This is a genomic window from Nostoc sp. PCC 9305 (assembly GCF_963920915.1).
In the GTDB taxonomy this organism is placed as follows: Bacteria; Cyanobacteriota; Cyanobacteriia; order Cyanobacteriales; family Nostocaceae; genus Nostoc.
In genome coordinates, this window is sequence record NZ_CAWUDN010000053.1 from 1 (window position 1) to 53,235 (window position 53,235).

52 protein-coding genes and 1 tRNA gene are annotated in these 53,235 nt (G+C 41.8%); 27 read left to right on the forward strand and 26 right to left on the reverse strand.

Translation table 11 applies throughout. The features are described 5' to 3' along the window. Nucleotides 1-233: 233 nt before the first annotated feature. From ACM0OX_RS19815 to ACM0OX_RS19835, 5 genes are all read left to right on the forward strand, one after another. The gene (locus ACM0OX_RS19815; RefSeq protein ID WP_094349166.1) at nucleotides 234-986 is read left to right on the forward strand and encodes a winged helix-turn-helix domain-containing protein; all 753 of its coding nucleotides are present in this window, start codon (nucleotides 234-236) and stop codon (nucleotides 984-986) included. A 53-nt stretch (nucleotides 987-1,039) separates the two neighbouring features. Continuing rightward, complete coding sequence (locus tag ACM0OX_RS19820) at nucleotides 1,040-2,359, forward strand: sensor histidine kinase (RefSeq protein WP_414516747.1); 1,320 nt, start codon at nucleotides 1,040-1,042, stop codon at nucleotides 2,357-2,359. 28 nt (nucleotides 2,360-2,387) lie between these two features. Then, nucleotides 2,388-3,056, forward strand: a complete 669-nt coding sequence (phoU, locus tag ACM0OX_RS19825; protein ID WP_104906467.1) for a phosphate signaling complex protein PhoU — start codon at nucleotides 2,388-2,390, stop codon at nucleotides 3,054-3,056. Between the two features lie 433 nt (nucleotides 3,057-3,489). After that, the gene (locus tag ACM0OX_RS19830) at nucleotides 3,490-4,119 is read left to right on the forward strand and encodes a Crp/Fnr family transcriptional regulator (RefSeq protein ID WP_414516748.1); all 630 of its coding nucleotides are present in this window, start codon (nucleotides 3,490-3,492) and stop codon (nucleotides 4,117-4,119) included. Between the two features lie 132 nt (nucleotides 4,120-4,251). Further along, a complete protein-coding gene (locus ACM0OX_RS19835) occupies nucleotides 4,252-5,901 on the forward strand; it encodes an iron uptake porin (RefSeq protein ID WP_414516749.1) in 1,650 nt (549 codons plus the stop codon). Nucleotides 5,902-5,983: 82 nt separating this feature from the next. Here the strand turns inward: ACM0OX_RS19835 and ACM0OX_RS19840 are convergent, their stop codons facing one another. Continuing rightward, nucleotides 5,984-6,244: a hypothetical protein gene (locus ACM0OX_RS19840; RefSeq protein WP_414516750.1), complete on the reverse strand. Its 261-nt coding sequence runs from the start codon at nucleotides 6,242-6,244 to the stop codon at nucleotides 5,984-5,986. Between the two features lie 232 nt (nucleotides 6,245-6,476). Between ACM0OX_RS19840 and ACM0OX_RS19845 the strand changes: the two genes are divergently transcribed. The 3 genes from ACM0OX_RS19845 (at nucleotide 6,477) to ACM0OX_RS19855 (ending at nucleotide 9,262) form a co-directional block, all read left to right on the forward strand. Further along, the gene (locus ACM0OX_RS19845; RefSeq protein ID WP_414516751.1) at nucleotides 6,477-7,079 is read left to right on the forward strand and encodes a DUF3318 domain-containing protein; all 603 of its coding nucleotides are present in this window, start codon (nucleotides 6,477-6,479) and stop codon (nucleotides 7,077-7,079) included. 108 nt (nucleotides 7,080-7,187) lie between these two features. Next, nucleotides 7,188-8,750 carry a hypothetical protein gene (locus ACM0OX_RS19850; RefSeq protein WP_414516752.1) on the forward strand — a complete coding sequence of 521 codons (1,563 nt, stop codon included), beginning with the start codon at nucleotides 7,188-7,190 and terminating at the stop codon, nucleotides 8,748-8,750. 320 nt (nucleotides 8,751-9,070) lie between these two features. Then, nucleotides 9,071-9,262 (forward strand): hypothetical protein, encoded by a 192-nt coding sequence (locus ACM0OX_RS19855; RefSeq protein ID WP_099099661.1) that lies wholly within the window; start codon nucleotides 9,071-9,073, stop codon nucleotides 9,260-9,262. 187 nt (nucleotides 9,263-9,449) lie between these two features. Here ACM0OX_RS19855 and ACM0OX_RS19860 read toward each other — a convergent pair whose 3' ends face one another. The 6 genes from ACM0OX_RS19860 to ACM0OX_RS19885 form a co-directional block, all read right to left on the reverse strand. Then, nucleotides 9,450-9,854 carry a hypothetical protein gene (locus tag ACM0OX_RS19860; protein WP_414516753.1) on the reverse strand — a complete coding sequence of 135 codons (405 nt, stop codon included), beginning with the start codon at nucleotides 9,852-9,854 and terminating at the stop codon, nucleotides 9,450-9,452. A gap of 442 nt (nucleotides 9,855-10,296) precedes the next feature. Then, the gene (gene hisA / locus ACM0OX_RS19865) at nucleotides 10,297-11,070 is read right to left on the reverse strand and encodes a 1-(5-phosphoribosyl)-5-[(5-phosphoribosylamino)methylideneamino]imidazole-4-carboxamide isomerase (protein WP_414516754.1); all 774 of its coding nucleotides are present in this window, start codon (nucleotides 11,068-11,070) and stop codon (nucleotides 10,297-10,299) included. Between the two features lie 47 nt (nucleotides 11,071-11,117). Further along, nucleotides 11,118-11,417 carry a DUF3593 domain-containing protein gene (locus ACM0OX_RS19870; protein ID WP_334900929.1) on the reverse strand — a complete coding sequence of 100 codons (300 nt, stop codon included), beginning with the start codon at nucleotides 11,415-11,417 and terminating at the stop codon, nucleotides 11,118-11,120. After that, the gene (locus ACM0OX_RS19875; RefSeq protein ID WP_414516755.1) at nucleotides 11,414-11,749 is read right to left on the reverse strand and encodes a DUF2499 domain-containing protein; all 336 of its coding nucleotides are present in this window, start codon (nucleotides 11,747-11,749) and stop codon (nucleotides 11,414-11,416) included. Before ACM0OX_RS19875 ends, ACM0OX_RS19870 begins: the two co-directional genes overlap by 4 nt. A gap of 123 nt (nucleotides 11,750-11,872) precedes the next feature. Beyond that, on the reverse strand, nucleotides 11,873-12,871 hold the full coding sequence (locus tag ACM0OX_RS19880) for a glycosyltransferase family 2 protein (protein ID WP_414516756.1): 999 nt from the start codon (nucleotides 12,869-12,871) through the stop codon (nucleotides 11,873-11,875). A 210-nt stretch (nucleotides 12,872-13,081) separates the two neighbouring features. After that, nucleotides 13,082-13,792: a TVP38/TMEM64 family protein gene (locus ACM0OX_RS19885; protein WP_414516757.1), complete on the reverse strand. Its 711-nt coding sequence runs from the start codon at nucleotides 13,790-13,792 to the stop codon at nucleotides 13,082-13,084. Between the two features lie 326 nt (nucleotides 13,793-14,118). Between ACM0OX_RS19885 and csaB the strand changes: the two genes are divergently transcribed. The 3 genes from csaB to ACM0OX_RS19900 are packed head-to-tail and all read left to right on the forward strand — an operon-like array spanning nucleotide 14,119 to nucleotide 15,893. Next, entirely contained in the window at nucleotides 14,119-15,165 is a 1,047-nt protein-coding gene (csaB, locus tag ACM0OX_RS19890) for a polysaccharide pyruvyl transferase CsaB (RefSeq protein WP_414516758.1), read from the forward strand. A 30-nt stretch (nucleotides 15,166-15,195) separates the two neighbouring features. Then, nucleotides 15,196-15,513, forward strand: coding sequence for a hypothetical protein (locus ACM0OX_RS19895; protein WP_414516759.1), 318 nt, complete (start codon nucleotides 15,196-15,198; stop codon nucleotides 15,511-15,513). After that, the gene (locus ACM0OX_RS19900; RefSeq protein WP_414516760.1) at nucleotides 15,510-15,893 is read left to right on the forward strand and encodes an aspartyl protease; all 384 of its coding nucleotides are present in this window, start codon (nucleotides 15,510-15,512) and stop codon (nucleotides 15,891-15,893) included. The genes ACM0OX_RS19895 and ACM0OX_RS19900 overlap by 4 nt, the downstream gene beginning before the upstream one ends. Before the next feature lie 150 nt (nucleotides 15,894-16,043). Here ACM0OX_RS19900 and pgeF read toward each other — a convergent pair whose 3' ends face one another. Further along, nucleotides 16,044-16,829, reverse strand: coding sequence for a peptidoglycan editing factor PgeF (gene pgeF, locus ACM0OX_RS19905; RefSeq protein WP_414516761.1), 786 nt, complete (start codon nucleotides 16,827-16,829; stop codon nucleotides 16,044-16,046). 77 nt (nucleotides 16,830-16,906) lie between these two features. Between pgeF and ACM0OX_RS19910 the strand changes: the two genes are divergently transcribed. Both ACM0OX_RS19910 and ACM0OX_RS19915 read left to right on the forward strand, forming a co-directional pair. Beyond that, complete coding sequence (locus ACM0OX_RS19910; RefSeq protein WP_414516762.1) at nucleotides 16,907-17,725, forward strand: biotin--[acetyl-CoA-carboxylase] ligase; 819 nt, start codon at nucleotides 16,907-16,909, stop codon at nucleotides 17,723-17,725. A gap of 90 nt (nucleotides 17,726-17,815) precedes the next feature. Then, the gene (locus ACM0OX_RS19915; protein ID WP_414516763.1) at nucleotides 17,816-19,390 is read left to right on the forward strand and encodes a M23 family metallopeptidase; all 1,575 of its coding nucleotides are present in this window, start codon (nucleotides 17,816-17,818) and stop codon (nucleotides 19,388-19,390) included. A 79-nt stretch (nucleotides 19,391-19,469) separates the two neighbouring features. On the opposite strand, the gene ACM0OX_RS19920 is transcribed toward ACM0OX_RS19915, so the two are convergent. Further along, the gene (locus ACM0OX_RS19920; RefSeq protein WP_414516764.1) at nucleotides 19,470-20,150 is read right to left on the reverse strand and encodes a riboflavin synthase; all 681 of its coding nucleotides are present in this window, start codon (nucleotides 20,148-20,150) and stop codon (nucleotides 19,470-19,472) included. A gap of 340 nt (nucleotides 20,151-20,490) precedes the next feature. Here ACM0OX_RS19920 and ACM0OX_RS19925 point away from each other — a divergent pair, with 340 nt between their 5' ends. From ACM0OX_RS19925 to ACM0OX_RS19945, 5 genes are all read left to right on the forward strand, one after another. Then, on the forward strand, nucleotides 20,491-20,988 hold the full coding sequence (locus ACM0OX_RS19925) for a bifunctional nuclease family protein (RefSeq protein WP_094349146.1): 498 nt from the start codon (nucleotides 20,491-20,493) through the stop codon (nucleotides 20,986-20,988). Between the two features lie 169 nt (nucleotides 20,989-21,157). Next, a complete protein-coding gene (locus ACM0OX_RS19930) occupies nucleotides 21,158-22,288 on the forward strand; it encodes an aldo/keto reductase (RefSeq protein ID WP_414516765.1) in 1,131 nt (376 codons plus the stop codon). 177 nt (nucleotides 22,289-22,465) lie between these two features. Beyond that, nucleotides 22,466-24,274 (forward strand): ABC transporter ATP-binding protein, encoded by a 1,809-nt coding sequence (locus tag ACM0OX_RS19935; protein ID WP_414516784.1) that lies wholly within the window; start codon nucleotides 22,466-22,468, stop codon nucleotides 24,272-24,274. A 315-nt stretch (nucleotides 24,275-24,589) separates the two neighbouring features. Then, nucleotides 24,590-25,207 (forward strand): Uma2 family endonuclease, encoded by a 618-nt coding sequence (locus ACM0OX_RS19940; protein WP_414516766.1) that lies wholly within the window; start codon nucleotides 24,590-24,592, stop codon nucleotides 25,205-25,207. 293 nt (nucleotides 25,208-25,500) lie between these two features. Beyond that, nucleotides 25,501-26,835 carry a deoxyguanosinetriphosphate triphosphohydrolase gene (locus ACM0OX_RS19945; RefSeq protein WP_414516767.1) on the forward strand — a complete coding sequence of 445 codons (1,335 nt, stop codon included), beginning with the start codon at nucleotides 25,501-25,503 and terminating at the stop codon, nucleotides 26,833-26,835. A gap of 118 nt (nucleotides 26,836-26,953) precedes the next feature. Here ACM0OX_RS19945 and ACM0OX_RS19950 read toward each other — a convergent pair whose 3' ends face one another. Continuing rightward, nucleotides 26,954-27,835 (reverse strand): LysR family transcriptional regulator, encoded by an 882-nt coding sequence (locus ACM0OX_RS19950; RefSeq protein ID WP_414516768.1) that lies wholly within the window; start codon nucleotides 27,833-27,835, stop codon nucleotides 26,954-26,956. Between the two features lie 691 nt (nucleotides 27,836-28,526). Between ACM0OX_RS19950 and ACM0OX_RS19955 the strand changes: the two genes are divergently transcribed. Next, a complete protein-coding gene (locus ACM0OX_RS19955) occupies nucleotides 28,527-29,084 on the forward strand; it encodes a hypothetical protein (protein ID WP_335003901.1) in 558 nt (185 codons plus the stop codon). Nucleotides 29,085-29,161: 77 nt separating this feature from the next. After that, nucleotides 29,162-29,806, forward strand: a complete 645-nt coding sequence (locus tag ACM0OX_RS19960; protein ID WP_292729213.1) for a DUF3318 domain-containing protein — start codon at nucleotides 29,162-29,164, stop codon at nucleotides 29,804-29,806. Nucleotides 29,807-30,083: 277 nt separating this feature from the next. Here the strand turns inward: ACM0OX_RS19960 and ACM0OX_RS19965 are convergent, their stop codons facing one another. Next, the gene (locus tag ACM0OX_RS19965) at nucleotides 30,084-30,881 is read right to left on the reverse strand and encodes a 7-carboxy-7-deazaguanine synthase QueE (protein WP_414516769.1); all 798 of its coding nucleotides are present in this window, start codon (nucleotides 30,879-30,881) and stop codon (nucleotides 30,084-30,086) included. 199 nt (nucleotides 30,882-31,080) lie between these two features. On the opposite strand from ACM0OX_RS19965, the gene ACM0OX_RS19970 reads away from it, so the two are divergent. Continuing rightward, the gene (locus ACM0OX_RS19970) at nucleotides 31,081-32,130 is read left to right on the forward strand and encodes a sugar transferase (protein ID WP_414516770.1); all 1,050 of its coding nucleotides are present in this window, start codon (nucleotides 31,081-31,083) and stop codon (nucleotides 32,128-32,130) included. 290 nt (nucleotides 32,131-32,420) lie between these two features. Here the strand turns inward: ACM0OX_RS19970 and ACM0OX_RS19975 are convergent, their stop codons facing one another. The 6 genes from ACM0OX_RS19975 to ACM0OX_RS20000 form a co-directional block, all read right to left on the reverse strand. Continuing rightward, nucleotides 32,421-33,878: a YcjF family protein gene (locus tag ACM0OX_RS19975; protein ID WP_414516771.1), complete on the reverse strand. Its 1,458-nt coding sequence runs from the start codon at nucleotides 33,876-33,878 to the stop codon at nucleotides 32,421-32,423. A gap of 103 nt (nucleotides 33,879-33,981) precedes the next feature. Further along, nucleotides 33,982-34,058 (reverse strand) — tRNA-Met (locus ACM0OX_RS19980). A 46-nt stretch (nucleotides 34,059-34,104) separates the two neighbouring features. Then, entirely contained in the window at nucleotides 34,105-35,058 is a 954-nt protein-coding gene (locus tag ACM0OX_RS19985; RefSeq protein ID WP_289799287.1) for an asparaginase, read from the reverse strand. Between the two features lie 87 nt (nucleotides 35,059-35,145). Continuing rightward, on the reverse strand, nucleotides 35,146-35,646 hold the full coding sequence (locus ACM0OX_RS19990) for a CGLD27 family protein (RefSeq protein WP_335183545.1): 501 nt from the start codon (nucleotides 35,644-35,646) through the stop codon (nucleotides 35,146-35,148). Continuing rightward, a complete protein-coding gene (gene rsfS, locus ACM0OX_RS19995) occupies nucleotides 35,643-36,101 on the reverse strand; it encodes a ribosome silencing factor (RefSeq protein ID WP_292818512.1) in 459 nt (152 codons plus the stop codon). The genes ACM0OX_RS19990 and rsfS overlap by 4 nt, the downstream gene beginning before the upstream one ends. Before the next feature lie 612 nt (nucleotides 36,102-36,713). Next, the gene (locus tag ACM0OX_RS20000) at nucleotides 36,714-37,988 is read right to left on the reverse strand and encodes a glycosyltransferase family 4 protein (RefSeq protein ID WP_414516772.1); all 1,275 of its coding nucleotides are present in this window, start codon (nucleotides 37,986-37,988) and stop codon (nucleotides 36,714-36,716) included. A gap of 376 nt (nucleotides 37,989-38,364) precedes the next feature. Between ACM0OX_RS20000 and ACM0OX_RS20005 the strand changes: the two genes are divergently transcribed. The 6 genes from ACM0OX_RS20005 (at nucleotide 38,365) to ACM0OX_RS20030 (ending at nucleotide 45,186) form a co-directional block, all read left to right on the forward strand. Next, a complete protein-coding gene (locus ACM0OX_RS20005) occupies nucleotides 38,365-39,543 on the forward strand; it encodes a DNA cytosine methyltransferase (protein WP_414516773.1) in 1,179 nt (392 codons plus the stop codon). Between the two features lie 170 nt (nucleotides 39,544-39,713). Further along, nucleotides 39,714-40,394, forward strand: a complete 681-nt coding sequence (gene deoC, locus ACM0OX_RS20010) for a deoxyribose-phosphate aldolase (protein WP_292729187.1) — start codon at nucleotides 39,714-39,716, stop codon at nucleotides 40,392-40,394. Nucleotides 40,395-40,499: 105 nt separating this feature from the next. After that, nucleotides 40,500-41,522, forward strand: coding sequence for a DNA repair protein RecO (recO, locus tag ACM0OX_RS20015; RefSeq protein WP_414516774.1), 1,023 nt, complete (start codon nucleotides 40,500-40,502; stop codon nucleotides 41,520-41,522). Then, the gene (locus tag ACM0OX_RS20020; protein WP_414516785.1) at nucleotides 41,509-43,161 is read left to right on the forward strand and encodes an MFS transporter; all 1,653 of its coding nucleotides are present in this window, start codon (nucleotides 41,509-41,511) and stop codon (nucleotides 43,159-43,161) included. Before recO ends, ACM0OX_RS20020 begins: the two co-directional genes overlap by 14 nt. Before the next feature lie 356 nt (nucleotides 43,162-43,517). Continuing rightward, the gene (locus tag ACM0OX_RS20025; RefSeq protein ID WP_414516775.1) at nucleotides 43,518-44,666 is read left to right on the forward strand and encodes a glycosyltransferase family 4 protein; all 1,149 of its coding nucleotides are present in this window, start codon (nucleotides 43,518-43,520) and stop codon (nucleotides 44,664-44,666) included. Between the two features lie 124 nt (nucleotides 44,667-44,790). Then, complete coding sequence (locus ACM0OX_RS20030; protein ID WP_414516776.1) at nucleotides 44,791-45,186, forward strand: hypothetical protein; 396 nt, start codon at nucleotides 44,791-44,793, stop codon at nucleotides 45,184-45,186. Between the two features lie 15 nt (nucleotides 45,187-45,201). Here ACM0OX_RS20030 and ACM0OX_RS20035 read toward each other — a convergent pair whose 3' ends face one another. The 9 genes from ACM0OX_RS20035 to ACM0OX_RS20075 all read right to left on the reverse strand — a co-directional run bounded on the left by ACM0OX_RS20035 (nucleotide 45,202) and on the right by ACM0OX_RS20075 (nucleotide 53,035). Next, complete coding sequence (locus ACM0OX_RS20035) at nucleotides 45,202-46,011, reverse strand: peptidase (protein ID WP_414516777.1); 810 nt, start codon at nucleotides 46,009-46,011, stop codon at nucleotides 45,202-45,204. A 10-nt stretch (nucleotides 46,012-46,021) separates the two neighbouring features. After that, on the reverse strand, nucleotides 46,022-46,255 hold the full coding sequence (gene secG, locus ACM0OX_RS20040) for a preprotein translocase subunit SecG (RefSeq protein WP_109011945.1): 234 nt from the start codon (nucleotides 46,253-46,255) through the stop codon (nucleotides 46,022-46,024). Between the two features lie 83 nt (nucleotides 46,256-46,338). Further along, nucleotides 46,339-47,937, reverse strand: a complete 1,599-nt coding sequence (gene gpmI, locus ACM0OX_RS20045) for a 2,3-bisphosphoglycerate-independent phosphoglycerate mutase (protein ID WP_414516778.1) — start codon at nucleotides 47,935-47,937, stop codon at nucleotides 46,339-46,341. Between the two features lie 221 nt (nucleotides 47,938-48,158). After that, complete coding sequence (locus ACM0OX_RS20050) at nucleotides 48,159-49,844, reverse strand: ABC-F family ATP-binding cassette domain-containing protein (RefSeq protein WP_094349116.1); 1,686 nt, start codon at nucleotides 49,842-49,844, stop codon at nucleotides 48,159-48,161. Between the two features lie 155 nt (nucleotides 49,845-49,999). After that, nucleotides 50,000-50,311, reverse strand: coding sequence for a hypothetical protein (locus tag ACM0OX_RS20055; RefSeq protein ID WP_414516779.1), 312 nt, complete (start codon nucleotides 50,309-50,311; stop codon nucleotides 50,000-50,002). Between the two features lie 51 nt (nucleotides 50,312-50,362). Beyond that, nucleotides 50,363-51,208: an Rpn family recombination-promoting nuclease/putative transposase gene (locus tag ACM0OX_RS20060; protein WP_414516780.1), complete on the reverse strand. Its 846-nt coding sequence runs from the start codon at nucleotides 51,206-51,208 to the stop codon at nucleotides 50,363-50,365. A gap of 34 nt (nucleotides 51,209-51,242) precedes the next feature. Then, complete coding sequence (locus ACM0OX_RS20065; protein ID WP_414516781.1) at nucleotides 51,243-51,740, reverse strand: hypothetical protein; 498 nt, start codon at nucleotides 51,738-51,740, stop codon at nucleotides 51,243-51,245. 255 nt (nucleotides 51,741-51,995) lie between these two features. Then, nucleotides 51,996-52,460, reverse strand: coding sequence for a hypothetical protein (locus tag ACM0OX_RS20070; protein ID WP_414516782.1), 465 nt, complete (start codon nucleotides 52,458-52,460; stop codon nucleotides 51,996-51,998). A 116-nt stretch (nucleotides 52,461-52,576) separates the two neighbouring features. Next, nucleotides 52,577-53,035 carry a DUF29 domain-containing protein gene (locus tag ACM0OX_RS20075; RefSeq protein WP_414516783.1) on the reverse strand — a complete coding sequence of 153 codons (459 nt, stop codon included), beginning with the start codon at nucleotides 53,033-53,035 and terminating at the stop codon, nucleotides 52,577-52,579. Between the last annotated feature and the right edge of the window lie 200 nt (nucleotides 53,036-53,235).

The window sequence follows — 53,235 nt, forward strand, 5'->3', positions numbered from 1 at the left end:
TAGTACAAAAGCACTATATTTTAGCGATCGCCTGTGCCAGTTGCGTAAGTCCTGTATTAGAAGCTTGCAGCCACACTGATTTATGATTTAGGAGACTGCTGTGGTATATGTTACTTTTTGTAAAGAAAATCTAAAAGAATTAACCCTAGTAGAAGCGCGGTTGCAGTAAGGCGAGATAATAGACTAAATCATCCTAATTGATACAAGCACAGTCCTAGACTTTTGTGATATCAATGTATACCAGTGAATCGACCAAATATTCTGCCAGAACGGACATTGGACAAACTAGCCGTATTCTAGTAGTAGAAGATGAAGAATTAATCCAGGAAATGCTAGCTGTAGCTCTGGAAGAAGAAGGTTACGGGGTGATAACTGCTCCCGATGGGCGGTCTGCTATAGAGTATCTCAAAAGTTTTGAAACCAATTCAGGGGAACTTCCCTTCGATCTGGTCATTCTTGATTTGATGCTACCGCAAATCAATGGGTTAGATATTTGCCGTTTGTTGCGTCATCAAGGCAACCCAGTACCTATTTTAATGCTCAGTGCTAAGGGTAGTGAAACTGACCGTGTTTTGGGGTTGGAAGTGGGTGCAGATGACTACCTGACCAAACCCTTTAGTATGCGCGAGTTAGTGGCTCGTTGTCGCGCTTTACTCCGCCGCCAACGCCTAAGTAATTTACCACCAATACCAGTATTAAAATTTAAGGACGTCTCCTTAAATCCTCAAGAATGTCGCGTATTGGTTCGCGGTCAAGAAGTGAGTCTTTCTCCCAAAGAGTTCCGCTTGCTGGAACTCTTTATGAGTTACGCCCGCCGGGTATGGTCACGGGAACAATTGCTCGATCAGGTTTGGGGGCCGGATTTTGTCGGCGATAGTAAAACTGTAGACGTTCACATTCGGTGGTTGCGCGAAAAATTAGAGCAAGACCCCAGTCATCCCGAATATATTGTGACTGTAAGAGGTTTTGGCTATAGGTTTGGATAATTAGTTGGGATAGTTGTTAGTTTTTAGTAGTCACCAAAAAACTAACAACTCAAATGCTTTTATTGGGATTTTTTCTGGGTTTAGCGGTAGGCATTGGGTTTTGGATTTGGCAACAGGTTCAACTTAACCGCTACCTGGGGCGCTTACTTCGACCGTTAACCTTGCGTTCTGACAAGATGGGACTGCTGCTGATTCCTGGGTTGCGGCAAGAAATAGCGATGGTGAAACAGCAGCGGCAAGATTTGCAGCAATCGTTGCAAACTTACCAAGACCTGCTAGATTTTGCCCCAGTGGGATATTTGCAGGTGGATGAGGAAAATCAACTGCTGTGGTGTAATCGACAGGCGCAGGAAATTTTGTATCTGCAAAAGTGGCAACCAGACCAAGTGCGCTTGTTATTGGAGTTGGTCAGGTCTTATGAACTTGACCATTTAATTGAGCAAACTCGCGATCGCCAAAAACCACAGACGGGAGAATGGATATTTCATCCATCTTGTGATGATGCAGCAGAGATGGCAACAATCAAATCTCTAGCTTTGCTGGCTTCTAGCTTGCCCTTACCCAATGGACAAGTGGGAGTATTTTTAGAAAATCGTCAACCCCTATTAGATATAAATCAAATACGCGATCGCTCTTTTTCTGATCTAGCACACGAACTGAGAACGCCGCTAACTTCGATTCGCTTGGTTGTAGAAACTTTACAAATCCGCTTAGAACCACCTTTAAATCGTTGGGTTAACCGCCTCATGCAAGAAGTTGATCGACTGATTAACTTAGTGCAAAGCTGGTTAGAACTTACCCAAATGGAAGCAAACCCAAATATGCAATTGCAAGCTAAATCTGTAGAATTGCGATCGCTGATTGCATCTGTTTGGGAAACACTAGAACCCTTGGCACAGCGTCAAAATCTGTCTTTTTCTTATTCTGGCCCCGAAAATATTTGGATTAAGGCAGATAAAGCCCGGATTTACCAGGTTTTTCTCAACTTGCTAGACAACAGCATTAAGTACAGTCCTCCTGGTACAAGCATTTACGTTGAAGCGAAAATCTTATCAACAAAGGATAACGATCCTGTTTCCTCAATCCTGGAAATAAATCTTATTGATTCTGGAGTCGGCTTTTCTGAGGCAGATTTACCCCACGTTTTTGAGCGATTTTATCGAGGAGATAAAGCGCGAACTCATTCCCCCCAAGATAGTAATTCTATAGGAGCGATCGTTGGCAATGGATTAGGATTAGCGATCGTTGAACAGATTCTAATTGCCCACGGTGGTTCAATCAAAGCGATGAACCATCCAGAAACTGGTGGTGCGTGGATGCAACTCCAATTTCCTGAAGTTATGGCAAACTCCTTAAGCCAAGACTATAGTTAGTAATATCTTCACCTTTGAGACAACAAGTGTGAAAGCCGTCGATTATACTCCCAATCCTCAAAGACCACAACTCGCACGCGCCATTAGGCGCTTAGAACGGGATGTATTACGCATGGGTGCTTTGGTAGAACAATCATTTCGCCTCAGCCATCAAGCGTTATTTGCTCGTAACTTAACAGCAGCTGAGGAACTTCCCCGATTAGATAAAAAGATCGATCGCTTTTATAGACAAATCGAATCAGACTGTACGGCGATTATGACGCTACAAGCGCCTACGGCTCCCGATTTGCGCTGCTTGAGTGCCTTTATGCAGCTGGTGCGAGATTTAGAGCGCATTGGCGATTATGCTGAGGATTTAGCTGAAATTGCGATTAAAATTTTTCCTTACGCGCCTCATACGTCAATGCCCGACATTGAAGCTATGTCCCTTCACGCGCAGGCGATGCTAGCAACTAGCTTAAAGGCTTTGGGAGATTTTGATGAAGCCGGTGGACGCCGTTTAAAGCATCTGGATGATACTGTAGACGATGCCTACGATCGCGTTTATCAGACTTTAGCCCAACAACGGGATGTGCCTGGTGTAGTCGAGCCAATTATACTGCTGGCACTGGCAATTCGTTGTCTGGAACGTATGGCAGATCACGCTACGAATATCGGTCAAAGGGTAGCATATATTGTCACCGGTCAACGCTCCTAATTGATATGCTGCCCAAATCTCCGACTTCTACTCTCCAGGTATCTGCAAGAAGTCGGGGATCTAAATCCAGCGAGTTAGTAAGCTGCCATTCCACCCTACCATCTTCATAATTATTTGCGCCGACATACTTACTTCGTCTTCAGAAAATACCAAATAATTAAAAATAAGTTAATTCAATATTTTACTAAAAGCTTACCTATTCTTAAACTTACACAATTAAAGTAGCGGATAAACAACTAAAAATTTTGAGCCTATCTCACTGATAGATACCTTAACCAAAAGTTGTTACCATCAGAAGATTTTTAGTTAGTCTCTAGCTTTGATTGAGAAGAATAGACCTTCAGTTAATACAGGTAAATTTTGATACAAATTATTAGAGTTTCTTAACCATTGTCAATAGCAAGATTCCCTGATAATTGTGTAATTACGGTTAATGATGTATTCCCCAAGTCCTACTTCAAACTCTTCTGCCGGGTCAAATGGTTCTGCTTTGGGCGAACAATTACCCCAACAGATATTTACCCGTCGAGAAGTAATTCCACCTTACAATGACGTAATTTGGCGAATTGAATATGGTGCAGTTCGTACCTTAACATGGAGTGAAGATGGAACATTCATCACTCTTGGTTATTGGGGATTAGGGGATCTGATTGGCTATCCTTTGTCTAAGGTGAAACCCTACCAGATTGAATGTCTCACGGGCGTAGAAGTAACCATTGTACCACCTCATTTGTGGCATCAAGATATTAATGCTTTGTTGTCTCATATTCAACAAGCAGAGGATCTACTAAGCATTGTGCATCGAAAACCAATTTCGCTACGCTTATGGCAGTTTTTAGTCTGGTTAAGTGAAAAATTTGGACGTGACATAGATAAGGGCAAGCTAATTGATTTAAATGTTACCCATCAGGATATTGCTGAGGTTTTAAATACTACGCGAGTAACTGTTACCCGACTCTTACAGCAGTTAGAAGAAGAAGGAACAGTTTTACGTCACAAACGCCGCATTATCTTGCGATTACCAAATAAATTAATTAAAAACTATAGTTCAGCAGCATGTTAAATGAATTGCTTGTAATAATCACAGAGTAAAGGTATAATAGTTGCTGTGATTGTGTGTGAAATCCACAAAAGAGAAGTGTTTAAAGCATTTTCTCATTACTGGATTGTTTTAGGTGTGAGTGAAATTAAAAACATGACAAAACGATTCTGGAATCTTTTTAAGGTTAGTCCGGTTGTATTAGCTGCTACATTTTTCGTTGCTAATAGTGCCTTAGCAGGTGAAGTCAACGAACAGGTAACAAATGTTGGCCAGTTATCTGAAACTCAAGAGTCTAACGACATGAGTCAGGTAACATCAGTTTCTCAGTTTTCGGATGTGCAGCCTACAGATTGGGCGTTCCAAGCTTTACAATCTCTAGTTGAGCGCTACGGCTGTATTGCAGGTTATCCTAACAGTACCTATCGTGGGAACCGTGCTTTAACTCGTTATGAATTTGCAGCAGGTTTGAATGCCTGTTTAGATCGGGTTAACGAACTGATTGCTACAGCTACTGCCGATTTGGTCAGCAAACAAGATTTAGCTACTTTACAGCGCCTACAAGAAGAATATTCTGCTGAACTAGCAACTCTGCGCGGTCGTGTTGATGGATTAGAAGCCCGCACTTCTGAGTTGGAAGCTAATCAGTTCTCCACTACCACCAAGTTGGTTGGAGAAGCAATTTTCGCCGTGTCTGATGTTTTTGGTGACACTAGAGCAGCTCGTGGTGGCGCTCCTACTCAAGATTTAAATTACAACACCACTTTTAGCGATCGCGTTCGTTTAAAATTGTTGAGCAGTTTCACTGGTACAGACCAGTTGGAAACACGTCTAAATGCTGGCAATATCGTCTCCAATCGTGGTAACGATGCATTGGGTACTGGTACTGGTACCAACATGAGCCGCTTAGGTTTTGATGGAGATACTGGCAACAGCGTTAGCATTGATAAACTCAACTATGCTTTCAACTTGACTGATGCAGTACGTGTCAAAGTTGATGCTACTGGTGCTGAATTATACGAAAACGTTAATAACTTCAACTCTGACTTTGCAAGCTCTGGTAGAGGTGCGCTCTCACGGTATGGACGTTTCAGCCCCATATATCGCCAAGGTCAAGGTGGCGCTGGTATAACTGCTACCTTCAATCCTAAAGGCGCCATCAGCCTCAGCGGTGCTTATTTAGCTAGGACTGCTAACGACCCTACCCTTAATAATGGGTTGTTTGATGGTGATAGCGCTATCTTTGGTCAGTTATCTTTCCAACCCACCAAAGCGTTTAATATTGGTCTAACTTACGCTCGCACTTATCAAACTGATACTGCTGCCAATAACCTTTTCCAAGGTACGGGTAGTATTTTTGCAAACACTCCTTTTGGGGCTAACACTCGTACCGAATCTAATAACTACGGTGTAGAAGCTAGCTTCCAATTTAGTCCTAAGTTGGCTATTAGTGGTTGGGGAGGTTATACAACTGCTGATGCTAAGACTGGTGCTAATGCAGGTACAGACGCAGATATTTGGTATTGGGCTGGAGCGCTTGCTTTGAAAGACTTTGGTGGCGAAGGCAACGTTTTAGGTATTATCTTTGGTCAACCACCCAAAGTTTCTGGTGGTAGCATCAAAAATGTCGCTGGCAATACTACCTTTGACGACAGTACTTCTTATCACTTAGAGGGTCTTTACAAGTACAAGGTTTCCGATAATATTCAGGTAACACCTGGCTTGTTGGTAATCTTCAATCCAGAGCACAACGACGCTAACGACACTGAATATGTAGGTACTCTACGTACTACTTTCACCTTCTAAAATTGGCGATCAAATATAAAGCTCAGAATTAGATAAACAAAACCCCACCTAAAAGTGGGGTTTTGTTTAGAAAGGAAATTAGCTATGTAGGATTGTAATCTGGCTGATTGGATACATCTTTTGGGGGGCGATCGCTACTCCAAGCCCACCACACAGAACCACAGTGACAGTAATAGAACTCTTGCCATTTGCGACGACGGTCTTCTGTAAGTACAGGCGATCGCCGATTGAGCCAAACTTTTTCAGCTTCTAGGCTACTTGAGTGGCATTTAGGACAGCAAAAATCATAAGCATGTATTGCCTTATTCGTCCATTCAGGTGGGAGGGGAGCAAAAGCGTCCATGTAGTTACAAATATAGTCTTAATGGCAAGCCAAAACTTTCAGGTTTGGAATTTGGCGGCAAAGGAATACTATAAAATCCCGCCATACTATCAAACTGCTGAATAAATATTTTTATGACTCGATCTGAATTTATTCAAGACTGCGAGAGCATCTCATAAATCAAAGGTTAACATGAAAACTTTATTTTTTACACACCTAGTTACTATGCACATTATGGCTAATAATTAAATTTATGGAGCCAAATGTTGAAATTCGCCGTTTGTTAGATGTGATGCCTGCTTCTGGTCGGATGACGACAAAAATCGTCAGTAAGCCAGAGCAAGCAAAAGTAATTGACGCTTCCTTTCCCCAACCCTGGAACCAAGCGCGACCGATATATATTAATTTTGATTTGTGGCGTCGCCTGACAAAGCCGCAACGAGACTTGCTGCTGTTGCAGATGGTTAGCTGGTTGACGGGGGTGAAGTGGTTTAAAACCGACATTTATCAAGGCGTGGTGTTGGCTGGGCTGTTAGGCGGAATATTGGAAGCAGCACAGTCAGATGTAGTGGGCGTTGCTGTCGCTGGGGGATTAAGTGCGATCGCTGCTTTTCGGATCTGGCGCACTAATAAATCTCAAGAGTCAGAGTTAAATGCCGATGCAGCCGCAATTAAAATAGCACAACGGCGTGGTTATTCAGAAGTTGAAGCAGCCCAGCATCTGTTATCAGCAATTGAAGCGGTAGCCAAAATTGAAGGGCGTTCCAGTTTGAATTTTACTGAGTTGATTCGTTTCCAAAACTTACGAGCGATCGCAGGTTTATCACCAGTGGGTATACCAGAAAGTTATAAGTAAAAATGAGTAATAATTCAGAAGTCAGAATCCATCTGTCTGAATAGTTAAAGAATCAGAAGAATATCTGATGATGATAGTATTTACAGCAATCTTAACGATCCAAACAAATTGGATTCTGAACTAATAATGTTAAGCAATAAAATTAGCAAGCTTACTTCAAAATTACCTTTGAATTCTCCTTGGTTTATTATTCTTCTTTTTTCTTTTCTTGGTTTAATAGGTATTCTTAACCATTCTATGTGGCGAGATGAACTAAATCCCTGGCTGATTGTCAGAGATAGTGGATCGTTGGGAGATTTAATTGCAAATATTCGTTATGAGGGTCATCCTATTCTATGGTATTTTTCTCTGGCAATTCTGAGAAAAGTAGTCGATTATCCTATTATAATGCAAATTTTCCATTTGGCAATTACTGTTGTTTCAGTTACACTTTTTTGCCTATATAGCCCTTTTAATTATCAACAAAAATTTCTATTTTCGTTTGGCTTTTTTCCTTTTTCCGAATATCTTTTAATTTCTCGAAACTATGCCTTTAGTATGTTATTTGTTTTTGCATTCTGTACAGTTTTTGCATCTAGAAAAATAACTTATGCTTATTTGGCAATTTTATTGGGTTTACTAGCAAATAGTAGTGCTTATGGTTTATTGGTATCATTTTCTTTATTATTGACTTTGCTGGCTGAATTTTGTTTTGAGCGCGAACATCGGCAGCAGTATTTCAGTCAAACCCAAAGGTACGACTTAGCTTTAAGTATTGCAATTATCACATTATCTTTTATTTTATCCATTTATATTATTACTCCTCCGACAGATAGTTATCTTCATGGTGGGTTAAATAATGGTTGGCTAATAGAATTAGATATCCGTCATCTGTTGAGAAGCGTCGGCAGAGTATTTGGTAGTTATTTATTAATTATTCCTACACATAAAAGATGGCTGGATTTAATTGTTTGTGCGACAATTGCTTTATTTATTGTCGTTCTAACTTTAATAAAATTATCTGAAAAGCCAGTTATTTTCTTTTTCTACATGATAGGCAATTGTATATTATTTGCCTTTACATACTTCAGATTTTTAGGCATGCCACGGCATTTTGGACATTTCTATTTAGTTTTAATAGCGGCTTTATGGCTGGGAAGTTATTATCAAAAGTCTATAGTTTTACTTAATAAAATTTCTATTCTTCCACATTCAATTACATTTATTCACAAATGGCATTATGTCGCTTTTATGCTCATTCTTTATGTCCAGTTTGGGGGAGGAATTTATAGTTTTTCAAAAGATTTAGTTGTCCCATTCTCTGCTGGTAGGGAAACATCCCAATATATTCACAAATCTGGGTTAGATAATGAGTTTATTGTTGCCAGTCGAGATGCGAATATGGCTCCTTTATCGGGTTATCTCAATCGAAAGTTTTACTATCCAGAAGTGGGAAAAATGGGAAGCTTTACTTTATTTAAAAAAGGTCGTCAAGAAGTGGAACAAGCAGAGATATTAAGCCAGATTAATTCTCTACTTCAAAATCAAGATGAGCGAAAGAAAGTTTTGCTGATTTTGAATAAAAAACTGAATGTCAATCGCAATGATTTGAAAATTGTTCCGCTCAAAGATTTTCAGAGAGGCTGGGTGGATAGTGAAAGATATTATCTTTATTGGGTAGATGAAGTATAAGGATAATGCGCCACAGAACTTTGTAGTTTAATATGGGATAGACTTTTTTGTAATAGAGGATCAGCATTTACATTTGAATGTGTCGCCAAAACACCTCAAAAATAACGCTTTTGCATCCTTTGACTAGCTTGCCACCCCTGATAACTAGCTGGGATGCGTGAGGCTAATCTACACTGGAATAAGAGAATGTGTGTTTAACTGACTTAGATATCAAAAACTGGGGAGTTTTGTCATACCTTCTCGGTGTTGCTTATGAGGTGATTACCTCGTGTGGTAAAACTTAACTTAAATTCTGTCAGTTACTAACGGAGTTGATGGGAATGAGTACCTTAATTTTTATTGGCTTGATAGGAGTTTACGGAGGCGGCGCTTGGAAGTTTTGGAATGGGTTTGAACGGACTAATTTTAATCCAAGTTTGACTAATCGCATTGGTTTATCTTTGCTATGGCCAGCTTTGTTTATTACAAATCAGTCTTATCGTCGAAACTTTAGAAAGGCGTTGAAGGGCTAGAGATTACTATTAAACCTAACGTCATCCGATGCTGACGGTGGTATATATCTCAAAGAAATCTAACCTATAACCTCGCTCCCCTACTAGGGAAGCGAGGTTAGGTTTGCTCCTTTTACGAAGGAGAGGAATTAGGGAGGGGTAAGTTCGTTAACCGTTGGAAAATATTTTAGGTCGATGAATTTACGAATTATTTACCATTGGTTAATAGATGGATTGCTCCACCAACAGCTGCACCATCAATAGCATTGCCAAGGGTATCTCTTTTATCGCCAGTAATTACGCCTGTTACTGCGCTAGCCCCTGCACCGACTCCGACATCTTGAGCAGCGTTCCGGTGACGGCGATTGCGAGTATTTCTCAGACCATTTGCACCATTAACGGCTGCACCAGTTACACCACCCTTAACAGCATTCCCTAATACACTGCCATTTCCCCTAACAGCTCCGGTTACAACATTGGTAACAGCCCCAATACCTGCATCTCTTAGTACTTGGTCATCAGCAGCAGCGGGTTTGGCGGGAACTAAGCTTACACCAGCTAAACTTGCAGCCATGAGGCTGGGTAAAAGTGCGCGTTTTAGGATTTTATTCATTGTGTTACCTTCTCAAAACATCAAACAATTTTCTAAAAACCAAAGTTACTAGAGTCTGATAAAATCTGAATTTTTTATCTGAATCACAGCAACTATTTATTGTTTGAGAACATATTCATTATTGCATTTGCAAAGTCACAACTGCATCTACTGAAAGCATGAATATAAATTCAGTCCACAGAAGGCCTTGCTGATTTATTATGCAATGCTAGGGATTACATATTGACACAATTAACTAAATATGCATTGTGTATTTTTTCGTGAATCGCAAGCTTTTTCTAATCAGAAATCGCGTAGTGTTTACCCTATCTATCCAAAGGTAGTTGTCAAAATAATTAAACTAATATCAATTCAATTAATGATTGCAATACATTCTTGGGTAAAGACGCGATTCATCGCGTCTCTACAAGATAGTCTATTTGTCGAACTTGCCAAGAAAATGTCAAGCAAAGGTAGAAAAACCGAGATTGGGTGGAATATCTTGAATTCGCCCCGGCCCGATCGCTCGTAATGCTTCTTTGAGTAAAATATCCCCAGTATACAAGGCACGTCCGACAATTACGCCAGTCACGCCTTGAGGTTCTAACGCCAACAAACTCAACAAGTCGGTGACAGAACTTACTCCGCCAGAAGCAATTATCGGGATGGAAATTGCTGCTGCAAGTTCTCGCAAAGCTTCTAAATTTGGGCCTGTAAGTGTACCATCCCGGTGGATATCTGTGTAAATTATGGCGGCTGCGCCCAATTCTTGCATTTGTACAGCCAGTTGAGTTGCTAAAACTTCCGAGGTTTCTAACCAGCCGCGAGTTGCTACTTTGCCGTTACGGGCATCAATACCGATAATAATCTGTTCGGGAAATTCTTGGCAAAGTTCTTGCACTAACTGGGGTTGTTCTACGGCAATGGTTCCGAGAATTGCCCACTGTATGCCTAGATTAAATACTTGTTGTAAGCTGTTGCGATCGCGCAATCCTCCACCAATTTCAATGGGTACTGATACTGCTTGAGCGATCGCTTCAATTGCCTCTAAGTTTACTATTTTACCTGCTTTGGCACCATCTAAATCAACTATATGCAATCTGGTAGCACCTTGATCTACCCACTGTTTGGCAACATCAGCAGGATTTTCGCTAAAAACTTGCGAGCGATCGTAGTCTCCCTGATACAGTCGCACACAGTGACCTTCTAGTAAATCAATCGCTGGAATTACGTCCATTTAACTCTTCCTTATTGCAATCCAAACACTATTTATCGCTGAATTTACTATTTTTCATTTTTCATTTGTAATTGCCTTACAGCTTGCCCAAAACCCAGCACAAGCAAGATGTTAGAAAGCGTCAAAAATAGTTCTGCACCACCGTGCAACCAATCCACATTGGCTAAAGACTCACCATAATGCAATACAGCATAAATCCCCGCCGGGATGGTAATGGCAACAAAGACGAGAGTGCCGTAAAATCCATACAGCGCCAAACGCGGCATTTGCGGACTGCGGCTGATAAACCACAAGAAACCCAAATAGGGAAACAGTGAAAGTGCAAACAGGGTTTCTTTAGAAATCATTGCTCTGATTTGATAGGTTTTGGTTCAGCAGTGTTAACAGATTTGGTAGAACGCCAAATCAAAAACGCCGCCGCCCAAAGCGTAAAATTACCAACTAAAGTCATGGTAGCTTGAAGCGTTACCATCCATTCCAAAGATTCGGCGTTGTCGAAATAATGCCAGGTACAAGCACACATAGCGCTGACTAAAGCTGGTAACATCGCCAGGGATAATCCCCACCAGCTGCGGTTATTAGTCAGTTCGCCGTAAGTCCAGATTAACCAAATGGCGGCAATCCACTCAATAACGCTAGAAACATGAATAATCCAGGTGGGAATCGAAAGGGTGTGCATAAGAAAGTTAGGAGTTGGAAGTTAGAGATTTGGAGTGGAGAGTAGCACTGGCAAGGTGATATGTAGCTTGAATTTTATATTTGTTTAAACAAACCTTTATTATGCAACGCCAAATAAAGATTTTTATTTGTAAGCGTCTTCTAAATTATCTAGTTTGTCAGAATTGCTCGTTGAGTTGAAGGATTTGCGCTCAAAACCACCTACCTCTGCCAAAGTATAGAGGGGTCTGGCTTTAACTTCTTCGTAGATGCGCCCTATATATTCACCTAAGATGCCAACACTGACTAACTGCACAGATCCGAGAAAGAAAATTGCCATCAAAATAATCGTAAACCCAGTTAAAGGCGAATGGGGGACAAAAAGACGCCAATACAAGACTAATAAAGCCATGAAGATGGCCGCCGCCGCTGCTAATAAGCCTAAGTAGGTTGATAACCGCAGTGGCACTATAGAAAAAGACACTAGACCATTGATAGCAAGGGCTAAGGATTTGCTAAAAGTGTATTTAACTTCCCCAGCAAAGCGGGGGTTGCGCTCGAACTGAATTGCTGTTTGCTGAAAGCCAACCCAAGAACGTAAACCACGAATATAGCGGGTACGTTCTGGCATAGAATTGAGAATATCTACAATCTGCCGATCCATTAGACAAAAATCACCAGTATCAGTAGGAATCTCTACATCTGCAAGCTTCTTAAGGATACGATAAAAGAAATAGGCAGTAAAACGCTTAAACCATCCTTCTTTTTGCCGTTGAGTGCGTTGAGCGTAGACGACTTGATAGCCCTGTCGCCATTTTTCAACCATGTCGGGGATTAGTTCTGGTGGGTCTTGTAAGTCTGCATCAAGGATGACAATAACTTGACCCCGGACAAAATTAAGACCAGCAGTTACTGCAATTTGATGACCAAAGTTACGAGCAAAGCTCAGATAGCAAATGCGCGGGTCTTTTTGATGGAGGTCTCGTAGTAATTGTAGGGAGCGATCGCGGCTACCATCATTGATTAAAATTAATTCGACAAGCCCATCCATCCGATTCATTACTGCACTCAGTCTGCGGTATAGTTCTGGAATAGTTTCTTCTTCGTTATAAATTGGAACAATGAATGAATACTTTGGTAACATCTAAAAATATTGTTTAATTTTTTTTTACAGCTAAGATAAGAGGCTGCCTGCGATCGAAAAGGTGTGGTTCACAGTATATCTACTACCACAAGGCGGAATTCAAAATTCAAAATTCAAACAGGTATACAGTGTAAGGGTTTCGTTGATTTGTAATGGGTGGTTTATTTACGCCGTCCTGTACTAGCAAGACTCAAGTTTCATTCACATACTTTATTTATTCTTCGGATTTATGTTATCTGAAGAGTCTGATTTTTTCAGCCTTTCTACAGCTTTTCTGGGCAAAGTTCGACGATGGCGATACCAAGTAGACCCGGCTACGAGCGTTCCAGTTAAGCCTAATGCAAGTATTAACGGCAAAAAATCGCCCGTATTCACTGCCTTCAGACCAGAACTACCTAGTAATACAAAAGGTAAGACACTAGGAACAGTACCAAGTGTTGTACCTAGAACATAATCTTTAAAGCTAATCGAAGTCAGTCCCGCGACAAAGTTGACCAAGCCATAGGGCATGATTGGAACTAATCGGATGGCAAACATATAAAAAAGCCCTCCACGACGCACCTCAGCATCCATCGCTTGCCAACGTCCTGCTAGCCGTTTTGCAACTGCTTTGCGTCCAATAGTCCGAGTAAAAATAAAGGCAATTATTGCTGCAATGACTGCTCCAACACTAGTCCAGACAATACCCAGCCAAGGGCCAAAAATGGCACCTCCAGTCAAATTTAGTACCGTTGAGGGCAAAACTAACATGGTTGCCACAACGTACAAAGCAATATAAATAATAGGTGCCCAGATACCAGAAGATTTCAGCAAAGCTTGAATTTGTACTGGTTCAATGCCGCCAAGAAGATATACGGTTATACCAGTTGCAATTATGCAACTCAGCGTGAGTAGCAAAATACCAGTTTTCAAGTTCCACATTAGAACTCTACTCCTATTTTTTGTGTAATAAAACCAATCTTTTGAAAATTTAAATCCTTGTAGAGACACGAAATTTCGCGTTTCTACAAGGATTTTTCACTAGATGTCTATTGTATTAGCTAGTTTTAAAGATAAGCGATCGCAACCTTTATCCAAGTATTGAAGTATCTAAGCACAGACCAGAAAACCGCAAGTTAGCAAGACTTTTGCCGATAAAACCGGAAGTGAACACTTCGGAGTCGAAAAAATGTAAGTAATTATAGCGCCTGCTATCCTGATGGGAGACAGAGATTCATTTAACAATAGCTATTAATCCAAAATCCAAAATGGTCAACATACGGGCATTATTGTCTGGGTATTACGGTAAAGGTAATGGTGGTGACGAAGCTCTATTGGCAACGCTTTTGCAAATGTTACCATCTCACGTAACGCCTGTGGTGCTTTCTGGTAATCCAGAGGAAACCCGCGATCGCTACAATGTAGAAACCTGCGATCGCATGGCTCCTTTCGCTGTACTGCAAGCTTTGCGTTCTTGTGATGCCTTAATTTGGGGCGGCGGGAGTCTCATTCAAGATGTCACCAGCACTATCAGCCCATTTTATTACGGCGGGCTGATGGCATTAGCGCAGAAAATGGGTTTGAAAACTGTTGCTTGGGCGCAGGGTATTGGCCCGTTAGTACGTCCGCAAACTCGTTGGTTGGCACGGCAAACCTTTAGTAATTGTACCAAAGTTAGTGTCCGCGATCGTGCCAGTGCAGCTTTATTATCTGACTGGCAAATTCCTTGTATGATAGCTCCTGACCCAGTTTGGGCGTTGGAATCTCAACCAGTACCAGGACTTTGGGATTTACCTGCGCCGAGAGTTGCGGTAACGTTGCGATCGCATCCCCAACTTACAGAAAAACGTTTAGCAAACTTAACTCGCGCTTTAGTTGACTTTCAAAAAGCCACGCAAGCATTTATTTTATTACTGCCGTTTCAAAAAAGTGAAGATTTAAGTATTGCCGAAGCCATTCAACCACACCTTAAAGATGTTAGTAAGATTTTGTGTCTGGAAGATCCGCAACTTTTAAAAGGTGTATTTCGCGGCGTTGAAATGGCGATTGGAATGCGCCTGCACAGTTTAATTATGGCTGCTGCTGAAGGTTGTCGCTGCTTTGCTCTCAGTTATGACCCCAAGGTAAATCGCCTGATGGAAGATTTAGAAATGCCTGGGTGGGATTTAGCAAGTTTACCCGATGACCCCAATTTGATTGGTCTGACTTGGATGGAGCATTACGCTAATGGCGATCCTTTATCATCAGAGAAAATCCAATCTTTGGTAGATGGCGCTTTACTGCACAGCGAGTTGTTGAGTGAAGCCTTAAGTTAAGTATTTGTCTAGATATGAACAGGGAAAGATATGACACAGATATCCCAGCCAAGACGCACCCGAATTTTACCAGCATCAACCTTAGTCTCTGAAGAAGTACACCAGCGTCAGAAACAGCGTGATGCTCTTGCTACGCGGTGTCGTGCTGTTTTCGAGCGCTTATGTCCAACTTTGATCGAAACGCATTATAACTGGCATATTGCTATCGACCCTGAAACAGAAAAGTATCTCATTGACCCAACACTCTTGGGGATAATGCAAAAAATTCATGATGTTTATGGCAATACTAATGAAGTAAAACTCACCATATTCCGACTCAACGATACAGGAACCTGCGGCAGGTTATGATTTCAGGTTCGTTTGGGGATAATGGCGAACTATTATTTGAAATTCAGCTTGTTGCTGCTAATAATGACAAATTTTCTGTTGAAGCTTTACTCGATACTGGGTTTACAGATGGGTGGTTAGCTATCAATACTCAAGACTTGGAAGTATTGGAGTGGTCATTGATGACCGCACAGATTGAAATGCGGACAGCACGAGGGGAAGCACGATTCGATATCTATGAAGTCAAACTTATTATTGATGGAACTGAAGTTATAATTCCCGTCCATGTTGGAGATGATATTCCTGATACCATAATAGGTTCGTTGTGGCTGGACATTATGCAGTTGGTCGTTAATAAACCAAAAGGAATATTAACCCTTGAAATGGTAGGTAGTAATTAACTTACTTATACAAACTCAGTCAAATCTGTAATCAGAATATAGGCTAGTACAGCACGGCGTAAATAAGCCACCCATTTTAAATGTCTCAAACCCTTGCCAACAGGTAATTACGAATTACGAATTACGAATTACGAATTCCGCCTTGCGGTACTAGTGACTTGTTTTGCCACTAACAATCCCTGACCACTGTACTTTTTTTTCTTTCTCCCGACGGTAAGAAAAGAAATGCTCTGGAGTTTGGAAAGTACAATAAGGTGCGATCGCAATTTGTTCCGCACTAATCCCCATATTTTCCAGTTGTAAGGTATTCACTCGCCGCACATCTAGCCTTACCTTTCCTGGAGCGGGATCTTCTAGCAAAGGTGAATTTGGTAACTCATGTAATGCAGTTATAATTTTTTCTTCGTCTTCATGTGGTATAATGCTAGCCCCGATTTCGGCAGCCACTTCAATCGAGACTTGGTAAACCTCACCAGCGATCGCTGGGCCCATTGCAATTCTCAAATCATCGAGTTTGCTGCCTTGAGATTGTAGCCGAGCGATCGCCAAGGGCACAATCTTCTTGGCAGTCCCCCGCCAACCTGCGTGTAATGCCGCCACCCGTCCAGTTTGCACATCCCCAATCAACACGGGTGTGCAATCTGCGCTAGCGACCCAAACAGCTTGTAGAGGCTGTTCGCTCATTAAACCATCTGCCGATGCGAAATCTTCCTCAGCAGAGCTTAAGAAGCTTTCAACTTCTTGGGGGGTGAGAACAGTATTGCCATGAACCTGCTTTAAGCGATAGACTGATGCCTCTGGTTGCAATACTTCTGCGATAACTTGTGGCGATCGCGGCCAAAACTGCTGGGTAAAGAAGCCGTGATGCCAACGTTCCAGAATACTACAAGTTAGATAGGGGAGTCCTTCCCAATTGCGCCAGTGCCAAGTGTGCATCTTCAACCAAACCTAAACAGAAATCACTCATCAGCCAATCAATGCTAACTTGAACAACGGAATTTGGGTTAACTGCTGTGGGATTTAATCTGCAAAACTTGGAAGCAGCCTTGCAAGCAGGGCGCAAGCATACATATTTACCATTTTCTCTTCACTTTTTTGAAAGCGTCTCCTCAACCAACCAAACCCTCTGGAACTTACTCAACCAAGGGGCTATTTCAGGGACAGTAGTAATCGCAACTCAGCAATCTGCTGGGCGGGGACAATGGGGCCGCCAGTGGATTTCTCCGGCTGGGGGATTATATATTTCCGTGGCGATTTCTTTCGACCATAAAATAGAGGCTAATAACAGCTACCAGCTAACTTTCGCTACTGCTTGGGGAATTGCGTCGCAATTGCGCCAATGCGGTATAGATGTTGGGATAAAATGGCCTAACGATTTAGTTTTAAATGGTCGCAAACTAGGCGGCATTTTGACAGAAACCAAAGTAAACAAAGGACAAATTACCCAAGCAGTAATTGGTGTTGGTATTAACTGGACGAACCCAGTCCCAGAAACTGGAATCAATCTAGAATCGTGGCAAGCTTCCCAAGATCGCAGACCGATTTCTTGTCTGGAAATGCTAACCTCTAGAGTCTTACTGGGAATAGAATCCGGTATGGAGTGCCTTTTTCAAGAAGGAGTAAATATACTCTTGTCTGGCTATCTAGACTTGCTTACAAACATGGGCGATCGGGTGTACGTCAATAATCTTTCAGGTACAGTAGTTGGAGTGACTCCTCAAGGAAATTTACGAGTTGATTTAGAAACACATGATACAAAGGAACTAATTACACCGGAAATTTATATTGAACCCGGTACAATCAGTTTGGGGTACCATAAATCTTCCGTTTAAATTTGAGGTTTGTTCAAAATTTCGCTCTTTGGGCAAGACAAACCACTAGCATCATCTCTTTAGGCTAATTACACACAACTGAGAGAACAAATGACGCAGCGCAATAATTCTGCCCATCATCGTTTGCATTTATGGCAGCAAGGTCTAACAAAAAAACGTTTTGCCTCAACACTACCAGCTCAGAGCCTCTGTTGGCTGAGTAGCGTAAGCCTCCTTAGCGGTGGCTTCGTGTTTGCCCAAACGGAAACACCAATAGACAACATCGTTCCTACTGTTGAAAGTTCTCAACCAACAGCAGTTACAAATCCAGTAAAAGCCTCGACTTTTAAAAAACAGGCTGTTGCGTCGCCGGAACCCGCTCAAGCGCAACCGGAATTTTCCCAACGTCGTGCCAGACTCAGACAGAGACTAGGCAAGCCAGAGGTTGCTCAATCAAAAGAGCCACTTAGGCAGTCGACACCCAAAATCGAAGCTGCTGAACCTGCTGTTGTGATTATCAGACAGTCAAAGCCCAAGGTGGAAGCCTCCCAGGTTACTCCTGCAAGGGTGAGACAGGAACAACCCAATAGCCCTGTCCGCTATGCACCTGAAAAACTCCCAGAAGTTGCTCAACCATCAAATAACTCAAACAGCCCTGTCAGTGCAACTGCGGGGAAAACTAAGGATTATAATAACGCCTATATCGATCCTAATAGTTATGACAGTGGTGCTACAGGTACTTATCAAGCACCAAATTCCGTAATTCTCACAGAACGCTCCAGTGGTTGCCGATCGATTTTGCCTTCAGGGCAAAGCGTATTAGGCGGCGTTTGCGCCAAAACACCCCAAAGGAGTGTAGCTGATTCTAATGCTAAACCAGCACCTAATTGGCTCAGAAGAAGTCAAAACGCACAATTACCAGTAGTTCCACCCGTGCGGCAGATTGCAACTACTGGTAATACCAGCAGATGGCGTGCTGCTCAAAGTGGTTCTAGCGGTGTCACCAAGACCGCATATCGCCCGAATCGGTTTATCCCGACTCCCGCTGAATTCAGTCCCACAAGAGTTAGTGCAACTCCCATTGCACCGAGTGGTGGGACTTTACCGCCACCAATGGCAGATGGCAACATTGCACCCCGCCCTAGCAACGTAGCTTACGACTTCTCACTGGCATCAGTATTGCCACAAATCCCCTACATGGGGAGAGTCGCCTATAGTGGTACGGGAATGATGTATCCCTTGTCTATTCCTGCTCCCATTACTTCTTTGTTTGGTTGGCGAGTTCATCCAATCACAGGTAATCAACGCTTCCATGCAGGTACAGATTTGGGTGCGCCTACGGGAACACCAGTTTTGGCAGCTGCTGCGGGTCAAGTGGAAACTGCTAACTGGGTGGGTGGTTATGGTTTAACCGTTATCCTGAATCACAAATCTGCTGAACAAACTCTCTATGGTCACATGTCAGAAATCCTCGTTCAACCCGGTCAGTGGGTACAACCTGGAACTGTCATTGGGCGAGTTGGCAGCACTGGCAACTCCACAGGCCCTCACTTGCACTTTGAAGTCCGCCACCTGACACAAGATGGGTGGGTTGCTTCTGACCCAGGCGTGGAATTACAAAGTGCCCTCAGTCAGTTAGTGCGAGGTTTGCAAACCGCTCAGGTAAGCCGAGAACCAGGCAGTTAGAAGAAAGTTAGGAGTGAAGAGTGAAGAGTTATTAATTTAAAACTCCTAACTCCTAACTCCTAACTCCTGACTCCTTTACTTACAAATACCCGTGTTCTGCTAGGAATGCGGGTGTAATGCCATCTATAGTATTGTCATCAGTGCCTCTGGTGTGGGGGTTGCCAGAATAAAGGAATTTTTCGACGTATTTGCCGAGAATATCCCCTTCTAGATTCACTAAACTCCCAGAAACCAAATAGCGAAGATTTGTCTCGCTGTATGTCAGGGGAATTACCGCTACTTTGAATTGGGAGAGTTCTGGCTCATAATCGGCGACTGTGAGGCTGATGCCATTGACGGCAATGCTACCTTTGGGGACAATGTACCGTGCGATCGCAACGGAAGCAATAAAGGTCATTTCCCAAGAAGTAGCCGTTTGTTCTGCCACTAGCAATCGACCGATGCCGTCTACATGACCCATCACAAAATGACCGCCAACTTTGCTGCCTACCTTGAGCGACGCTTCTAAATTGACATATCTCTGTTGGGTTTGCTCACCTCCCAACGTCGTGCGGCGTAGAGTTTCTGGTGAAGCCGTGGCAATAAACCCGTCTTTTAAAACTTGTTCTACTGTCAGGCAAACACCATCGACAGCAACACTGTCACCATAAGCCAAATCTTGCATAATTACTTCACCCGACTGACTTACACAAGTAATTTGCCAAGAATCGCCCCCTAAGGGTTCCATCTTTCCTAATGCTTGGATTAATCCTGTAAACACGGCTTTTTTGTCAAACTAACTCTATTTATTGCCTAATTTTGCCTGAAGTCAATTGGTAATTGTCACAGAAATCTCGAACATCCAAGTATATTTTCTGACTTTTTTTAGGATAGGAATATTAACACATTAGCATCCTTCACAAGGCATACTTGGTTAAGAAGGTTATTCTTTAAGAAGACCAATTTGACTTACTCTGGTTTTCACCACAAGTTCGGAGTTTAATAGAAGCAATTATAGAGAACGAATGCTTATGTTTATTACTGTCACCAAACTGCCTAAAAAAGGGTGTTATTTGTTACACGCCATCAAAGGCTCTCAAAGCATTGTAGAGGCTTAGGCAATGATTGAAATGAAAGTCGCTGGCATAGCATTAGATGCCATAACCCGCAGCCCGATCGTCCTTTTGAAAGATTCTTCAGATCGGCGGGCTTTGCCAATTTACATTGGTCAGGAACAGGCTAGGGCAATTATGGGCGCACTGGAGAATCAGAAGCCTCCTAGACCCTTAACTCACGACCTGATTGTGAATATTTTAGAGACTTGGAACATGACTCTAGAAAAGGTGATTATTCATTCCCTGCAAAAGGATACATTTTATGCAGCTTTAATTGTCCAGCAAGGCGAAGTCAAAAAAGAAATTGACGCGCGTCCTAGCGATGCGATCGCCATTGCCCTCCGTACAAATACTCCCATTTGGGTAATGGAAGAAGTCATTGCCGATGCTTCTATTCCTGTCGATCGCGATGCAGATGAAGCCGAACAGCAAGCCTTCCGTGAATTTATTTCTAATCTCCGTCCTGAAGATTTGATCAAGCGCTTTGGTAATGGCGACAGCTAAATTAAAGTTATGAGTTATGAGTTATGAGTTATGAGTTATGAGTTATGAGTTAGGAGTTATTTTGCTTCAACTCCTAACTTGTAAGCAAAAAAAGTTAGGAGTTAAGAGCTATGATTTACTTCCTTCAACTCCTAACTTATAACTTCTAACTCCTAACTCTTTGTTAAAAATGCAATACCGACGCTTTGGAAAAACGAATCTGCGCCTCTCGGTTTTTTCCTTGGGAACGATGCGCTACCTGGCTGATTTTGAAAATGCTCACCAGACGATCGAACAAGCCTTAGCGCTAGGAATTAATCATCTAGAAACCGCCAGAGGTTACGGCAAAAGCGAGGAATATCTTGGTAGGGCGCTAAAAGCTGGGTTGTCAGTACCCCGAACTAGGCTTTATGTCACTACTAAAATCTCAGCCACAGCAGATGCTGACACCATGCGTCGGTATATTGACGAATCCCTAGAACGATTACAACTAGATTATTTAGATTGCTTAGGGGTTCATGGTTTAAACACTTGGCAACATTTGGAGTGGGTGCAAGCCAAAAATGGCTGTATGCAAGCCGTAGAAGAAGCTGTTGCTGATGGCCGAGTACGACACGTTGGTTTTTCCACCCACGGTCCATTAGAGGTAATTCAGGCTGCAATAAATACAGATTTATTTGAATTTGTCAATCTACATTATTACTATTTTTTTCAACGGCACGCACCAGCAATTCAACTAGCTGCCGAAAAGGATATGGGCATTTTCATTATTTCCCCTGCTGATAAGGGAGGACGCCTCTACACACCACCACAAACTCTAAAAGACCTGTGTTATCCGTATTCACCCTTAGAATTTAATTATCGATTTTTACTTGCCGATCGCCGTATTACTACTTTGAGTATAGGGCCAGCGAACCCAGGTGAATTAAGAGAACCTTTGCAAATCGCTGACCATGATGGAGAGTTAACATCAGCAGAAATTTCCACTTTCCAACGTTTAGAAAATCACCAAAAACTTGCTTTGGAAACTGATAATTGTAGCCAGTGTTATGCTTGTTTACCCTGTCCAGAAAATATCAATATTCCAGAGGTATTGCGGTTACGTAATCTCGCCGTAGCATACGATATGAAAGACTATGGTCAATATCGTTACGGAATGTTTGAAAATGCCGGTCACTGGTTCCCTGGAATGAAAGGCAACCGTTGTACAGAATGTGGTGATTGTTTGCCTCGCTGCCCAGAAAAGTTAGATATCCCAGCTTTGTTAGAAGATACTCACCAAAAATTAAGTGGGAAAGCAGGTCGGAGATTGTGGGGATAAAAATGTAAACAGGAGTCAGAATTCAGAATCCAGAATATCCGTCTCGTAATTCTGACTTCTGGCTCCTGAGTTCTGAGTTCTTTGTTGTTAAAATTATATAAAGATTAAAAGAGTTAGGAAGATCCGCGGAAGCTGGGGTATCTCGCCAAAAAAGATGAAAATTAAAAAAAAAGAAATATCCTACGCCAATCACTGACGGTTTTCCGCTACAGTGGACGGGCTGTAAGCTTAGTATGGACTACTAGCCGATCGCTTACTATTCTTCTGGCGAGTTTAACAATAGTTGCTGGTCTTTTACCGGCGGCGATATCCTACATCAGTAAGTTAATTGTGGATGCAGTGGTACTTGCCTCTCAAGTTAACTCACAGAGCAATGGTTTTGTCAATATTTATCCTTCCCTATCTTATGTAGGATTAGAAGCGATCGCTGTAATTTTACTAGCAGGCAGTCAGCGGGGAATCACTATTTGTCAGTCGTTATTGCGGGCGCTAATGGGTCAGCGAGTAAATGTACTCATCTTAGAAAAGGCGCTGACACTCGATCTTAGGCAGTTTGAAGACTCAGAATTTTATGACAAATTAACTAATGCCCGACGAGAAGCATCAGTTCGTCCCCTTTCGTTAGTAAACCGCACCTTTGGATTGGTGCAAAATGCCCTTTCCTTAATCACCTACGGTATTTTGTTAGTAAATTTCTCAGGTTGGGCAGTGGTGGTGCTGGTTTTGGCAGCTATGCCTGTATTTATTTCTGAAACAAAGTTTGCCGGAGAAGGCTTTCGCTTGTTTAGTTGGCGTGCAGCAGAAACTCGTCAACAGCACTACTTAGAAAATCTGCTAGCAAGAGAAGATTTTGTCACAGAAGTCAAACTCTACCAACTGGGAGAGATGTTGCTAGGACGTTACCGCAACCTGTTTGAGCAACTTTATGGCGAAGACCGCGATTTAACTCTCCGGCGAGGATTGTGGGGGTATCTCCTGGGTTTAGTCAGTACTGGTGCTTTTTACCTAGCTTATGCTTGGATTGTACTGGAAACCGTGCTAGGTAAGATTTCTTTGGGAGATATGACAATGTATCTCACCGTTTTTCGCCAAGGACAATCCACTTTTTCCAATGCCCTCACTTCTATTGGAGGGATGTATGAGGATAACCTATATCTATCAAATCTCTATGATTTTCTGGAAGAAGAAGTACCAAAATCTTGGGGTAAGGCAACCATTGGTTTAAATCCCCAAGATGGTATCCGTTTTGAGAACGTCTCATTTACTTATCCAGGAAGTTCCAAGCCAGCATTGAGAAACATTTCGCTGCATCTCAAACCCAGAGAGAAACTGGCAATTGTCGGTGAAAACGGTTCCGGTAAAACTACTTTAATCAAATTACTTACCCGACTTTACACGCCAGACTCAGGGCGAATTTTCTTAGATGGCTTGGACTTGCAGGAATGGGATGTGGATGTGTTGCGGCGTCGCGTTGGTGTGATTTTTCAGAACTTTGTCCGCTACCAGTTCACTGTGGGAGAGAATATTGGCGTGGGCGATGTAGAACATCTTGACAACAAAACTCAGTGGAAAACTGCTGCTGAAAAAGGCATGGCGCAATCCTTTATTGACCAATTACCCCAAAGCTTTCAGACTCAACTGGGTCGTTGGTTTAAGGGAGGACAAGAACTTTCTGGGGGACAGTGGCAGAAGATTGCACTGTCTCGTGCTTTTATGCGATCGCAAGCAGATATCTTGGTGTTAGATGAACCAACATCAGCAATAGATGCCCAAGCTGAGTTTGAGATTTTCAATCATTTTCGCACTATTACTCAAAATCAGATGGTACTTTTGATTTCCCATCGCTTCTCAACAGTACGAATGGCTGACAAAATTCTAGTTATAGAAAATGGGGAAGTTATAGAACAGGGAACTCACGAAGAACTGTTACAGCTAGGAGGACGTTATGCCAAGTTGTTTCTCTTACAAGCCGCTGGTTATCAATAGGAAAAGAAGTTAAAAGACTTTGTAAATTGAGATAGCGAAGCCTAGGGTGGTCACTGAGCTTTGTCGTTCGCGGAGCGTCTCGTAGAGAAGTGCGGGCTGCGCCTATGCTCACTTTGTAGAAAGCACATAACATCTCTCAGGACTTACGCAAAATCATGAAAAAACGAACCACAGAGGGCGCAGAGGACACGGAGAAATAAGAGTTTCAGAAAGCTCTTGCGTAAGTCCTAATCTCTATCTAACCACGTTAAACTGTTCAGTAAACATGGGTCACTAGACGCTCCGTATCGTTAAACATTGCTACCCGATCAAATTATGCAAATAATAAAACAGCGATACTATACCCCAGAGGAATATTTAGAGCTAGAAGAAGCTGCTGACTACAAAAGTGAATACATTGACGGGCAAATAATTCCGATGGCGGGTGGAACAATAAATCACAATCAAATAGCACTCAACTTAAGTACTGAGTTGAATTTTGCTTTTAAAAAGCAGAACTACCTGGTTTTTATGAGTGATGTTCGTCTATGGATACCCCAAAAGCATACCTACACCTATCCAGATGTGATGATTCTGGCGGGTGAACCAGAGTTTTTTAACAACCGAAGAGATATAATTTTGAACCCACAGATTATTGTTGAGGTTTTATCAAAATCTACCAAAGGGTACGATCGCGAAGATAAATTTCAGGCTTACCGAACTATTTCCACTTTCCAAGAATATTTATTAATTGACCAAACACGAATTCATCTAGAGCAATTTTCCAAAACTGGGAAAAAGCAATGGGCGCTTCGTGAATATGATGAAGAAGATGAAGCGATCGCACTTGTAACCGTACCATTTGAGATTTCTCTACAAGATTTATACAACAAGGTAAAGTTTGAACCTGTTGAGTCGGAAGGGGAAAGTGCTGATGTTGAGGGATTGGGGTAAGTGTACGATCACTTAATTTATCTCAATGGACAAAGGCGATCGCTTAATTGAATTGAGCCATGCGTAGCCTGTGTAAAGTACGTATTTCCTCTGTGCATTAACTTGCTGTACTATCTTTACTCCTGACTTGCCCTTCACAGTTTAAGTTGAATTATGGATAGTGTGGTTATTACTTAAATCGTTTTCTAAGTTAGAATAAAAGGTTACTTTTTAATAAGTAGAGTTACAATGTGGCATTGCCCATTGCTTCTAGCTAGAGGGCGTTGTTTAACCTACTTTCAGATAGCACAGCAATGATGGATTGGAAGAAACTTCTGACACCAAAAAGACTTGGCAAGACTGAACCAGAAAACCCCCAGTTTGATCGTACTCCTTTTCTGAGAGACTATGATCGCCTAGTATTTTCCTCACCTTTTCGTCGTCTCAAAGACAAAACCCAGGTTTTTTCGTTGTCAACAAATGATTACATTCGTACTCGTCTGATTCACAGCCTCGAAGTTTCCTGTGTTGGTCGATCCCTTGGTAGAATTGTGGGTGAGAAAATGGTAGACACACACAAACTTAATGATTATGGGTTCAGTGCTTCAGACTTTGGTGATATTGTCTCTGCTGCTTGTCTAGCTCATGATATCGGTAATCCTCCCTTCGGTCATTCTGGAGAAGATGCTATCCGTACAGGGTTTGAATCCTGGTACAACACTGTTAACCATGTAGGAGAAGAACTTCTCAGCAAGTCTCAAAAAGCTGACTTTGATTCATTTGAGGGTAATGCACAAGGCTTTCGTATTCTAACCAAGCTTGAAATGCATCCTCAAAAAGGAGGAATGCAACTCACCTGCCCAACTTTAGCTGCTTTCACAAAGTACCCTAGAGAATCATTGCTATCAGAATCTACCTTAAACGACGGTTGCTCAGATAAAAGTATTAAAAAACATGGTTTCTTTCAGGCAGAAAAATATTTATTTGCTGAAGTAGCAGAAACGGTTGGGCTAATTCGCCGTCATGATAATGCAGCATGGTGGTCTCGACATCCGCTTGCTTTTCTTGTTGAAGCAGCAGATGATATTTGTTACTCAATTGTTGATGTAGAAGATGCTCATCGCATGAAATATATCTGCTTTGACAAAACCGAGTATTTGCTTAATGAAATTGCAAATATTGATATTAACAAGCATGATGAAAGTAAGGAAGAAAAAGTTAAGCGACTTCGTGCCAAAGCTATACATAATCTAATAGAGCAGGCAACTGAAATTTTCTTTGCACACGAACAAGAAATACTTTCTGGAAAGTTTGACAAAGACCTGCTATCTCTAAGTAGGTATGCAAATCATCTAGACGTAATTAAGAAAGCAACCGAATCTGATGTTTTCCAGCATCGCGATGTTGTTAGTATCCAAATAGCTGGTTATGAGGTTTTAGGAAAACTATTTTCTGAGTTTGTTAACGCTATCCTGCATGACAGCAAAAAAGCAAAGTTAATCTGTAATATGCTACCTCAAGAATATCGTCCGAATCCAGACGAAGATACCTATAATAAAATCCTTAAAATTACAGACTATATCTCTGGTATGACCGATTCTTATGCTACCAGTTTATTCCAACAAGTTAGTGGGATTTCATTGGGATAGAGTGACAGCATTTGCACCTGACAATGTATACACAGTATTTATTTTTAATCATGATTGATTAACCAACCTTTTCTCTCAAGTGTATGTAGTATCTCCGTCAGAAGAGGGTTGTCATTTATCAATAGAGGCTCCTGACAACTTGTAGAAATTCCCTTAGTACAGGTGTCATATCTTCTTCCCGCCACACTATAGCCGTTTCTACTAATGGTGTTTTCTCCTCTAGAGTACGATAAACTACACCAGTTCTCTGAAGATTTTGCAATGAAGATGGTGCGATCGCAATCCCCATTCCTGCTGAAACCAATCCGATAATCGTCTGCATCTGAATCGCTTCTTGAGTCACTTTTGGGCTGAAGTCTCCTTGCTGACAAAGACTTACGATTTGGTCGTAAAGTCCGGGCCCCAAATGGCGAGGGAACATGATAAAGTTTTCGTTTACTAGCGATCGCACTGAAATCTTTTCTTGTTCGGCTAAAGAATGAGTTTCCAACATAGCCACAATTAACGCTTCTTGCTGAATGCACTCTTGATTGAGTGTGTTGTCTTCTAAGGGCGGATGGGCAAAACCTACATGGATGTGCCGATTCTGTAGCGCTTGCTCTTGCTGATTTGTGGTTAATTCTTGCAATACCAACTCTACTTCTGAAAACTGTTCTCTAAACCGCCGCAAAATCACAGGAAGCAAATCGTAAGTTACCAAACTGGTAAACCCAATTCGTAATTGTCCCTTTTCACCTCTTCCCGTTTTTTGAGTTAGCTCAATTGCTTTTTGGAGTTGAGCTAAAAGTTGATAAGCCTCTTGCAAAAAAACTTGTCCTGCTTCTGTTAGTTGTACCTGTCGTTTGGTTTTGCGATGAAACAGTTCTACTCCCAATTGCGCCTCTAATTGCTGAATTTGCTGGCTTAAGGGTGGTTGAGCGATGTGCAGTCGCTCCGCGGCTCTACTGAAGTGCAGTTCTTCAGCGACAGCAATAAAGTAGCGCAGATGTCGCAGTTCCATCTTTTTGATATTTTATAAGTTTCAATTATCTATAAATATATAAACGCAGAGAGGCGCAAAGTAGCGCAGAGGTTTTAGAAAATTTATAACAAACTAGAGGTGCGATCGCTAGAATTAATACTGATTTACGCATACATTTCATTGACCCTCGACAATCAAAAATATATTGATCGCTATAATCATCCCGTAAAAACAATTTGTTGCTTGTAATATAAAAATGTATCAGTCTCTATGCTATATTTATTCGTTTTTAAAAGCAGCTATTGAAGTTTTTACGTATATTTATAAAAGCCTCAGATGCTATGTATAAATTATTTAAACTTCGCTTCAGTTTTCAAGTTTGATTAAAAATTCTGCTACTATAGTTGTCCTAGCAAGAGATTCATTTATATTATAAAATAATATTAAAATTCAAGCGAGTTAGTGCTATATATTTCACTGGCTAAGATTTGAAAAATAGTAATTATCGCTTCTTTAATAATGAGCAATAGTGATTCAGAAAGTATCATTCATAGCGCCGAACATCAGCTATTTTTCTTATCTTCAATGCCCTATGCCCCATAACTCATGCCCAATACCCTAATTGCATACTTCTATGGGATTAGAAGTATCCACACCAACCCAAACAACTACCCCTAGCAGGTTAAACTAGGTCTGGTAACAACTGCTCCACGTTCCTTATGAGGCTTTTATGGGAGCTAACCTCAAACAGATTGCCAACTATTTAGACAACCTTGGTTGGGACTACCGTTTTGATGATGAAGAAGACCGAATTATAACAGGTGTGGAGGCTGATAATCTAGAAGATTTCCTAATAGTTGTCCAACTGGATGAAGAAGGAAAATTTTTTCGGGTATTTGCCCCTCAAGTTCTGGGAGGAATCCAAGAGCATCCTCACAAGGCAGCTATCCTCCAAACAATGCTTGCCATTTCCTGGGAAACCAAAATGTTGCAATGGGAGTATGACCCATCCGATGGTGAAATTCGTGCCATTATTGAGTTTCCTTTAGAAGACTCGATTCTCACAGAAAAACAATTTCACCGTTGTCTGAGTGGATTAATTCAGATTGTCGATGGCATAGCAATACCTCGCCTGAAAGAAGTGATGGCAACAGGTCTCGATCCGGGGAATATAGAACTTGGGGAAAGACTATTACTCAGTATCCAAGAAGAAGCCCCAGGATTGTTAGATTTACTAGAAAAAGCAATGGAAGCGCGAAAAAAGCGAGGAAGTTTTCCTAGTGAGTGAGACGGATCGTTACTTAAATAGCTATACTCCAAAGTGATACCCTCACTATATACTGAAATTTTCTGGGGCTGGATATTATGACATCCTATGCAACCTCCTCTGCCAAAGCGGAAATGAGCGAACTCCGGCGGTTGAAAGCTTTACTACCACCAGAACTGCAAAGCTGGGTCACGGTTGAAGGCACAACTGAGGTCAATCCACCCCTGGTTCGCTGCGAAGAAATTGGTAAAGACCAGGTAGAAATTCAAATTGATTTGGTGAAATGGGATGCCCTCGCAATGGATCAGCGTAATCTGCTGTTCTGGCATGAGGTTGCTCGCGTTCAAAATGACACAATTCCTAAAGATGGTTGGGAAATGGCAGCTCTAGCCATTGGTTTAGGTGGTGCTGTAGGGGAATTGTGGGTACAAGATGGATTGCTGCTGGTGTTAGCTTTGTCGCTTTGTGGCGTGTCAGGCTGGCGACTGTACCAAAAGAATAATGGGGAAAAGCAACTAAGAGAATTGCTCAATGCTGATGAGAAAGCGATCGCTTTAGCAACTCGTTTTGGTTATAGCCTCCCCAATGCCTACAAGAGTCTCGGTAGCGCCTTGAAAACCCTGATTGATAATACTCCTAGTAAGCGCCAACGGTCGAGATACGAAGCAAGACTCTCTGCCCTCAAACGCAGTGCCAATAAGGCAAAAGCTAAATCCAAAGCTCCAGATGAGGGCGCACTATAGCAACCATAAATTAGGTTGGGTGGGTATTTACTCACCCCCCGAAAACAAATCAACGTGGCTTTAACGAACCTTTCCCTGCCTTGAACTTTAGTTCAAGTTTCTGTCTGAGTTGGAGAAGGAAGATTTTACGTAATAAAACCTCTTAGTGGTCTTTTGATTTAGCTAATTAGACTTCCTACTAAGGAGGCTGCTGCCTCCCTAATTAGCGACAACAGCCCAATTACCATTTCATAAAATCTTACTTTTTTCTTGACTACATCTTTATCAAACTCAAATTTTACAACTGGTTCAGCATTTTATGCGTTTGGGGGATCACGCGCACGTGCTTGACAAAGCCCTTCATCAAAGCTTGCCACATCAAAACTCGATCGCTGGAAGGTGCAAGTACAGGTACTGGAGAAAATTGTTCTGATACAGCCAAAGGCGTAACAGGTTGTAAAAATACTGGGATATCTGGACTAACCTCTGCCACCAACGAAGCTGAACGTTCCAACTCGGCGGGATCTGTGTTTTGAGACACAATTATCTTGACAAAAACATTTAAATATGAGTCATAACATAACTGGAGAAATTTACTATGTTCTTGCCAATGACTTTCGCCGCTAACACTGGGCAATTTGAAATCCATACCTACAGAGTCTAAGTATGGGATAATCATTGCTAGTTGTTCTGGGCGATGTCCGCCGGTTTCTAAGTATATAGGTAGACCAGTTATGGCTCGCACTTGGGGTAGAAACTGCGTTAGAAATGAGGCATGAAGAAGTGGTTCGCCGCCAGTTAAGCTAATGCTATCGTGTAGACAAGGTAGATTTTGCTGTTCCACCCATTCGATTAATATGGGTAATGGGACAGGGTTAGAGTGGATTTCAAAGTCGCGCAATCCAGGCGATCGCTCTATCCGACAAGTTGTAGGTGCACTCCAAGTGTGGGCGCTATCACAAAATTGACAGCGCAAATCACACAAAGCAAAACGAATAAATATCTGACGTGTCCCTACATTCAGTCCTTCCCCTTGAATGGCAGAAAAGACCTCAATCAGGCGTGCGGTAGGTGTAACCGTATTTTTAGAAATCATTTGATGAGAGCAACGCGATCGCGCTGCGTCGGCACAACAGCAAGGGTGTTTTTTGGCTTCTTGTTCTATTGTGAATCGTCGCTAGCGATCTCCAATCTCAGCCTCGGTAAATAGCAGTTAGTCCTGATTACCACTAATTTCCGATATTAGGTTAAGTAATTTTGTAGGACAAACTAATGTTTGGCATATTACATTATACATGGCAACGAAAGTGCAGAGCTTCATGACTAGCCAACCGACAGAGGTCGATTTTCCAGTTAATTCCCTAAACGACATTGCTATAGTGCAGGTGCCGACGCGGTTGAGCGTGCTGGAGGCTTTAGGCTTTAAGCAAACCTGCCAAGGCTTAATTGGGCCCAATTCACATCCCAAGCAAATCATCATTGACTTTCACCAAACTACTTTTATCGATAGTAGTGGTTTAGGTGCCCTGGTAAGTAATTTTAAATATGCTCAGTCCAAGGATATTACATTAACACTGCGGAATGTAACACCTCAAGTCATGGCAGTTCTAAAACTCACAGGGTTGGATCAGGTTTTTCCTCTAGAACTTGTGGGGGATGGGTCGTTAATAGAACAAGATGACGTAGTAGATAATCGGAAGACAACTTCTCGTAAAGTAGAGCAGTTACCTACTACTCACCCATCTATGGCATCTTGGATGAAACGGTTCTTAGATATTATCGGGTCAGTAATTGGTTTATTAATTACAGGAATTTTGTTTATTCCGATTGCGATCGCTATTCAAATTAACGATCCCGGGCCCATTTTCTTTAGTCAAATTCGTTGTGGTTGGATGGGTAAGCGGTTTAAAATTTGGAAATTCCGCTCTATGTGTGTGGATGCAGAAGCAAAGAAATCCCAAGTTAAAAACCAAGTGCAAGGTGCTTTTTTCAAAAATGAAAATGACCCTAGAATTACTAAGGTAGGGCGCTTTTTACGGCGAACTAGTCTTGATGAATTACCCCAATTTTGGAACGTCCTTAAAGGAGAGATGAGTTTAGTAGGCACTCGACCACCTACACCCGATGAAGTCGAACGCTATGAAGTACCAGAGTGGCAACGTTTAGATGTAAAACCAGGCATGACTGGCGAATGGCAAGTTAATGGACGTTCTACAGTCCGTAGTTTTGAAGATGTAATTCGTCTGGATTTGCAGTATCAAAAAAATTGGAGTTTAGTGTACGATTTAAAGCTAATTTTCAAAACTATAGCTATTCTGTTTAATAGAAACAGTGGTGCTGTTTAGCTAATTATCCTTATTCACAATTTTTTGAGAACTCGCAACTCTCACGATATTCTTAAATACACCCAAGCCTATTTTAGGCTTGGGTAAATTTTAGGTTTACTTACAGCAGCACGCAAGTGTCAGCCAAGTTTAGATTTGAGATTTTAGATCGATCCCACGGATGAATCCTTTTGATTAAAACAGAGATATTTATGTATTTTTATCCCCTCTTAAAATCAGGGTTTGAAACTAATTTTGGATTTTGAATCGTTCCATCCAAAATCCAAAATTTGGCGATCCTGTGTATGAGATTATCCCATCGCCTTTTGAACACTAACTACTTCGACCTGCTGTACCTCTGGCAACAAACGCTTCATACCTTGCTTAACAAACCCCTGCAAAAAACCAATCTGCTGATTTTGCTGAAATACTTTTTGCAACGTTTGCCGCAAATTCTCCAAATTCAAACCAGTTCCAGAATCTATGGCTATTTCCTGCTGTTGGAAATACTCAACTAAACTCAACCCTGCCACTCTAGTCAGATAAGCTGCACTTACTCCCTGCACTACGCCACCAGCAACAAAGGTAACGGCATTACTTTTCAAAACAGTACTAATAGCCTTTGTAGATAGTTCAACTAAACCCAATTTCAGCATCAAACTTCCCATTGTTCCAGCTACGGTTTGTGCCTGTTCTAGAGAAAATTTTTGCTGATAGATATTACCCAAATCCATTACCATTTGAGCATTAATTGCCGCAGTTGCCAGGATATCAAAGGCTGGTACAGGGTTAGCAAAGGCAGCGGCAGCAGCTATCCACTGATATTGTTCAATAATTGGGGTGGCGCGATCGCATCTAGTTCCATTCAAGCAGTTTTTCGCCTCAGCTTTCAACAATCCGGCTTTTCTCATGGTTGTCACCCAAACTAGCCGTTGTCTTTGCTGTGCTAAAACTTCATCCAACTGCTGAGTTAACTGTTGGATATCAGCTGCTGGTTGCTCCATCCACTCTTGCACAGAACCATCAGCCTCATGCTTTCGGACTTTGATGGCAACGGGAGAGGCCGCAGTTGCAACTACATTTCCCTGCATCCGCTGTTTCAATGACAGCAAAATATTGGCGCTTTCATCGGTTAAATACTGGTCTTGTTTGTTGAAAACCAGCATATTAGGCTGATTTGCTGCCTTTAGCTGCTGTAAGGTTTGAAATTCTGAGTCTGTTAAATCACCGTTTGTCAGAAATAGAACAAAATCAGATTTTGCTACTTCTGCCAAAATAGCCGCATCTGAATTTTCACCCACTTCTCTAAATAAAGGTGCTGTTTCTTGTAAAGACACGAAATTTTGTGTCTCTAGATTTTGCTCCAGCACTTGAATTAAAGTGCTTTTACCCACGGATTTCCCGCCAGTCACAGCTACTTTAATTTTTTGTCTGTCTAATTCCAGTAACAATTGGGCAATTTGTTCTCTGAGTGTCTCTAAGGCTGGATGGTTTTCTGCTTCTTGTGCTAGTTGGTTAATTACAGTTTCAGTTTTAGCGATCGCACTTTCCACAGTCGCTCGATCAACCACCATCCCATCTAGCTGCTTTAAACTGTCTTTGGGGCGATTTTGCTGGAATAACCACAAACCACCGCCTACAGCTAAGGCACTCAACAAACCGAACTCACCCACCTGCACTATAGAATCGTGCCAACTGTCCAACATCCACAGGGAAAAGGAAAGTCCCAATCCTCCCACTAAAATTGGTCGCTGCAACTTCACAACCATGATTCTCCGCGCTTTTTGGATGGCTATTTCTTCCAGAATAGATCAAAATAAAACAAAACCCTGCAATCTTTACTGATTGTAGGGTTTTGTTTTATATTCTATGTGGTGGCGGGAAGTGGATTTGAACCACTGACCTTCGGGTTATGAGCCCGACGAGCTACCAGGCTGCTCTATCCCGCGTTGCTCTCGACTTATTTATAATAACCTATAGTCAAGAGTTTGGCAACTACAAAAACGATAATTCTCCAATTACTTCTAAACGCTTGTATTTTCCCAAGGTGACAAACTTTTCTGAGAGGCTTTCGGCGGCGCTGGGACTAATCCAACCCATTTGCTGGAGTAAGTGAATAGCCACGGCGTATTTTGCTCGTTTTGCCCCATCCATGACTTTGATTGCCAATCCCAAGCCTTCACCGAGTCTACCAATGCACTGCACTCCTTCGGCACCAGTTTTGCTGACTAGTTCTCCTGGAGTTAAGCGCATTAGTTCCGTATCAAATTCTCCATCTCCTGCGACCATTGCGGGGTGATGAGTCATAGCACGGACAATCCGCTCCATATCCAAGTTGGTACTAGAGGCTAACAGTGCATATAAAGATGCCATGTGACCGAGTTGCATCAGATAAGTTGGTGCGCCACAGTCATCATGAGCGCTGATAAATTCTGCTGCTGGCATTCGCAGCAACTCTGCGACTTTGCCCAAAATTAACTGCTGTATTGGATGCTTGCGATCCAAGTAGTTATTCAAGGGCCAATGGCGTTGCTGACAAACAGCTAACATTCCCGCATGTTTTCCAGAGCAATTGTATTCCAGAGGACTCCGTTTGCCTTCAGGAATTGGACACTGGAGTATAGTCGGGTCGAGATCCGCCCGCCAAAGGATGTTAAATACCTGTCGGACTTGATCTATTCTTCCTTTATGGGAACTTGTGATAATTGCTAAATCGCGATCGCTGAGTTGATAGCGTTCCAGTGTACCTGTGGTGGTGACAGCGAGTGCCTGAAATGGTTTGAGGGCTGAACGGATAAATGCAGCAGTTTCAGAATTTCCGGCAACGGTTAGAACCCGTCCTCGTTCGTCGCAGACAACAGCTTGGACTATATGCCTGGATTCAATAATACCTTCCCGCAGCAACCGGACTTCCAGTGCTGTGGCTTGAGTTCGTTTTCCCATTGTCATGGGTTTATATTTATCACCTTTTTTAATTAATTAGTCATTGGTCATTAGTCATTAGTCCTTAGCTAATGACTAATGACCAATAACTCTTTAAAACAAATGCCAAACTATAGTACCAGTAACGTACATTCCCGCCAAGCCAGCAAAGGTAAATTGTAACCGCCGCAGAATGGGTTTAATTTCGTAGGCGACAATTAAGCGATCGCGGTTGAGAACTTCCTCTGGTTTAGTCCAAGTTTGACCGTCGTACCAGCCGGACTCTTCATAAAATACTGTGGGACTACAAAGGCGATCGCACACGTAGAACCATCCTAAGTATAACCTTACCAGTATCAGCACTAACCCGACACTTGCTCCGGCTGCACCACAAAGAATAAAATGTGCAATATACTTGTGAGGGGGAAAACTTGCCGCAGCTATCGGCCCTGCGAAGAGCCAAGATAAACCCCAAATCCAAACAAGTTTCGTGATATACTCGCGCCAATGTAAAGTGGTATCACGAAACAGCCAGGAAGTTTTTAACTCCTCGTATTCATTGAGTGGTTGTTGGTCTGTAGGAACTGGGCAATTAGAAACCGAAGACCTAATCATGTTGGCTTACCCTCACCTTCATCAGATTCTGGAAGGGAAATACGTTCTGCATGAATCCAGAACGCTTCTAAATTATAAAACTCCCGTTCCTTAGGCATCATGATATGAACGATCACATCACCGTAGTCTTGTAGTACCCAACTCCCCTCAACTTTTCCTTCTGTCCTTAAGGGACGGCGTTGCAACTCAGTTTCGACTTTTCCTTCAATTGCTTGAGCGATCGCCCTGACCTGTACCCTAGAATAGCCAGTCATCATCACAAAGTAATCAGCCAGGTAAGATACCTCTGCTACTTTGAGCAATAAAATCTCACCTGCTTTGCGGTCTGATGCCGCAACAGCGATCGTTGCAGCTAATTTTTCACTCGCCTCTTCGGTTTGGCCGTGACTTATTACCGCACTTTTCGTCAGTGGGACAGATTGCAATGGGAAATTTCCTTGGAAATAATCAGTCATTAAACCTCAGGTGCTTTCTTCCTTTTGAAACAATTGTTGACATTTATTTACAAACAACGAACAATTGATCTGACAAATGTGTCAATAGGTTTTTTTGAATACTAACAAAAAAACAGGTGTCTATGGGATTAGTTTGATAATTAGCTGTTTAGATTTCGATATCCGCAATAGTTGATTGCTAATGGTTATTGTGCAGCGATAAATCAACCAATAGCTTTACAGCAGTAATTGACAGCGAAAACAATTGCAGATTCATCAAACATCATAATATGTAATGTAAAGCTAGTAATTTGCAGGTAACTACACATCTACGCTTGATACTTGTCTACCAAAAATTATGATACGACACAGCATACTAATAACTGGTCTAGCAAAAGTGCGCTTTATTATATACGCACGAATTTAAGTATTAATACATACCTTGTTAGGAGTAACCCACGGGTTGAATGAAGTGAAGCCGTGAGATTTTTAGTTCAACAATCCACCTGACAACCTACTTGTCTATCGCTATATTTTTAATAGTTAAATTAGCTACCCTCAATATCTCATAATACTTAGACATGAGGGCATAATTGTAATTTCTACAGATGTAACATAACTTTGCAGTAAAGATTAAACTTCTTGTTTTGTAACTATGCCTGTAGACTGAATTGCTCTACGTTCTGCTGTCAATGAGTAACACAAAGACTCATATTGATTTAAGGCTTGATCAAAAGCATATTGCTCAACGGCATATTGGCGACTTTTGTAACCCAGAGTTTTGACTTTTTCGGGGTTTTGGTACAAATCTAAAATTGCCATCGCTAAAGCTTGGGGATCTTCTGGAGGAACGATAACTCCGCCGCCACTTTGCCTAATGGCTCTTGCTGCCGTACCATTGTCGGGGACAGAGGCAACTAAAGCCCCTCCACTAGCAAGTAGCACTTGAATTTTTGACGGCATATTGAAGGATACAACATTTTTCTTTTGCACCACTAAACCAACATCCGCAGCTGCCAACATTTGTGGTAAATCTTTGCGGGGTTGAAATGGCAGTAATAACACATTATCTGCGCCGCAGTCTAGACATTCCTGTTGCAATCGCTGTAAACCTTTGGCCTCTCCAACGATGACAAAGACAATATCTGGGATATGACGCAATACAGAAGCAGCTTTGACAACGCTTTCTAAACCTTGAGTTAAAGCGATGTTACCAGAATAAAGTACTACAAATTTGCCATTCAGATTATGTGCTGCGCGGAAAGGGTTATCCTCTTTAGGCAAAGGGCGGATAAAATTTACATCAACCCAGTTGGGAATTTGCACAATTTTCTCAGCTTCTACGCCCTTAGCTCGCAAATTGTCCACAAACCCATCGGCGATGACACTAATTTTACTGGCACTGTTATAGGCAAATTTTTCCAATAATGTAAACAACCGGATAAGTAATTTATTTTTCAATAGACCGACATGGACGGCTGCTTCTGGTAAGATATCTTGTAGATTTAAAATCACAGGACAAGCACGTAACCATCCTAAAAGAGCAACTGGTACACAGCTTGGCAAGGATGGTGATGTTGAGAGAATCACATCTGGGCGCCAACCGATAAGGGCGGGTACAAAGCTAGTGACGACGAAACTAGCATCTAATAACACCCTATCTAATAGGTTGGGTTGTGGACGAATCCAAACGAAACTGCGTTGAATTTGAACGCCATTTTTGTATTCGTTGACATACCATTTACCCCGATATTCCTGGTAAATTTGCCGCTCAGGGTAATTGGGCATAGCGGTGACTACACGCACTTCATGCCCACGTTTCACTAGTCCCTCTGCTAATTCAGTCATTAGTGGGGCAATACCAATCGGTTCTGGATAGTAGTTGTAGGAGTAAATTAAAATCCGCATAAAAATTTAGTCCGAAGTACCCCGGTTTTTTATTTAGTGACAAATATTTGTCTGAAATATCATGTGGGCTTGGAAAACCCTATATTTAATTGTGACTCCAGACTGTTTTTCTGTCAGGTATTTTCCTTAAAGATTGAGTAAACTTTGAGATGTAATACTTAGGGAAACTATAAATTTTTTTTACTATTTAAGCAGTTTTTCAATTGTTATTTTTTGATTGGTACTTACGTAGAAGCCCTAAGTATATTAGGTTTTACCAACTCTTCAAACCAAATTGGAATAGTTAGTATTAACTCTCTCTATAAGTTACGCACATAACCCATTTTCCTAGAATATGAATATTAATAAGATTTTTTGATCGTACTAGTGTAATTCAATGAGCGATCGCCCTTGTATTTTCTCTTTTTTTGCTGGCTCAGGTTTCCTAGATTTAGGTTTTGAAACCAGCGGTTTTAATATTGTTTATGTCAATGAAATCTTCGCCCCATTCATCGCTGCCTATCGCCATTCACGAGAAGTTCTAAAAATGCGATCGCCTGAATATGGATATCATCATGGTGAAGCAGCAGATGTAACAAAACTTATTAGCGGAAAAGAAGAACAACACCTTCAAGAATTAGTCAAAGACTGCCGCAAATCTCATAATATAATTGGTTTTATCGGTGGGCCTCCCTGTCCTGATTTTTCTATTGGTGGAAAAAATAGAGGAGGTTTGGGAGAAAATGGTAAACTTTCCGCTTCATATATTGAATTAATTTGCCGCAATCTTCCAGATTTCTTTTTATTTGAGAACGTTAAGGGTTTATGGAAGACAACAAAACACCGTTTGTTTTTTGAATCGCTCAAGCAACAATTACACGAAGCAGGCTATATATTAACAGAGCGATTAATTAATGCTATCGAATATGGCGTACCACAGGATAGAGAAAGAATTATTTTAATTGGTTTCAAAAAGAATTTTCTTCAGAACATAGGGATCAAAGTTGGTAATAAAAAGTTACTACATGAGGTATATTTTCCTTGGAATAATTATATTTTATATCCTCACGAAAAAGTCTTTTCTTACCCTTGGCGCAAATGTGAACCATTCCAAGAAAATTCTCTAATACCTTGTCCTGACAATATACCTGAAGAATTAACAGTTGAATACTGGTTTAGAAAAAATAACGTTCTGAAACATCCCAATGCTGAAAACTGTTTTCAACCAAGGGCAGGTATCACAAGATTTGCTTCTATTGATGAAGGAGATGATTCTAAAAAATCCTTCAAACGTCTGCATAGATGGCGTTACTCTCCGACAGCTTGCTATGGAAATAATGAAGTACATTTACATCCTTACAAAATCCGGCGGATTTCTGTAGCAGAAGCTTTAGCTATCCAATCTTTGCCTGCAAATTTTGTACTCCCAGAAAGTATGTCACTCACTAATATGTTTAAAACTATTGGTAATGGTGTCCCATATTTGGCATCGCAAGCATTGGCTCAAACTATTATTAACTTCTTAGGAAATAGTGTAAAAAACACTATTGATATTCCTAGTATTACTACTACTTAGCGTTAACTTAAATACTTGCAGTAATTCCGGGATATCTGTAAAGCCCATATTAAAGACAATTCAGCAGCTTGTTTTCAGGATAAACTCGTAATAAATGTGGTTTAATATATATATAAGAAATGTTTTAATTTTTTATAAAGTTTAATAATCAATCACTGGCAGAAGACACGATGGCAGCAGACTATCCAGACATTGATATTGCGCCATTCATCGATCACTCCCTGTTAATGCCAACGGCTACTCCAGAGCAGGTTGAGCAATGGTGTGAAGAAGCATATAGATTCAACTTTGCGGCGGTTTGTCTGTTCCCCGCTAATGTTAAGCAAGCAGTAGAACTCCTCCACGGTAAAAACCCGAAAGTTTGTACGGTGATAGGCTTTCCTTCTGGTGCAACGACTTCAGCCGTGAAACTGTATGAAGCTCAAGAAGCGGCGGATAGTGGGGCCACTGAGTTGGATGTAGTCATGAACTTGGGCTGGTTGAAAGCTGGCAAAACTGAAGAAGTCCACCGGGAGATTGCCGAAATTTGCGAAGAGACTGGGCAAACGGTCAAGGTAATTTTGGAAACTAACCTGTTGACAGATGCAGAGAAAAAAATAGCTGCTGAAATAGCTATGGAGGCAGGAGCAGCATTCTTAAAAACTAGTACAGGTTGGAATGGTGGTGCAACTGTGGCAGATGTACGACTTTTGCAAGAATTGGCAAAAGAAAGGGTGGGAATTAAGGCTTCAGGTGGTATCCACACTATCAATCAAGCCCTAGACTTAATCGTAGCGGGTGCTACTAGATTAGGCACATCTCGCGGTATGGATTTGATCCGTCAGCGCGATAACCTGGGAAAGGGTGAATAGTCATTTGTCCTACCCTACGGGAAGCCGCCAAAGGGCGTCTATGTCATTTGTCCTAAGCTAATGACCAATGACTAATGACTAATGGCTAATAACTACTAATGACTAATGAGTAGAACCTACAAAGCAACTGGTATTAATCTTAAAACCCAGGCGCTAGGAGAATCGGATAAAATAGTGACGATTTTGACACGAGAATTCGGTTTGATTCGAGCCGTGGCTCCAGGGTCACGTAAGCACAACTCCAGCCTGGGCGGTAGGAGTGGAATGTTCGTTGTGAATGAACTATTGATTGCCAAAGGGCGATCGCTTGATAAAATTACTCAAGCACAGACGTTAAAAACTTATCCTGGTTTAGCTAAAGATTTGGGAAAACTGGCTGCCAGTCAATATTTAGCAGAAATAGTTCTGTGTGAAGCTTTGAGCGAACAACCCCAAGAAGAACTTTATGATTTGTTCAATGAACATCTCCATCGCTTAGAGGCGGTGTCTAGTGCAAATCTATCTGGTGTTTTGGCTCATCTGGCTCATGGTGTATTTCACCTTTTAGCCTTAGCAGGGCTGACGCCGCAAGTGCAAATATGTTGTCTATCTCAACGTTCCCTTAAGCCAGACTTCACAGACCCCAACTGGCAGGTAGGATTTAGCATCCCTGCGGGTGGAACGGTTTGCTTAGAAGCTAGGGAACGTTTACGAAAACAGGAGAGGGAGATGAGGGCAGAGGGGCAGAGGAGCAGAGGAGCAGAGGAGCGGGGGAAGATTAATAACCAATTCCCTATGCCTAATGCCCCATCCACAATGACGCCAGTTGCTTCAACGGATAGCGCAGCGTTAGCGAGTACTCGAGCGTCGGGAACTTCCGCAACGCACTGGCTCCCCAATGCCCAAACAATTGTTGTGCATCGGCAAGAAATACCTGTGATTTCTAGTCGTTTGGGTGCTATGGAACTAGCTTTGCTTCAACATCTGTCACAACCAGAGATAATGCAAATTGATGGTGCTAGAGATCATAACTGGTTATCTGTTGAGCAGACTTTGCGCCAGTATGCTCAGTATCAATTAGGTCGCCCTATTCGCTCTGCTACCTTGATCGACTCTTATTTTGCTGCCAACCATGATGCAACCGTCTGATTTGGATAAGAAAATCCTGCCTTTGTCACCAAGCCTCGCCAAAAAACAGAATAGGGTATCAGATCCTACAGTCAGGAATCACTTGAGTGCTGTTCTCAAGTGTACACCTAGTCAAATAAATGGCCAAGAAATGTCCCCAAAAGATGTTTCTCAAAACGATCAAAGTTGGACAGGGGATATCCCAAAAACTGATCTTCCAAGCCAATCAGAAACACAATCAGAGGACAAATTAACCACTGCTGAGGTAGATCGCAATGGCCTTCGTAATGGGCAGAATTTGTCAGTAACTACTATCCCAGAGAAAGAATTCCCGAAATTAGATGGATCGGGTTCAGGTGGAGAAGCTATTACAGGGAATGTAAAACAACTAGGATTTTTACCTGTATTAAAAAATCCTAATTTCTTGGCTCTTTGGGGTGGTCAAGTTTTCTCTCAACTAGCAGATAAAGTTTATTTGGTCTTGATGATTGCCTTGATTAATACTCAGTTTCAAGGGAGCAATCAGAGTATTAGTGGTTGGGTATCAGTCTTGATGATGGCTTTTACTATTCCAGCCGTATTGTTTGGTTCCGTTGCTGGTGTGTTTGTCGATCGCTGGTCGAAAAAGGCTGTGCTGGTGGCAACGAATATTTGGCGCGGCATCCTAGTTTTGTCAATTCCCTTCCTGGTGTGGTTGACTCATGACTGGAAACCCATAGGAGTGCTGCCAGTGGGTTTTGTAATTATCTTGGGTGTGACTTTTTTAGTTTCGACTTTGACGCAGTTTTTTGCTCCGGCAGAACAGGCGGTAATTCCCTTAATCGTAGAAGAACAGCATTTACTCTCGGCTAATTCGCTTTACACAACAACGATGATGGCATCGGTGATTGTTGGGTTTGCCGTTGGAGAACCGTTGCTAGCGATCGCAGATGGACTTTGGCTGCAAATTGGTGGTAGTGGTAGTTTGGGCAAAGAACTTTTAGTAGGTGGCAGTTATGCGATCGCTGGACTAATTTTGTTCCTTCTGGCAACTAAGGAAAAACACCACCACCCCGATACAGAATTCCCTCATGTATTCTCTGATTTGCGGGACGGTTTTGCCTACCTCAAAGCAAATCATCGCGTCCGTAATGCTTTGCTTCAACTGATTATCTTGTTTTCTGTCTTTGCAGCATTAACTGTTCTAGCCGTTCGGATGGCAGAAATAATTCCCAACATGAAAGCCTCCCAATTCGGCTTTTTACTAGCAGCTGGTGGTGTTGGTATCGCTGGTGGAGCAACAATTCTCGGTCAATTTGGTCAACGTTTCTCCTATACTCAGCTAAGTCTGTGTGGTTGTATGGGTATGGCAGCATCCCTGATTGGTCTGTCAGTATTTACAACTCAACTGTGGCTCGTCTTGTTACTGGTGGCGCTAGTGGGCATCTTTGGGGCACTAGTGGGAATTCCCATGCAAACTGCAATCCAAACAGAAACACCTCCAGAAATGCGTGGTAAAGTTTTTGGCTTGCAGAACAATGTAATTAATATTGCCCTCTCTTTACCTTTAGCATTAGCTGGTGTCGCAGAAACCTTTCTGGGATTACAGGTAGTTTTTTTGGGATTAGCTGCGATCGTCTTTTCAGGAGGTATATTAACCTGGTATAACTCGCACAAGTAGTTATCAGCTAACAGGAGTTATTATTCATTACCTTGAGGTAATTAATATTTACTTAAACTTTTTGCGTTCATGGTAAACTGTGGTCAGTGAAAATTTATCACATACTTGCCGGATATGAATCTGACATTAGTCAGAATAAGTTGTTGAAATATCAGAAATTAACAACTTATAACTAAAATAAATAAAGCCATCAATCCACTGGTTTAATCAGCTGACAATAAGCTTTTTAAACTAGTAGAAAGTTTTGGGAATTTTTAATAAATAAAAAAACCAGCAAGTATAGCTAGATAAAAGAAAAATCACAAAGGACACACAAGTAATACATTAAACCCGCTTTTCTTACAGCTAAATAAAGAATGCGTATAGCCTGGATTGGAAAAAAATCACCCTTTTGCGGCAATGTTACCTACAGTCGAGAAATTACAAATGCCTTGCTAGATAGGGGACATCAAGTTAGCTTTCTTCACTTCGCCCAGGAAGAGTCTGAACCTGATAATTGGCCAAATCTTCGAGAGGTTTCCCTACCTTTCATTTACAAGTCCCAGGTTTACACGATTCCCACTTTTAAAGCCACCAAAGTTTTAACTGATTCACTGCGGGAAATCAAACCAGATGTAGTCCATGCTTCCTTGACGTTATCTCCTCTAGACTTTTTTCTACCAGAAATCTGTGAGGAACTGAGGTTGCCCTTAGTTGCCACTTTTCACACACCATTTGCTGGCAAGGGAGCAAAGCTGGTATCGGGAACACAACTTTTGGCTTATCAACTCTACGCGCCTTTTTTAGTTAACTACGATCGCGTGATTGTATTTTCCCAAATTCAGCGAGAATTATTGGCAGGGATGGGCGTAAGAGAAGAAAATATTGCCGTAATTCCCAACGGTGTTGATACCGCCAAGTATTCTCCAGGATTTTCTAAAATAAAAGCAGAATTAAAAGCCGAACGCTTGTTTGTCTATCAGGGTCGCATAGCGCCAGAGAAAAATGTTGAAGCTCTCCTCCGGGCTTGGAAGCAGTCGGCAATGGCACCTGGTAGTAAGTTACTAATTGTTGGCGACGGCCCTTTAAAGTCTTCCTTAGAGCCGTTTTTTGGTTCAGAATACGGCATTATCTGGTTGGGATTTGTCGCTGATGAAGACCGACGCATCGAAATTTTGCGGGGCGCAGATGTATTTGTTTTGCCTTCATTGGTAGAGGGTTTGTCCTTATCTCTGTTAGAAGGAATGTCGTGTGGGTTGGCTTGTTTAGCAACAGATGTGGGTGCAGATGGAGAAGTATTGGAAAAGGGTGCAGGTGTAGTTATTAGTACCAAAACAGCGCGCTCGCAATTAAGAACGCTCTTGCCAGTGTTGCAAGACCATCCAGAGTTAACAACTCTACTAGGGCAAAAAGCTAGACAGCGTGTATTAGACCGCTATACCCTTAGTAAAAATATTAGTCTGCTGGAAGAACTTTATAAAGGAGTTTTAGCACAGCGACCTCTACCACTAAGTCGCAGAGCGTAAGGAAAGGGAAAAAGTGCGATCGCACTGTAAATCTTAAGATGGTAATGAGTGCGATCGGGTAAAATACAAAGACCTAACTAACAATTCTCTTATCAGTTTTATAAGGCTATCTAAAGTTAACAAAATGAAGTATCACGCAAGTCAGATAAAGGTGAGAAATATCCCTGACTTAGAGCAGCTAGAACATGGAAAGTGCTGCCGAACATACGTCTATTGCTTCACAAATCCGTTGCCCGAACAAAACGTTATTGACCAAATTGCAAATAGTTTGGAGAAGAGATTCACCTTTTCCAAGGAAGTATATGAGATTCCTGAAGATGTTGAAATTTGTGCATCTATTTTCATAGAGCGTTTACAAGATAACGAAGCCAGAGTTCGTGTTTTGACAAATCAACCAGAAGAAGTTTGCGTTTACATCTTTGGGACATCCACTCTGCCACGCAAAATTGAGGAAAGGTTTGGAACTGTACAGTCGATTCAGGGGGAACAGCGAGAGGCTTGGATTACTGACAGACAGTAGGGTATTATCTATCAGTCAATTAATCTTTGAATTTTCTACTAAAGACCATCCTAAACTGGTTGGCTGTTCATAAACCCGCTTTAAAGTATTTACATCTCTGGGAGAAATAGGCGACGGGTTACGAACTTGAGAAAAATATAGGGCATCAGTTTGTAGCGGACTATGGCCCCAAATTCCCAGTGCATGACCGAATTCGTGCCGGGTAGCTGCAATGAGATACTCACCTGTTTGGCTGGGACTTAGCAAGATAGTGAAGCGGTGGGATAAAACTTTGTTGGTAGTGTATAACTCGTAAGTAGTTTGTGCCGATCGCGCACGGGGTATATTACTACCAGGGGAAATTTGTAGAGGTGGCGCTTTTCGCGCGATCGTAATATCAGCAATTTCTGGCTGTTCGACTATTGTTAAAGGTAAATAATTACTCCACTCCTGTACACCCTGCAAGACAGCGTTAACCCATGCTTGAGCTTGTTTTTCGCTGATGGCTTTTGGTGGTTCTATGTAAACTCGAACAGGAAATTGCGACCAGACTAAATAACCAACTTGGGTTGTTGTGACTTGGGAAAAGTAGTCACCACTGTTAGTGTTATCTTGCCGCTGTGCCAGTGTGGGCGGTAAGGGATGGGGTTTTGGGGAAGTAGGGAGAGAAGTTATTAAATCTGAATATACATATTCTGGTATTATTGTAAACCCATTACTCGACTGGATATTAGTAAAAATGATTAATAGCCCTGTGCCAGAAAATAAGGCAAGAGCTATAATTAACCGTCGTGAAATTAAATTTATTAGGGTGTTAAGTATCGGGTGTTGGGTTCTTCTCCCCATTTATTTATCCTTATTTAGGAAGCCAACCAGCACTTAAAACTACTGTTAAACCAAGAAAAATTACTGTCAATGCCCAAGTAATTCGGTTTAAGGTGTTTTCTGCACTTTTGGTGCTGCTAAATAGCTGGGCTTGTCCGCCAATGGCCCCAACGCCATCACCTTTAGGGCTATGCAGCAAAACTAAGATAATCAAACCAGTGGCGGAAAATGCCCAAATGCCTTGCACGATATTACTAACTGTCATGGTAGGAATCTCATTTATAAAAAGTTTCAAAAAACAGAATTCAGAAGTTAGGAGTTTTAGTAAACTCCTAACTCAGCAATCTTTTACAGCCCTACTTGCACAGGAGTGCGAGTACGTTGCAGTTCGTATTCTGCTGTTTTCAGCAGCGATCGCCCGGTCATTTCTGGTGGCTGAGGCAGCTGTAAAATCTCTAGAATTGTGGGGGCAATGTCGCATAGCTTGCCATCGCTTCGCAGTTCGACATTTGTACCATATCCAGGGATTTTGACTTTCTCTCCTTCCACCAAGATTAAGGGAACTGGGTTAGTAGTATGAGCTGTCCAGGGATTACCCCCTTCATCTAGCATATACTCAGCGTTGCCGTGGTCGGCAGTAATAATTGTTGTACCACCGGCTTTGATAACGCTTTCTAACAAGCGTCCCAAACAGCGATCGACTGTTTCAATTGCTGTAATGGTAGCGTCGATTTGACCAGTATGCCCTACCATGTCTGGGTTGGCATAGTTAATTACAACTAAGGAATACGTACCCTTTTGAATCGCAGCGATCGCTACATCTGTAACTGCTGCTGCTGACATCGCTGGGGCATGATCGTAAGTCGCTACCATCGGGCTGCTTACCAGTTCCCGATCTTCACCGACAAAAGGTTCCTCCAGACCCCCATTAAAGAAATAGGTGACGTGGGCGTATTTTTCTGTTTCGGCGGTGCGGAACTGATTCAGACTGTGATTGGCTATGACTTCTCCCAGAATGTTACTGAGATTCTGAGGCTCAAAGGCTACAGCCACGGGTAACTCTGAATCATACTGCGTAAACGTCACAAAAGACAGCGGTGTGATTTGCTGTCTTTCAAAACCGTTAAATGTGGGACTGACTAAAGCTTGAGTCAGTTGTCTGGAGCGATCGGGGCGGAAGTTGAAAAATATCACCCCATCCCCTGGTTCGATTGCGCCGGGAGCAATTCGGATTGGGTTGACAAATTCATCTTTTATCCCTTGGTCGTAAGATGCTTGCAAGACTTCCACAGCCTTGAGACCATTACCAACACTATCTTGGGTCATCATGTCGTAGGCGCGTTTTACCCGATCCCAGCGGCGATCGCGATCCATCGCGTAGTAGCGACCGCTGAGAGTGACTATGCGCCCAATTCCTGTGCGGTCTATATAATCTTGTAGCAGTGCGATCGCTCTTACACCGTCAGTTGGTGCGGTGTCACGACCATCGGTGATAGCGTGAATACAAACTTCTGGAATTCGCTGGTCTTTGGCTAAGTCAAGTAGTCCGAATAGATGGGTGATATGCGAATGTACCCCTCCCTCAGAACAAAGGCCTACTAGATGCAGCTTGCTATTCCGAGAGCGAACTTCCTGGCAAATTTTGACGAGTGCTGGATTTAAGGCAATAGAACCGTCTTCGACCGCATCAGAGATGCGTACCAGTTCTTGCGGTACCACTCGCCCAGCACCAATGTTCAAATGACCAACTTCCGAGTTGCCCATTTGACCCTCTGGCAACCCTACGGCTTTTCCTGATGTGTGGATGAGGGTATGCGGGTATGCGGCCCATAAACTGTCCACGATGGGAGTTTTAGCAGCAGTAATGGCGTTTCCTCGCGTTTCTTCGCAGTAGCCCCATCCGTCTAAAATGACTAGCACCACAGGAGCAACAGGTGCTTTGGTCATAGTAAAATTGCCCTTTACTTTTTGTAATACCCGAATGATACCACTGCTAATCCACGCCGCAAGTGAATTTTTGCTTATTAACTTCTTTTACGAAGGACTTGCAGTTTTTGGAAATAGTTTTTAACTTTTAGTAGTTTTTCTGTAATTTTTTTGAACGCTAGTAACGAGTGATTACTTAGTAGTAGCGTTTTAGCACTACTACTAAGGTGTTATCCAATCCTTTATTTCCTTTTTGTGGAAGCTTTTGCAGCTTTCTTAGCCGCTTTTTGGGCTTCTATTGCAGCTAACTTTGCTTGTTCTTTTTCTTCGGCAATTTTCTGGAGATAGTAATGATAATCTCCTAAGTAAACGCGGAATTCACCATCACGAATTTCGACGATTTTGTTAGCTACTTGAGAAATAAAGTAGCGATCGTGGGAAACTACAATTGCCGTACCGTCATAATTTTTAAGCGCTTCTTCCAGCATTTCCTTCGCTGGAATATCTAGGTGGTTTGTCGGCTCATCTAGAATTAGTAAGTTCGCGGGACGTAAGAGCATTTTTGCCAACGCCAGACGAGCTTTTTCTCCTCCACTTAATGCCCCAACTGCCTTAAATACGGTATCACCAGTAAATAAGAAGCGTCCCAAAAGGGTGCGGACTTCTTGATTATCCCAATCTGGAACTTCATCATGGATAGTTTCCATAACAGTTTTCTTCAAGTCCAAGGCTTCAGCTTGGTTTTGCTCAAAGTAACCGGGAATAACGTTGTGATCCCCTAATTGAACGCTACCTTCTGTGGGTGGTTCCATCCCCATAATTACACGCAGAAGGGTAGATTTCCCAGCACCATTGGGGCCAAGAAAAGCAATGCGATCGCCTCTTTCAATTAAAAGATTTGCTGCCAGAAACAGGATTTTATCACCATAAAGATGAGTTAAATCTTTAATTTCTACTACCTCGCGTCCACTGCGGGGTGCAGGTGGAAAACGGAAGTGTAGAGTTCTGACGCCTGCAATGGGTGCTTCAATGCGCTCGATTTTGTCGAGTTGCTTTTCCCGGCTTTTTGCCTGAGTACTGCGAGTAGCACTGGCGCGAAACCTATCAACAAAAGTTTGCTGTTTTTCTAATTCTTTTTGCTGGCGTTCGTAAGCACTAAGTTGTGCTGATTGACTTTCGGCTTTTTGTTCCAAATATGCTGAGTAGTTACCAAGGTAAGTACTGGAAACACCACGTTCAGTTTCCACAATTTGGGTGCAGAGGCGGTCAAGGAACTCCCGGTCATGGGAGACTATTACCATCGGCGTAACTAGCCCTCTGAGGTAGTTTTCCAACCACTCAATGGTTTCTAAATCTAGGTGGTTAGTCGGTTCATCCAGCAGTAACAAGTCGGGTTTTTGCAGGAGAATTTTTCCTAAACTCATCCGCATTTGCCAACCACCACTGAAGGCACTGACGAGGCGATCGCCATCTTCTAGCCCAAACCCCATCTCTGGTAAGATTTTCCCGATGCGTGCATCTAAGTTGTAGCCATCCAATGCTTCAAATTTGCGCTGCAAGCGATCCAACTTGTCGATCAGTCGATCCAGTTCCTCTGGGCTAGCCGTTTCCATCTCTTGTGGGATGTGCGCCAGAGATAACTGTACTTCGTTGGCTTCTTTGAAGACAGTCCAAAATTCTTCTCTAACGGTGCGAGTGGGGTCTACTTCAAACTCTTGGTTGAGGTAGGCTATATGTAAGCTATTAGGACGAATAATTTCGCCGGCGGTGGGTTCCATTTCCCCAGAGATGATTTTGAGTTGGGTGGATTTTCCAGCACCATTGACACCGACTAAGCCAATGCGATCGCCTGGTTTAACTTCCCAGTTGATATCTTTGAGAACTTCGCCTGTGGGATAAATTTTACTTATATGTTCTAGTCGCAGCATTAAGTTTCTCTCAGGTAGGGAGTGGGTGGTTGAGGACGAAGTACTAACACCGCCTCTAATATTAACAAAAATTAACTATAAATTCGTCGCGAGAAAGTTTGGAAGCTGCAAACCAAATTTGGCTTGAGCTACGGATAAAATTTACCACATCTATTTCAAGGCTGGCTTTGTGTTACTTGTCTAACTTCTTCGACACTGAAATCAAATGCCTCAGCCACTTGTTCCACTGTCACCCCAAATTTCAACAAGGTGGGTATTAATTGTAATTTGGCTCTACGCTCCCCTATTTGGATGCCATCATGATAGAGTTTCGCGTTTTGAACTTGGTTTATAGTTAAACCTAATCCCTCCGCAACTTGCTCAATAGTTAACGCTAAATCTAATAGACGAGGTACTGATTGCCGTAAACCTTCCAAACGCCCTTCTTCAAATGCTTCTTGATAAATTTTTGTATCTTTGAAACTCATAGTTCCTATGTTGTAGTCCACTAATTCCTCTACTCCTTGATCAGAAGAATCCTACTGCGCGGCTTGTCTGACTTGTTCGACACTCAAATCTAGCGCCTGTGCTACTTGTTCTACAGTCAACCCGGCTGCCAACATTGCTGGTACTGCTCTGAGTTTACCTTGTTCAATGCCTTGAACCCTACCTTGTTCAATGCCTTGAACCTTACCTTGTTCGATGCCTTGAACCTTACCTTGTTCAACACCTTCCTGAAAGGCTTCTTGATAAAATCTGGTTTGCTTTAACTCGCTTAATCCAAACATTTCCTCCATCTCCTCCCTACTCATTGTGGGAAATTTATAAGCCAAAATAGTCTCGATAAATTGTAATAATTGCTGCTGTTTTGGTGGTGAGTTTATCTCGGACTTAGTTCTGTCTATCAACTCTCTTGCTTGTGCGATCGCTATATCGTCGGTTGCAATTACTAATTTAGCAGTTGCAATGCCAATTGGAAGCGATGCACCTTCACCTAATTCATTCAAATAAATGCGTCTGACGCGCCCACTTGTGAAAAACTCACGGTAATGTTTGATATTGCCTGTATCTACATTCCTGTTTGTGTATAAAATCACAGCACCCCAGTCATTTGATGGTTGATTTTGACGGAGGTATAAAGATATTTCTGCAATTAGCCGTGAATAAATTTCCCCATCAGCTTGAAATTGCACTTCAACAAAGTAAATCTGGTTCTCACTTCCTTGTATAGGCAGAAACACACCATCGATTCTGAAGGCTGTTTGTTTGATTTCAACTGATGAAAATTGATAAAGGCTAGCTGATTCTGGAGGATTACCAATAAGTTCAAAGAAGATATCAGGAAATTCTTGAAACAGCCGATAAAAGATGATGTCTGTTTTCACAATTTTATATCATTTGAAAATTTTGATTTGCTGTTCATGTATTACTTGATTCTTCAGAACCATCTCGCACTTTCAGCAATTGCTCTTTTGCCATACCTAATATACGTGAAAGGGGCGCTAGTAAACTATCATCAAATGCTTCTCCAGCATAAATATTATTCAGTTCAGTCGGAGATAATTTAAAGGTGTCGCAGAATTTAGCAAACTCCTGATTACTCAAGTCAAGCTCTTTTTGCCTATCTTGAAGTAAAACTGCGATCGCTCTAGTTCCATGCTTTGGACGCTCACTAGTTTTTACATATTTTTCCATTAAAAAATTGACTTTTCTGGTATCGCCGCCGATTTTTTTAATTAAATCAGTACAAGCCATTTTTAGCGCTTTCTTTAAAACTTCTTCTTCATTTAGAATTTTAATAATTTCATTGGCATAATCTGGTTTAAAAAATCCCACCAAATTGCCTTGATGATAAACTGGTATATAAGGATTATTGGTTTCAAGTTGCCAATCTAAAGGCTCATTGCGTAGCGACATAGCTGCACCCCTAAATATTTTAAGATTGCACCATTTTAAAACCATTTATTCCTTAACTGCCAGTAAAATACCCTAGCACTGGCGATTAGAAATCGCAGCTATACAGATAAAACCCACATCCGTGGGTTTAAACTTGCTGGAGTCCACGCAGACGGACTTAGTTTGTGCAGCCATTACGTATTTCTACCAGAACCTTTAACTCAGCCAAAATTAGCGATCGCCATGTGAATCAATGCAATTCTACTACTCACACGCCTAGTTTTGTGATTCGTATTCTTCAAAAATTATTACAGCAGCTTCTAGATATCGATCTAATAGACGATGATCGTATATATCAGGTAATACTAATTCGACTGCCCTAGTGGTTTCCATTACTCCACCACGATCTTCTCCATCTTTAAAAGCTGCCATAGAACCCCATACTCGAGCTATTGCAGTTTGAATTTCTTCCCTTTCAGGCAAATACCATATTTCTCGACTAATTTCATTACACTGTAAAGGAGTTAAAAAATTTGGCTTTGACAAAGCTTGCTGAATATATTTATTAAGCTGGGAGAGTTTGTCCGATTTAATCTCGGATGAATATATTTGTATGCATTCTATTGCCCATTGGATTGCCAAACTATAGTGATATTTTTCTAATTTCAGTGCAATTGGATAAGCCCAAAGTATCTGTTTTTGCATTATAGTTTGTTTTACATTTTCTATTACTTCTTTCATAGATGTAACTATATCTAACTAACTTGGAGTAAAACTTATAAGTATATAATTTTTTTCACTTTATTCTACTTAAGGTGTCTCCAAATCAAAAATGAGTGTCATAAAAATTGTAGTAATTATCCTTCCCAGTCTTGACGAGTATCGCACAGAAAATTATCTGCGATCGCATCATCAAATAAATAAGGGCAATGCTCTGGAAAGGTTCGTAATGGTAAGTTAGTTTCTCGAAGCGCCAAATCGACTCCCGCTTCAAAGCCATCTAACAAAGCTTCTTCTATTCGATACTTTAAGCTAGGGTTCTGCCGCAGATGCCTATTGATGGCGCGGCGCTGTTCTCGAATTGTTAAAAACCAACTACGAGAGCGTTGTTCGGGTTGATACTCCCACTTCAAGAGATGACCAAGTAATACACTTAGACGACTCACGAGTTCCCGATATTCCTGTCTCCCCAAAGCTTGAATTTCCTCTTGCAGGTGCTGCCAGTCTAGTTCCATAACTAGCCTCTGCTCTAACGCTTTAGCCTGCTGCTGTGTCCAGCCATAAAAGTCTTGGTCGTACAAAAAAGGTTTGTCCATAAAGTTGAATCTTGACAGCAAGAAACCACGAGCTAGTTTGAGCCAATTTTATGCTAAGGACTTCCAAGAAATAAATTATCTAAATAAACGAACCACAGAGACACAGAGAACACAGAGGGAGAAGAGATAGAGAGAATTTTTGCGTTACAGCACTTGCGTCTATTATGAGGTACACTAGATTAAAATATAAATACTTTTAA

What these genes read in the sequence shown, in the direction of transcription:
- deoC (WP_292729187.1), top strand. Translation starts at nt 39,714, where the DNA reads ATGGCAGCAGACTATCCAGACATTGATATTGCGCCATTCATCGATCAC.
- ACM0OX_RS19875 (WP_414516755.1), bottom strand. Translation starts at nt 11,749, where the DNA reads ATGCACACCCTTTCGATTCCCACCTGGATTATTCATGTTTCTAGCGTT.
- recO (WP_414516774.1), top strand. Translation starts at nt 40,500, where the DNA reads ATGAGTAGAACCTACAAAGCAACTGGTATTAATCTTAAAACCCAGGCG.
- ACM0OX_RS19950 (WP_414516768.1), bottom strand. Translation starts at nt 27,835, where the DNA reads ATGGAACTGCGACATCTGCGCTACTTTATTGCTGTCGCTGAAGAACTG.
- ACM0OX_RS19840 (WP_414516750.1), bottom strand. Translation starts at nt 6,244, where the DNA reads ATGGACGCTTTTGCTCCCCTCCCACCTGAATGGACGAATAAGGCAATA.
- ACM0OX_RS20050 (WP_094349116.1), bottom strand. Translation starts at nt 49,844, where the DNA reads ATGCTGCGACTAGAACATATAAGTAAAATTTATCCCACAGGCGAAGTT.
- ACM0OX_RS19970 (WP_414516770.1), top strand. Translation starts at nt 31,081, where the DNA reads ATGGCAACGAAAGTGCAGAGCTTCATGACTAGCCAACCGACAGAGGTC.
- ACM0OX_RS19820 (WP_414516747.1), top strand. Translation starts at nt 1,040, where the DNA reads ATGCTTTTATTGGGATTTTTTCTGGGTTTAGCGGTAGGCATTGGGTTT.
- ACM0OX_RS20035 (WP_414516777.1), bottom strand. Translation starts at nt 46,011, where the DNA reads ATGGGGAGAAGAACCCAACACCCGATACTTAACACCCTAATAAATTTA.
- ACM0OX_RS20055 (WP_414516779.1), bottom strand. Translation starts at nt 50,311, where the DNA reads ATGAGTTTCAAAGATACAAAAATTTATCAAGAAGCATTTGAAGAAGGG.
- csaB (WP_414516758.1), top strand. Translation starts at nt 14,119, where the DNA reads ATGGTCAACATACGGGCATTATTGTCTGGGTATTACGGTAAAGGTAAT.
- ACM0OX_RS19815 (WP_094349166.1), top strand. Translation starts at nt 234, where the DNA reads ATGTATACCAGTGAATCGACCAAATATTCTGCCAGAACGGACATTGGA.
- ACM0OX_RS19855 (WP_099099661.1), top strand. Translation starts at nt 9,071, where the DNA reads ATGAGTACCTTAATTTTTATTGGCTTGATAGGAGTTTACGGAGGCGGC.
- ACM0OX_RS19885 (WP_414516757.1), bottom strand. Translation starts at nt 13,792, where the DNA reads ATGTGGAACTTGAAAACTGGTATTTTGCTACTCACGCTGAGTTGCATA.
- ACM0OX_RS19965 (WP_414516769.1), bottom strand. Translation starts at nt 30,881, where the DNA reads ATGATTTCTAAAAATACGGTTACACCTACCGCACGCCTGATTGAGGTC.
- ACM0OX_RS19985 (WP_289799287.1), bottom strand. Translation starts at nt 35,058, where the DNA reads ATGACAATGGGAAAACGAACTCAAGCCACAGCACTGGAAGTCCGGTTG.
- ACM0OX_RS20070 (WP_414516782.1), bottom strand. Translation starts at nt 52,460, where the DNA reads ATGAAAGAAGTAATAGAAAATGTAAAACAAACTATAATGCAAAAACAG.
- ACM0OX_RS19990 (WP_335183545.1), bottom strand. Translation starts at nt 35,646, where the DNA reads ATGATTAGGTCTTCGGTTTCTAATTGCCCAGTTCCTACAGACCAACAA.
- ACM0OX_RS20025 (WP_414516775.1), top strand. Translation starts at nt 43,518, where the DNA reads ATGCGTATAGCCTGGATTGGAAAAAAATCACCCTTTTGCGGCAATGTT.
- ACM0OX_RS19880 (WP_414516756.1), bottom strand. Translation starts at nt 12,871, where the DNA reads ATGTTACCAAAGTATTCATTCATTGTTCCAATTTATAACGAAGAAGAA.
- gpmI (WP_414516778.1), bottom strand. Translation starts at nt 47,937, where the DNA reads ATGACCAAAGCACCTGTTGCTCCTGTGGTGCTAGTCATTTTAGACGGA.
- ACM0OX_RS19945 (WP_414516767.1), top strand. Translation starts at nt 25,501, where the DNA reads ATGATGGATTGGAAGAAACTTCTGACACCAAAAAGACTTGGCAAGACT.
- ACM0OX_RS19830 (WP_414516748.1), top strand. Translation starts at nt 3,490, where the DNA reads ATGATGTATTCCCCAAGTCCTACTTCAAACTCTTCTGCCGGGTCAAAT.
- ACM0OX_RS19960 (WP_292729213.1), top strand. Translation starts at nt 29,162, where the DNA reads ATGACATCCTATGCAACCTCCTCTGCCAAAGCGGAAATGAGCGAACTC.
- ACM0OX_RS19915 (WP_414516763.1), top strand. Translation starts at nt 17,816, where the DNA reads ATGACGCAGCGCAATAATTCTGCCCATCATCGTTTGCATTTATGGCAG.
- secG (WP_109011945.1), bottom strand. Translation starts at nt 46,255, where the DNA reads ATGACAGTTAGTAATATCGTGCAAGGCATTTGGGCATTTTCCGCCACT.
- ACM0OX_RS20075 (WP_414516783.1), bottom strand. Translation starts at nt 53,035, where the DNA reads ATGGACAAACCTTTTTTGTACGACCAAGACTTTTATGGCTGGACACAG.
- ACM0OX_RS20065 (WP_414516781.1), bottom strand. Translation starts at nt 51,740, where the DNA reads ATGTCGCTACGCAATGAGCCTTTAGATTGGCAACTTGAAACCAATAAT.
- ACM0OX_RS19895 (WP_414516759.1), top strand. Translation starts at nt 15,196, where the DNA reads ATGACACAGATATCCCAGCCAAGACGCACCCGAATTTTACCAGCATCA.
- ACM0OX_RS20030 (WP_414516776.1), top strand. Translation starts at nt 44,791, where the DNA reads ATGAAGTATCACGCAAGTCAGATAAAGGTGAGAAATATCCCTGACTTA.
- ACM0OX_RS19925 (WP_094349146.1), top strand. Translation starts at nt 20,491, where the DNA reads ATGATTGAAATGAAAGTCGCTGGCATAGCATTAGATGCCATAACCCGC.
- ACM0OX_RS19860 (WP_414516753.1), bottom strand. Translation starts at nt 9,854, where the DNA reads ATGAATAAAATCCTAAAACGCGCACTTTTACCCAGCCTCATGGCTGCA.
- ACM0OX_RS19955 (WP_335003901.1), top strand. Translation starts at nt 28,527, where the DNA reads ATGGGAGCTAACCTCAAACAGATTGCCAACTATTTAGACAACCTTGGT.
- ACM0OX_RS20005 (WP_414516773.1), top strand. Translation starts at nt 38,365, where the DNA reads ATGAGCGATCGCCCTTGTATTTTCTCTTTTTTTGCTGGCTCAGGTTTC.
- ACM0OX_RS20020 (WP_414516785.1), top strand. Translation starts at nt 41,509, where the DNA reads ATGCAACCGTCTGATTTGGATAAGAAAATCCTGCCTTTGTCACCAAGC.
- ACM0OX_RS19835 (WP_414516749.1), top strand. Translation starts at nt 4,252, where the DNA reads ATGACAAAACGATTCTGGAATCTTTTTAAGGTTAGTCCGGTTGTATTA.
- ACM0OX_RS20000 (WP_414516772.1), bottom strand. Translation starts at nt 37,988, where the DNA reads ATGCGGATTTTAATTTACTCCTACAACTACTATCCAGAACCGATTGGT.
- ACM0OX_RS19975 (WP_414516771.1), bottom strand. Translation starts at nt 33,878, where the DNA reads ATGGTTGTGAAGTTGCAGCGACCAATTTTAGTGGGAGGATTGGGACTT.
- ACM0OX_RS19870 (WP_334900929.1), bottom strand. Translation starts at nt 11,417, where the DNA reads ATGATTTCTAAAGAAACCCTGTTTGCACTTTCACTGTTTCCCTATTTG.
- rsfS (WP_292818512.1), bottom strand. Translation starts at nt 36,101, where the DNA reads ATGACTGATTATTTCCAAGGAAATTTCCCATTGCAATCTGTCCCACTG.
- ACM0OX_RS19900 (WP_414516760.1), top strand. Translation starts at nt 15,510, where the DNA reads ATGATTTCAGGTTCGTTTGGGGATAATGGCGAACTATTATTTGAAATT.
- ACM0OX_RS19930 (WP_414516765.1), top strand. Translation starts at nt 21,158, where the DNA reads ATGCAATACCGACGCTTTGGAAAAACGAATCTGCGCCTCTCGGTTTTT.
- pgeF (WP_414516761.1), bottom strand. Translation starts at nt 16,829, where the DNA reads ATGCACACTTGGCACTGGCGCAATTGGGAAGGACTCCCCTATCTAACT.
- ACM0OX_RS19845 (WP_414516751.1), top strand. Translation starts at nt 6,477, where the DNA reads ATGGAGCCAAATGTTGAAATTCGCCGTTTGTTAGATGTGATGCCTGCT.
- hisA (WP_414516754.1), bottom strand. Translation starts at nt 11,070, where the DNA reads ATGGACGTAATTCCAGCGATTGATTTACTAGAAGGTCACTGTGTGCGA.
- ACM0OX_RS19940 (WP_414516766.1), top strand. Translation starts at nt 24,590, where the DNA reads ATGCAAATAATAAAACAGCGATACTATACCCCAGAGGAATATTTAGAG.